Annotated in this window: 51 protein-coding genes (2 of these 51 cut by a window edge); 13 read left to right on the plus strand and 38 right to left on the minus strand. The window is 64.4% G+C overall.

Features of this window, described 5'->3' with window-relative positions:
• Nucleotides 1-139 carry the 5' portion of a DUF2277 domain-containing protein gene (locus tag KTR40_RS18710; RefSeq protein ID WP_079598081.1) on the minus strand. The gene continues 134 nt to the left of window position 1, outside the view, so only the first 139 of its 273 coding nucleotides appear in the window; it begins with the start codon at nt 137-139; its stop codon lies off the left edge, out of view.
• 213 nt (nt 140-352) lie between these two features.
• On the opposite strand from KTR40_RS18710, the gene KTR40_RS18715 reads away from it, so the two are divergent.
• On the plus strand, nt 353-616 hold the full coding sequence (locus KTR40_RS18715) for a WXG100 family type VII secretion target (RefSeq protein ID WP_104999494.1): 264 nt from the start codon (nt 353-355) through the stop codon (nt 614-616).
• A 92-nt stretch (nt 617-708) separates the two neighbouring features.
• Here KTR40_RS18715 and KTR40_RS18720 read toward each other — a convergent pair whose 3' ends face one another.
• Nucleotides 709-1,752 (minus strand): DMT family transporter, encoded by a 1,044-nt coding sequence (locus KTR40_RS18720; RefSeq protein ID WP_139030993.1) that lies wholly within the window; start codon nt 1,750-1,752, stop codon nt 709-711.
• Nucleotides 1,753-1,824: 72 nt separating this feature from the next.
• Between KTR40_RS18720 and KTR40_RS18725 the strand changes: the two genes are divergently transcribed.
• Nucleotides 1,825-2,370: an ABATE domain-containing protein gene (locus KTR40_RS18725; protein WP_139030994.1), complete on the plus strand. Its 546-nt coding sequence runs from the start codon at nt 1,825-1,827 to the stop codon at nt 2,368-2,370.
• Here KTR40_RS18725 and KTR40_RS18730 read toward each other — a convergent pair.
• The 3 genes from KTR40_RS18730 to KTR40_RS18740 all read right to left on the minus strand — a co-directional run bounded on the left by KTR40_RS18730 (nt 2,367) and on the right by KTR40_RS18740 (nt 4,837).
• On the minus strand, nt 2,367-2,732 hold the full coding sequence (locus tag KTR40_RS18730; RefSeq protein WP_139030995.1) for a hypothetical protein: 366 nt from the start codon (nt 2,730-2,732) through the stop codon (nt 2,367-2,369). The two genes, KTR40_RS18725 and KTR40_RS18730, sit on opposite strands and share 4 nt — an antisense overlap.
• A gap of 103 nt (nt 2,733-2,835) precedes the next feature.
• Entirely contained in the window at nt 2,836-3,426 is a 591-nt protein-coding gene (locus KTR40_RS18735) for a hypothetical protein (RefSeq protein WP_228404771.1), read from the minus strand.
• Between the two features lie 58 nt (nt 3,427-3,484).
• Complete coding sequence (locus tag KTR40_RS18740) at nt 3,485-4,837, minus strand: MATE family efflux transporter (protein ID WP_228404773.1); 1,353 nt, start codon at nt 4,835-4,837, stop codon at nt 3,485-3,487.
• Between the two features lie 119 nt (nt 4,838-4,956).
• On the opposite strand from KTR40_RS18740, the gene KTR40_RS18745 reads away from it, so the two are divergent.
• Both KTR40_RS18745 and KTR40_RS18750 read left to right on the plus strand, forming a co-directional pair.
• Nucleotides 4,957-5,391, plus strand: a complete 435-nt coding sequence (locus tag KTR40_RS18745; RefSeq protein WP_139030998.1) for a DoxX family protein — start codon at nt 4,957-4,959, stop codon at nt 5,389-5,391.
• A gap of 242 nt (nt 5,392-5,633) precedes the next feature.
• Nucleotides 5,634-6,605 (plus strand): acyl-CoA thioesterase, encoded by a 972-nt coding sequence (locus tag KTR40_RS18750; protein ID WP_139030999.1) that lies wholly within the window; start codon nt 5,634-5,636, stop codon nt 6,603-6,605.
• A 28-nt stretch (nt 6,606-6,633) separates the two neighbouring features.
• Here the strand turns inward: KTR40_RS18750 and dnaB are convergent, their stop codons facing one another.
• Entirely contained in the window at nt 6,634-8,016 is a 1,383-nt protein-coding gene (gene dnaB / locus KTR40_RS18755; protein ID WP_013602891.1) for a replicative DNA helicase, read from the minus strand.
• Between the two features lie 656 nt (nt 8,017-8,672).
• On the opposite strand from dnaB, the gene KTR40_RS18760 reads away from it, so the two are divergent.
• Both KTR40_RS18760 and KTR40_RS18765 read left to right on the plus strand, forming a co-directional pair.
• Nucleotides 8,673-8,948 carry a hypothetical protein gene (locus KTR40_RS18760; protein WP_228404775.1) on the plus strand — a complete coding sequence of 92 codons (276 nt, stop codon included), beginning with the start codon at nt 8,673-8,675 and terminating at the stop codon, nt 8,946-8,948.
• Nucleotides 8,949-8,950: 2 nt separating this feature from the next.
• Nucleotides 8,951-9,523 carry a hypothetical protein gene (locus KTR40_RS18765; RefSeq protein WP_228404777.1) on the plus strand — a complete coding sequence of 191 codons (573 nt, stop codon included), beginning with the start codon at nt 8,951-8,953 and terminating at the stop codon, nt 9,521-9,523.
• 57 nt (nt 9,524-9,580) lie between these two features.
• Here the strand turns inward: KTR40_RS18765 and KTR40_RS18770 are convergent, their stop codons facing one another.
• Both KTR40_RS18770 and KTR40_RS18775 read right to left on the minus strand, forming a co-directional pair.
• A complete protein-coding gene (locus KTR40_RS18770) occupies nt 9,581-10,207 on the minus strand; it encodes an FMN reductase (protein WP_139031002.1) in 627 nt (208 codons plus the stop codon).
• Between the two features lie 113 nt (nt 10,208-10,320).
• Nucleotides 10,321-11,172, minus strand: coding sequence for a PhzF family phenazine biosynthesis protein (locus tag KTR40_RS18775; protein WP_228404779.1), 852 nt, complete (start codon nt 11,170-11,172; stop codon nt 10,321-10,323).
• A 57-nt stretch (nt 11,173-11,229) separates the two neighbouring features.
• Here KTR40_RS18775 and KTR40_RS18780 point away from each other — a divergent pair, with 57 nt between their 5' ends.
• Entirely contained in the window at nt 11,230-11,652 is a 423-nt protein-coding gene (locus KTR40_RS18780; protein WP_228404780.1) for a DUF1801 domain-containing protein, read from the plus strand.
• A gap of 74 nt (nt 11,653-11,726) precedes the next feature.
• On the opposite strand, the gene rplI is transcribed toward KTR40_RS18780, so the two are convergent.
• From rplI to rpsF, 4 genes are all read right to left on the minus strand, one after another.
• Nucleotides 11,727-12,179: a 50S ribosomal protein L9 gene (gene rplI / locus KTR40_RS18785; protein ID WP_139031005.1), complete on the minus strand. Its 453-nt coding sequence runs from the start codon at nt 12,177-12,179 to the stop codon at nt 11,727-11,729.
• A 17-nt stretch (nt 12,180-12,196) separates the two neighbouring features.
• On the minus strand, nt 12,197-12,436 hold the full coding sequence (gene rpsR / locus KTR40_RS18790; RefSeq protein ID WP_003800144.1) for a 30S ribosomal protein S18: 240 nt from the start codon (nt 12,434-12,436) through the stop codon (nt 12,197-12,199).
• Between the two features lie 130 nt (nt 12,437-12,566).
• Nucleotides 12,567-13,142, minus strand: a complete 576-nt coding sequence (locus KTR40_RS18795) for a single-stranded DNA-binding protein (protein ID WP_157240203.1) — start codon at nt 13,140-13,142, stop codon at nt 12,567-12,569.
• A gap of 73 nt (nt 13,143-13,215) precedes the next feature.
• The gene (gene rpsF / locus KTR40_RS18800) at nt 13,216-13,521 is read right to left on the minus strand and encodes a 30S ribosomal protein S6 (RefSeq protein WP_013602900.1); all 306 of its coding nucleotides are present in this window, start codon (nt 13,519-13,521) and stop codon (nt 13,216-13,218) included.
• Nucleotides 13,522-13,791: 270 nt separating this feature from the next.
• On the opposite strand from rpsF, the gene KTR40_RS18805 reads away from it, so the two are divergent.
• Nucleotides 13,792-14,832: a metallophosphoesterase gene (locus tag KTR40_RS18805; protein WP_228404782.1), complete on the plus strand. Its 1,041-nt coding sequence runs from the start codon at nt 13,792-13,794 to the stop codon at nt 14,830-14,832.
• Here KTR40_RS18805 and KTR40_RS18810 read toward each other — a convergent pair.
• From KTR40_RS18810 to KTR40_RS18915, 22 genes are all read right to left on the minus strand, one after another.
• Entirely contained in the window at nt 14,818-15,882 is a 1,065-nt protein-coding gene (locus KTR40_RS18810; protein WP_228404784.1) for a hypothetical protein, read from the minus strand. The genes KTR40_RS18805 and KTR40_RS18810 overlap by 15 nt on opposite strands.
• The gene (locus KTR40_RS18815) at nt 15,879-16,094 is read right to left on the minus strand and encodes a hypothetical protein (protein ID WP_139031008.1); all 216 of its coding nucleotides are present in this window, start codon (nt 16,092-16,094) and stop codon (nt 15,879-15,881) included. Before KTR40_RS18815 ends, KTR40_RS18810 begins: the two co-directional genes overlap by 4 nt.
• Nucleotides 16,091-16,450 carry a hypothetical protein gene (locus KTR40_RS18820; RefSeq protein ID WP_139031009.1) on the minus strand — a complete coding sequence of 120 codons (360 nt, stop codon included), beginning with the start codon at nt 16,448-16,450 and terminating at the stop codon, nt 16,091-16,093. The genes KTR40_RS18815 and KTR40_RS18820 overlap by 4 nt, the downstream gene beginning before the upstream one ends.
• Complete coding sequence (locus tag KTR40_RS18825) at nt 16,447-18,225, minus strand: glycosyltransferase (RefSeq protein WP_228404786.1); 1,779 nt, start codon at nt 18,223-18,225, stop codon at nt 16,447-16,449. Before KTR40_RS18825 ends, KTR40_RS18820 begins: the two co-directional genes overlap by 4 nt.
• Entirely contained in the window at nt 18,222-19,505 is a 1,284-nt protein-coding gene (locus tag KTR40_RS18830) for a lipopolysaccharide biosynthesis protein (RefSeq protein WP_139031011.1), read from the minus strand. Before KTR40_RS18830 ends, KTR40_RS18825 begins: the two co-directional genes overlap by 4 nt.
• Nucleotides 19,502-20,314, minus strand: coding sequence for a glycosyltransferase (locus KTR40_RS18835; RefSeq protein ID WP_139031012.1), 813 nt, complete (start codon nt 20,312-20,314; stop codon nt 19,502-19,504). The genes KTR40_RS18830 and KTR40_RS18835 overlap by 4 nt, the downstream gene beginning before the upstream one ends.
• A gap of 13 nt (nt 20,315-20,327) precedes the next feature.
• Nucleotides 20,328-21,428, minus strand: coding sequence for a hypothetical protein (locus KTR40_RS18840; protein ID WP_228404787.1), 1,101 nt, complete (start codon nt 21,426-21,428; stop codon nt 20,328-20,330).
• A gap of 76 nt (nt 21,429-21,504) precedes the next feature.
• A complete protein-coding gene (locus tag KTR40_RS18845; RefSeq protein WP_228404789.1) occupies nt 21,505-24,909 on the minus strand; it encodes an Ig-like domain-containing protein in 3,405 nt (1,134 codons plus the stop codon).
• A gap of 129 nt (nt 24,910-25,038) precedes the next feature.
• Complete coding sequence (locus tag KTR40_RS18850) at nt 25,039-26,031, minus strand: glycosyltransferase family 2 protein (protein WP_139027225.1); 993 nt, start codon at nt 26,029-26,031, stop codon at nt 25,039-25,041.
• A 1-nt stretch (nt 26,032) separates the two neighbouring features.
• Complete coding sequence (locus KTR40_RS18855; protein ID WP_240793528.1) at nt 26,033-26,758, minus strand: glycosyltransferase family 2 protein; 726 nt, start codon at nt 26,756-26,758, stop codon at nt 26,033-26,035.
• A gap of 425 nt (nt 26,759-27,183) precedes the next feature.
• Nucleotides 27,184-28,509 (minus strand): M18 family aminopeptidase, encoded by a 1,326-nt coding sequence (locus KTR40_RS18860; RefSeq protein ID WP_228404793.1) that lies wholly within the window; start codon nt 28,507-28,509, stop codon nt 27,184-27,186.
• Between the two features lie 40 nt (nt 28,510-28,549).
• Entirely contained in the window at nt 28,550-29,413 is an 864-nt protein-coding gene (locus KTR40_RS18865) for an ABC transporter permease (RefSeq protein ID WP_228404795.1), read from the minus strand.
• A complete protein-coding gene (locus tag KTR40_RS18870) occupies nt 29,410-30,357 on the minus strand; it encodes an ABC transporter ATP-binding protein (RefSeq protein ID WP_228404797.1) in 948 nt (315 codons plus the stop codon). The genes KTR40_RS18865 and KTR40_RS18870 overlap by 4 nt, the downstream gene beginning before the upstream one ends.
• Nucleotides 30,358-30,512: 155 nt before the next feature.
• Entirely contained in the window at nt 30,513-32,009 is a 1,497-nt protein-coding gene (locus tag KTR40_RS18875) for a bifunctional phosphatase PAP2/diacylglycerol kinase family protein (RefSeq protein ID WP_228404799.1), read from the minus strand.
• A gap of 57 nt (nt 32,010-32,066) precedes the next feature.
• The gene (locus KTR40_RS18880; protein WP_228404801.1) at nt 32,067-33,260 is read right to left on the minus strand and encodes an MFS transporter; all 1,194 of its coding nucleotides are present in this window, start codon (nt 33,258-33,260) and stop codon (nt 32,067-32,069) included.
• A 183-nt stretch (nt 33,261-33,443) separates the two neighbouring features.
• Nucleotides 33,444-35,126 (minus strand): ABC-F family ATP-binding cassette domain-containing protein, encoded by a 1,683-nt coding sequence (locus KTR40_RS18885; protein ID WP_139027232.1) that lies wholly within the window; start codon nt 35,124-35,126, stop codon nt 33,444-33,446.
• A 93-nt stretch (nt 35,127-35,219) separates the two neighbouring features.
• Nucleotides 35,220-37,208, minus strand: coding sequence for a penicillin-binding transpeptidase domain-containing protein (locus KTR40_RS18890; RefSeq protein WP_139027233.1), 1,989 nt, complete (start codon nt 37,206-37,208; stop codon nt 35,220-35,222).
• A gap of 68 nt (nt 37,209-37,276) precedes the next feature.
• Complete coding sequence (locus KTR40_RS18895; RefSeq protein WP_139027234.1) at nt 37,277-38,725, minus strand: NAD(P)/FAD-dependent oxidoreductase; 1,449 nt, start codon at nt 38,723-38,725, stop codon at nt 37,277-37,279.
• Complete coding sequence (locus KTR40_RS18900) at nt 38,718-40,184, minus strand: glycosyltransferase family 87 protein (protein WP_228404803.1); 1,467 nt, start codon at nt 40,182-40,184, stop codon at nt 38,718-38,720. The genes KTR40_RS18895 and KTR40_RS18900 overlap by 8 nt, the downstream gene beginning before the upstream one ends.
• 172 nt (nt 40,185-40,356) lie before the next feature.
• A complete protein-coding gene (locus KTR40_RS18905; RefSeq protein WP_171058864.1) occupies nt 40,357-40,494 on the minus strand; it encodes a hypothetical protein in 138 nt (45 codons plus the stop codon).
• 604 nt (nt 40,495-41,098) lie between these two features.
• Nucleotides 41,099-41,683 (minus strand): histidine phosphatase family protein, encoded by a 585-nt coding sequence (locus KTR40_RS18910; RefSeq protein WP_139027236.1) that lies wholly within the window; start codon nt 41,681-41,683, stop codon nt 41,099-41,101.
• A complete protein-coding gene (locus KTR40_RS18915) occupies nt 41,680-43,209 on the minus strand; it encodes a CCA tRNA nucleotidyltransferase (protein ID WP_228404805.1) in 1,530 nt (509 codons plus the stop codon). Before KTR40_RS18915 ends, KTR40_RS18910 begins: the two co-directional genes overlap by 4 nt.
• 207 nt (nt 43,210-43,416) lie before the next feature.
• On the opposite strand from KTR40_RS18915, the gene KTR40_RS18920 reads away from it, so the two are divergent.
• From KTR40_RS18920 to trxA, 5 genes are all read left to right on the plus strand, one after another.
• The gene (locus tag KTR40_RS18920) at nt 43,417-43,917 is read left to right on the plus strand and encodes an NUDIX hydrolase (RefSeq protein ID WP_139027238.1); all 501 of its coding nucleotides are present in this window, start codon (nt 43,417-43,419) and stop codon (nt 43,915-43,917) included.
• 61 nt (nt 43,918-43,978) lie between these two features.
• A complete protein-coding gene (gene murJ, locus KTR40_RS18925) occupies nt 43,979-46,138 on the plus strand; it encodes a murein biosynthesis integral membrane protein MurJ (protein ID WP_228404807.1) in 2,160 nt (719 codons plus the stop codon).
• 165 nt (nt 46,139-46,303) lie between these two features.
• Nucleotides 46,304-47,908, plus strand: a complete 1,605-nt coding sequence (locus KTR40_RS18930; protein ID WP_139027240.1) for an ABC transporter substrate-binding protein — start codon at nt 46,304-46,306, stop codon at nt 47,906-47,908.
• A gap of 202 nt (nt 47,909-48,110) precedes the next feature.
• On the plus strand, nt 48,111-49,067 hold the full coding sequence (trxB, locus tag KTR40_RS18935; RefSeq protein WP_228404808.1) for a thioredoxin-disulfide reductase: 957 nt from the start codon (nt 48,111-48,113) through the stop codon (nt 49,065-49,067).
• Between the two features lie 36 nt (nt 49,068-49,103).
• Nucleotides 49,104-49,430 (plus strand): thioredoxin, encoded by a 327-nt coding sequence (trxA, locus tag KTR40_RS18940; protein WP_139027242.1) that lies wholly within the window; start codon nt 49,104-49,106, stop codon nt 49,428-49,430.
• Nucleotides 49,431-53,873: 4,443 nt separating this feature from the next.
• On the opposite strand, the gene KTR40_RS18945 is transcribed toward trxA, so the two are convergent.
• From KTR40_RS18945 to KTR40_RS18960, 4 genes are all read right to left on the minus strand, one after another.
• Nucleotides 53,874-55,151, minus strand: coding sequence for a ParB/RepB/Spo0J family partition protein (locus tag KTR40_RS18945; RefSeq protein WP_228404810.1), 1,278 nt, complete (start codon nt 55,149-55,151; stop codon nt 53,874-53,876).
• Between the two features lie 62 nt (nt 55,152-55,213).
• Nucleotides 55,214-56,281 (minus strand): ParA family protein, encoded by a 1,068-nt coding sequence (locus tag KTR40_RS18950; protein WP_304940888.1) that lies wholly within the window; start codon nt 56,279-56,281, stop codon nt 55,214-55,216.
• Nucleotides 56,282-56,370: 89 nt separating this feature from the next.
• Entirely contained in the window at nt 56,371-57,021 is a 651-nt protein-coding gene (gene rsmG, locus KTR40_RS18955; protein WP_139027244.1) for a 16S rRNA (guanine(527)-N(7))-methyltransferase RsmG, read from the minus strand.
• Nucleotides 57,022-57,042: 21 nt separating this feature from the next.
• Nucleotides 57,043-57,476: the 3' portion of a R3H domain-containing nucleic acid-binding protein gene (locus KTR40_RS18960; protein ID WP_139027245.1), read on the minus strand. Its footprint extends 142 nt past the window's final position; the window shows 434 of its 576 coding nt (coding positions 143-576); the start codon falls outside the window, past its right edge — the gene reads right to left on this strand; its stop codon occupies nt 57,043-57,045.

Genomic DNA, 57,476 nt, shown 5'->3' on the forward strand with positions numbered 1-57,476 from the left:
CCTCAAAGGCTTCCTGGTTGGCCTTGGACGGCTTGGTACTGCCGCTGACTTTCCGGACGTACTGCAGCGCGGCGGCATGGACCTCCTCGGACGTGGCGTGCGGCTCGAAGTTGTGGAGGGTTCGGATATTCCGGCACATACAGCCATGCTAGGCTCTGGATCGCCTGCGATCGACCCCCTTCCGCAGCCCGCAAGGGCTGCCTTTCATGGGGAGTCCGGCATGGGCAGGGGTGCCCATCGACACTGTTTTGCGGGCCGGGGTAGGTTTTAGGCAATGGATCTTCCGGATGAGCCGGGGGGCCGCGGGGGATGCCGACCTGGTTCGGATCCACGATCTAACAAGGAGAAACCAATGGCCATGTGGGGTGCAGACGTTCAGCAGCTTCGTCAGCTGGGCAGCAAGCTTCAGGAGGGCGCGTCACAGATCGAGACGCAGAAGTCCAATCTCACCAGCTTGCTGAACAGCACCAACTGGAAGGGACCGGACGCGGACAAGTTCCGCGAGGAGTGGTCCGGGACCCACACCACCCAGCTGACCAAGGTGGCCGAAGCACTGAAGGAAGCCAGCACCCGCGCAAAGCGGAACGCCGACCAGCAGGAACAGGCTTCCAACTAGGCACCGCCTCGAGGCAACCTTCAATGGAAGCCAACGCACGGAGGGCCCGGACACCAGTCCGGGCCCTCCGTTCTTAAGGAACAGGCTCGACCTTAAGGAACAGGCTCGACGTCGTTCGCATGTTCCAGCGGAGACGCCCCCTTGGACGGCTCCTTGCCGCGCCCTTCGGCTGACGCCGGCGCAGGACCGCGGAGTTCGTCGAGCCGGACCAGGATGACGCCGCCGACGATCAGCGCGCCGCCGACGAGCTGGATGGCGCCCGGAAGCTCACCAAGAAGCAGCCAGGCCCAGATGACGGCGAAGAGGACTTCGGTCAGCGAGACAAAGGACGCCACCTTCGAACCGAGCGCCCGCGCGGCCATGATTCCGGACACGTAGGCCAGCACGGTTGCCAGGAGCACAAGGCCCGCCAGTGACACCCACCAGGGTGTGACCCACGGGCCCAGCCTGGTGTCGGCAGTGCTGAAGGCCATGGGCAGCAGGCCGGTGGCGGCGGAAAGCCACATCACGGCCGCGCCTACCAGCAGGCCCCCGGAGGCCAGGACGATGGGCGGCAGGGAGTCATTCTCCTTGGCCGTGATGAAGAAATACATGGCCAGGCAGACGGCGGCCGCAATACCCCAGAGGACACCAATGACGTCGACCTTCACGGCACCGGTGAGGTCCAGGACGAGGACCAGGCCGGCCAGGGAGAGCAGCGTGCCGCCAAACGTCAGGACACGCGGCTGCTTCCGGCTGGCACCCCACAGCCACAGCACAATGATGACCGGAGCCAAGTATTCAAGCAGGAGTGCCACCCCCACGGAGAGCCTGGCCACAGCATTGAAGTAGAAAAGCTGGCAGGCCGCGACGCCGATTAGCCCGAAAAGCAGGATGGTCACCCAGTTGTCCCGCAGCTGGTGCCATCGTCCCCTCAGGGCGGGAAAAGCGGGCACGGCGAGGATCAGCGCTGCACCCGTGAGCCTGGCAGTGACGGCAGCTCCCGGGGACCATCCTGTTTCCAGGAGCGCCTTGGCGAAGGACCCGGAGAGTCCGAAGACGGCGGAGGAGAACAAGGCTACGCCCAGGCCGGAGGCGAGGAAGTTCAGCCTGCCTGCGGACACGGGGCGGGGCGCGCGGTTGCTCGCAGCAGACATTGGGCCGCTCCTGTCAGGAGTAAAGTGGGGTTATGGTCATGACAGTACGGGACGGCGTTGTAAGGAGTCAAGATGGTTTTTGCCCCTGACACTGAGGTGGCGCTGCGGACGGTGGTGAACCTGGTCAATTCGGCGGCAAACGGGACCGAAGCACTCGCCACCCAGGCGGACCTGGACCGCTTCCTGGCGGCTGAGGGTTTCACCGGATCCCGCACCAGGGATGAAGAGGAGCTGGAAAGCGTCCGGCAGTTGCGCCAACAGCTCGCGGAACTGTGGACGGCGGATGAAGACGCAGCCGTCGGCACGGTGAACCGGCTCCTGCGCGAGGCGCGCGCGCTGCCCCAACTGGTCAAGCACGACGACTGGGACTGGCACCTGCACGCCACCACACCGGAAGCCCCGCTGGTGGACAGAATGAGCACGGAGGCCGCGATGGCGCTGGCGGACGTCATCCGCGGCAAGGAAATGGACCGGATGCGGACCTGCGAATCAGAGGACTGCGACGCTGCCGTGCTGGATCTCAGCCGGAACCGGTCAAAGCGGTATTGCGACACCGGCAATTGCGCCAACCGCGCGCATGTGGCGGCCTACCGGGCCCGGCAGGCGGCCTCCGGCTAGCGGCCCGGGGTGTCCGGGTGTTCAGGACCGTCGGCGGAAGCGGGCGGCTCCTGCGCGCCCGGGGCACCGAAGCCGTGGGAGGGCTTCCGGGCCGAACTGAGGTTCACGCCGGAACCCTTGCCCAGGTGCTCAGCATTTTCCTTGTAGCTCATGGAGAGCATCGCGGCAACCACCAGGGTGACAATGAAGGCGATGCCGGCAGCAGTGAAGGCGAGGTCGAAACGGGGTGTCCGCGCACTGCCTCCGGAGGCAAAGATGACGACGGCAAAGAACGCTATTACGGCCCAGAACGCGGAGAACATCAGGGGCCCCTTCACCGAGGTCCGCAGCCTGCGCGGTTTTCCTGGATGCTGGTCTGCCACGGTGGTTCCTCCCTGCAGGCGGCGCGCCGGCCGGCCTGTTTTAAGTATTGCGGTGGTTTGCCCGGCGAATTTTCTACAAGGAGTAGAACCGCGCTTACCTAGTTTACGGCTTCCCGGAGGTGCGGCCGGCATCGTGCCGAAGCGTCAGGCCTGAAAGTACCCACAACATGCCGGAAATAATCGCTCCGCCACCAACAACCCCCAGCAGGGCGTGGGCACCCAGTCCGATAAAGAACGGCAGTACGGCTGCGGTGCCAAGGCCGATGGCTCCGGAGGTGATCCAGTCCCGGGACAGGACATGCCGGCCGCGCAGCTTCAGCCCGCAGAGCAGCTCAAGCGCTCCGGCCACACCAAGCCCCACGGCACCCACTACGCCAAACAACAGGTCCCCGTGCAGCATCACCAGGGAAAGCCCGGCACCGGCCAGCACTGCGCCCGCCGCCGAGAGCAGCTTGCCCGGAGCGGAATCACGCTGGAAGCCTGCGGCCTGGATGCCCCGGAGGAGGAGAAGGCCGGTGGCTAAAAGATACAGTCCCCCGGCCCAGCCCATGACCCCCACGGAGGGGGCGGCCCAGAAGATGGTGACTGCGCCGAAAACCAGCGCTGCCGCCGAACGGAGCAGGACCGGCTGCCAGAGGTCTGGCCGGGGGGCGGTTCCGGGGGCGGTGCCTGCGGGTGTCCTTGGTTGCGTCACCGGTCCAGTTTAGTGGCGCCGGTGCGGTGGCAGAACTCCGGGCCCGATCACGCTGCTGCTACCCGGAACCGAGCACCATCCACCGGTCTGACCGGGCACGCAGGCCGAGGGTAAGGGCGCGCGCCGCCATGTAGCCGAGGGCGAAGGCGGCCCATAGCCAGCCCAGGCCTGCGGCGCCCGATACGCCCAGCACGGCCACGGCCGTCAACAGCGGCACATAGACGGCGAGGTTCAGCACCCCGGCCAGGGCAAGGTACTTTGCGTCCCCGGCGCCGATCAGCACCCCGTCCAGCACAAAGACGTAGCCGGCAATGGGCTGGCCCGCGGCGAGCACCCAGAGGGCAATGGCCAGAACCGACTGCACCTCGGGATCGGACGTGAAAAGGGCACCGGCCCAGGGGGCCGCGATGGCCAGGAGCATGCCCGTCACCACGCCAAAGCCCAGTCCCCAGCGGATCATGGTGCCGGTCAGGAGGCGCGCCCTGGCGGCATTTGACGCGCCGAGCTCCTTGCCGATCAGGGCCTGGGCGGCGATGGCCAGCGCATCCAGGGCGAAGGCCAGGAAGGAAAAAATGGTCATTGCCAGCTGGTGGGCTGCGAGGTTGACCGCCCCTTGTGCAGTGACCACCAGCACCGTGGCCAGGATCGCGATCCGGAGGCTCAGGGTGCGCAGCATCAGCCAGGACCCCACCCGCGTCATGCTGCGGATGCCCCGCCAGCTTGGGAGCAGGCCCACCCCGTTGCCCACTGCGTTCCGCCTGACGATGTACAGGTAGACGCCCGCCATGGCCCATTGGGCCACGCTGGTTCCCACCGCGGATCCGGTCACGGACCAGCCCAGCCCGTAGACCAGCCACAGGTTCAGGACGATGTTGAGGCCAAAGCCTGCCGTGGCCACCACCAGCGGGGTCCGGGTGTCCTGAAGGCCCCGGAGGAGGCCCGTGCCGGCAAAAATAAGAAGCATGGCAACCAGGCCGGGCATGGACCAGCGGAGGTAGTCGACGGCGAAGGTCCGCACCTCACCTTCGGCCCCGAGCAGGCCGATCAGCGGGTCCGCGGCAAGGAACCCGGCCACCGCCAGGACTGTGCCCAGCATCAGTGCCAGCCAAACGCCGTCGCGCCCGGCCGCGAGGGCCTTGCCCAGCTGGCCGTCACCGATGGCACGGGCAACGGCCGGGGTGGTGGAGTAGGCCAGGAAGACCATTAGGCCGACGGCGGTGTGCAGCACCGCCGAGGCGAGTCCGACGCCAGCCAGCTGGGCCACGCCCAGGTGGCCCACAATTGCCGAGTCGGCGAGCAGGAACAGCGGTTCGGCCACCAGCGCACCGAAGGCGGGAACGGCCAGCCGGAGGATCTCCCGGTTCTTCCCCCGGGATTGCGTGGCGGTGGCGGGGGACGGTAAGGACGGCACGAAACCAGCCTAATCTGCCACCCGCGGTCAGGCGTATGGGACGGCTCCCGCCCATGACAAGGAACACATTGTGACGCAGTTAGTTGACACTTCAACTATCCGCCGCGAGACTGGAACTCATGAACCAGTCACGACTTACCACCACCGCCATCACCGCCCTCCGCATCATCCTGGGTTTCCTCTTTGCCGCCCACGGCTGGCAGAAGTTCAGTGAATGGACCATCGCCGGCACCCAGGCCTCGTTCGCCAAGATGGGCGTTCCGGCAGCGGAAATTGCAGCGCCCACGGTTGCCGTCCTTGAGTTCGCTGGCGGAATCGCCCTAATCCTGGGCGTCCTGACCCGCGTGGTTGCAGCCCTCCTGGCCCTGGACATGCTGGGCGCCCTGTTCCTGGTACACGCCTCCGCCGGAGTTTTTGCCGCCAACGGCGGGTATGAGCTGGTGCTGCTCCTCGCCGCAGCAGCCTTCGCCCTGGCCCTCACGGGCGCCGGACGCCTGTCTGTGGACCGGGCCCTGTTTGGCCGCAGCAACTCCAAACTGGCCGTCCTGGCCTAAGCGGCACCCCGGCCACAGCCGGGAAGCGGTCGACGGCGGGTGCGCACTCCGGTGCGCACCCGCCGTCGGCCGTTAAGGCCTTAGTGTGGTCGCTGCAACAGCCCTTCCGCCCGCCCGAACAGTGCCGTGTCGCCGGAAAACTGCGGGGCCGCCGTTCCGGAACGCCGCGCCGGGAACTCTCCGGCGTTTCCGGCGCCGGACCCGACTGCTGGGTAACCCAGTGGCGTCAGTATGATCGCAGCATGACTGACTCCGGCGCCGCCAACTCCGTTACCCTCCGCTTCCTGGCCGCCCCCATGGACGTGGGACACAGCGGCTCCGTGGACGCCGGCACCGTGCTCGAGTGGGTGGACAAGGCCGCGTACGCTGCCGCGGTGGGCTGGGCGAAGTCCTACTGCGTGACCGCCTACGTGGGAAACATCCATTTCGCCGACCCCGTCAACAGCGGCGACATGGTGGAAGTGGAGGCCACCATCGTCTACACCGGTCGGTCCTCGATGCATATCCGCACGGTGGTGTCCTCCGGGGATCCGAAGGGCGGCCCGGCCACCATGCGAAGCCAGTGCATGGTGATCTTCGTGGCCGTGGGTGAGGACGGAAAACCCATCCCGGTGCAGCAGTACCAGCCCGTCACGGCGGAGGAAATCGAGCAACGGGACCACGCCTTGGCCCGGATCAAGGTACGGGAACAGATAGTCGAAGCCATGAACCGCCAGGAATATACCGATGCGGGCACGGCCGAACGGGTGACCCTCCGCTTCATGGCTGCGCCCACGGACGTGAACTGGGGCGGAAAAGTGCACGGCGGGATCGTCATGAAGTGGATCGATGAGGCCGCGTACGTCTGCGCCTCACGGTACTGCGGCATGGACACGGTGGCCGTCTTCTCCGGCGGCGTCCGGTTCTACCGGCCGCTGCTGATCGGCCACGTGGTGGAGGTGGAAGCCCGCCTGGTGTACACGGGAACGAAGGGCATGCACATCGCAGTCCACGTCCGCTCCGGCGATCCCAAGAGCCGCGACATGAACCTCACCACCTACTGCCTGACGGTAATGGTGGCGCGCGACGCCGAAGGCAACTCCGTGCCTGTCCCTGCCTGGGTGCCAGTCAGCGAGGAGGACAAGCGGCTGCACGCCCACGCGCGCGAGTTGCTTGAGATCAGGGGCACCGCCCCGGGCAACCGCCTGCCGAACCACCTGCTGGCACAGGGCTAAGCCTCTCCGCGCCAGGGGCGCCGGGCCCCTAGAAGCCCCCGCCGCCGGCGTCCGCTGCCATGTTGGCGAACCGGGAGTAATGGCCTTGGAAGGCAACGACGATGTCCTTGGTGGGGCCGTTACGGTGCTTCGCAACCAGGATGTCGGCTTCGCCGGCGCGCGGCGACTCCTTGTCATAGACATCCTCGCGGTGGAGCAGGATGACCATGTCCGCGTCCTGCTCGATGGACCCGGATTCACGGAGGTCCGAAACCATGGGCCGCTTGTCCTGGCGCTGTTCAGAGCCACGGTTCAGCTGGGACAGTGCGATGACGGGCACCTGCAGTTCCTTGGCCAGCAGCTTCAGTGCACGTGAGAACTCGGAGACTTCCTGCTGGCGGGACTCCACCTTCTTGCCGGAGCTCATGAGCTGGAGGTAATCGAGGATCACCAGCTTGAGATCGTGCTGCTGCTTCAGGCGCCGGCATTTTGCCCGGATCTCCATCAGGGACATGTTGGGGCTGTCGTCAATGAACAGCGGGGCGTCATTCATCCGGCCCATGGTGGTGGCGATTTTGGACCATTGCTCGTCCTTGATGGTTCCCTTGCGGAGATCCTGCAATCCGATGGTTGCCTCCGCGGAAAGGAGGCGCATGGCGATTTCGTTCCGCCCCATTTCGAGGGAGAACATCACGGTGGCGAGGTTGTTCTTGATGGCGGCGGAGCGGGCAAAGTCCAGGGCGAAGGTGGATTTACCCACAGCAGGCCGGGCCGCGATGACGATCATCTGGCCCGGGTGCAGTCCGTGGGTGAGCTCATCCAGCTCGTAGAACCCCGTGGGGACACCCGTCATCCCTTCGCCGCGGTGCCCTGACGCCTCGATCTCGTCCACGGTGGACTCCATGACGTCCTTGAGGACCACGTAATCCTCGGCAGTGCGCCGCTCGGCAACGGCGTAGACCTCGGCCTGGGCCTGGTTCACCAGGTCCTCCACCTCGCCGTCCGAGCCGTAGCCCAACTGGACGATTTTGGTCCCGGCGTTGACCAGGCGCCGGAGGACGGCGCGTTCCGCAACGATCTCGGCGTAGTAGCCGGCGTTGGCTGCGGTGGGGACTGTTTGGATCAGTTCGTGCAGGTAGGCGGGGCCGCCGATTCGATTGATCTCGGCACGCTTGGTCAGTTCGTCCGAGACCGTAACGGCGTCCGCGGGTTCACCGCGGCCGTAGAGGTCGATGATGGCCTCGTAGATGGTCTCATGGGCGGGGCGGTAGAAGTCCTGTCCCCGAAGGATTTCCACGACGTCGGCAATAGCATCCTTGGACAGCATCATGCCGCCCAGGACGGATTGCTCGGCGGGGATATCCTGCGGCGGCTTTCGGCTCGCGTCTGATCCGCGGGTTGTTTCGACCGGGTCAAGATGCGCGATTGACAAAGTTGCCGTCCTCCATGTGAGCCGGACCTTGGGGCCCGGCGGTTATCCATCCTGGTGTGGCGTTGCCCGAAGACCGCGCACCGCTACCTGTTCAGGTCTACCAGCGGGGTGTGACAACGCAGGGCCAGCCCTCCGGAGACGGCATGGGCACGGGTTATCCCCACTATCCACAGGTTTTCCACAGCGGGCTATTTCTTCCGGATCCGGCGGTTCCGCAGGTTGCCTTTCAGCAGTGATTCGGAACCAGCAAGCCCCGGAAGAACAGGTACCCCGCTACGCTAGCCCCCTCCGCCCCCGCTGCAAAGCCAGCAGTCTCCGGGCCCTGTGGACAAGCTGTGCACTAAGCGGCATAGCTTGTGCACAGCCTGTGGGCAAGGCTGTGGACAACAAAAAAGTTTTCCTGCCAATATGCGGCTGACCTGGGCAAACGCTATCGCAAGCATGTGGAGTAAATATTTCTTCCGGGGAATTTCATCCACAGCCCATATCGTCGCCGGGACACCTTATGCCCTGGATGCGGGCAGTGACGCAGTTCATTTGCGGCCCCGCGTGCTTCGCCATATGCCGTTGCGGGCGTCCGCTGCCCGGCAGGGGAACCCATATGCACAGCAGTGAATATTGCTGTGGATAAAGAGGAACTGGCATAAGCTCTATGTATGGGCGAACTACTGCTGGTTCTGCTGCCGGCGATCGTCTTGGCGGCGCTTATTTGGGGGCTTGCCACGGCCCTTAGCCCGCGCAATTCAGGCGTTTCCGACGCCGAGAAGTACCAGCGTGACCTGGCCGAACGTTCAGCCCGGCACTACGCCGCCCAAGTTCAGGCAGCCACCGCTGCCCGGGCCCGCCTCGAGGCCATTACGCGGCCAAGCCAGAACGCCCAGGCGATGCACTCAGATCTGGCTGCCACCAGGAAGTACACAGAACGGCTTTGAAAATGGAATCGCTCGTGATCCCTGTCCTTATCCTCCTGGCCGTGGCGGCCGGAGTCTTGCTCGCCGCCCGCGCCCTCAGCAGGCGAAGGGCTTCGGCCGGCGCGGCATCCGCGGCGCCTGCGGTCAGCTCCGCGGACCTCGCCCGCCAGGCGGCTGGAAAACTTTCCGAGGACGAACACCGGCGGCTCTATGCCCTTATCGCCCAGGGACAGGCCATGGCGGCCATCAAGCTGTACTACGAGGCCACGGGCGACGGGCTGCGCGCGTCGCGTGATGCGGTTGGCGCCCTGGCCGCCCACCCCCAGCCTTACCGCGGCCCGGAGGCCGTGCCAGCGGCCGCTGAGGACGACGACGACGATGAGCCGCAGCGGTTCCCCTACCGCTACCGGGCGATTGCGAGCAAAGGGGACGTGACCCGCGAGGTCAGCAGCAACATGCTCAACGACGAGATCTACGGCCGGATCCGCACCTTGGCCCGCAACGGGGACACGGAGGCGGCCGCCACCGCCCTGACCCGGCACTCTGATATCTCCATGAAGCAGGCCAGGGAGTTCATCGAACTGCTGGACGACTAAGCCCGGCGGGAGTCGCGAAGATGCGTGGTGGAAGTTGGCTCGCCTCAGCGAGGAACTTCAGGCGTTCCCGGAGATGCCGGCCAACAGCTGCTCGAACGGCAGTGACTCCATGGGGGCAGGCTTCCGGCCCGGCTGGGCCCCCTCCAGCAGGCGGGCAAACTCCCCGGCAGCGCGGTCGATGCGGGCGGCAAGGGAGGACCCGCCGTCGTCCGCGGTTCCCCAGTCCTGCGGGCCGGCGAAGACACCCGTGGCCGCGATCCTGGTGCGCAGGTAGCTGAACAGCGGGCGGAGGGCGTAGTCCAAGACCATCTGGTGGCGATCGGTGCCGCCCGTGGCGCCAAGCAGTACGGCCTTGCCGTCCAGGGACTTGGGGTCGAGGACATCGATGAAGGACTTGAACAGGCCGCTGTAGGACGCGCTGAACACAGGCGTTACGGCAATGATGCCATCAGAGGCCTCCACTCCGGCGATCACCTCGGCCAGCCGGGGTGCAGCATAGCCTGTGACAAAGTTGTTGGCGATGTCCACGGCAAGGTCCCGGAGCTCGACGACGTCCACGGTCACGTCATAGCCGGCCGCGCCCAACTGCCGCTCGGCCGAGGCGGCGAGCTGGTCGGCAAGCAGGCGGCTCGACGACGGGACGCCGAGGCCGGCGGAAAGGACTGTGATACGGCGGGCTTCCATGGCGTTCTCCTGTTACTCGTTCATCCCCATGCTACATGCATATGCATGTACTGAGTGAACGGCGGCGAGGGCCTGGGTATTCCCGCGGACGTCGGGGGTTTCCTGGCCCTGCGCTACAGCAGCACAGAGCCACGGATGCAGGTGGTGGAATCGCCGCCCACCCAGATCTCTCCGCCGTCAGCCGAGACGTGGACCCGCCCCGCCCTCCCGAGCATGGTTCCCTGGGCCGCGACGTATTGGTCCGGAGCCCGGCCACTGCCAATCAGCCAGTGTGCCGCCCCGGCATTGAAGCTTCCCGTGACGGGGTCTTCCATCATGGCGTCGCCCGGGATGAAGGTGCGCACCTCGAAATCGATCCCCGGGTCATCCCGCTCCGGCCCGATTACGCCGATCTTCAGGCTTCCCATGGCGGCGAGATCGGGTTGCAGGGCACGTACCTGCGCCGCCGAAGACAGCAGCACACCAATCCATTCGGGACCGTTCACCAGCCATGAGGCGTCGAGCACCTCGGCCTCGGGGCGGCGGAGCGCGGCCGCCACCTGGCGCCGGGTTGTCCCGTCCACCGGACCGAAGCGGGTCAGCGGCGGGCCTGCGAAAGCCAGCCGGCCGCCGTCGTTCTTGACACGGACCAGGCCGGCGCCGCACTCCTGCACCACAAAACCATCCGCCTTCGGCACTCCCCCCGATTCAAGCCACGTGTGGGCCGAGCCCAGCGTCGGGTGGCCGGCAAACGGGAACTCTTCACTGCCGGTAAAAATCCGGAGCCGGTAATCAGCGCGCGGATCGGTAGGGGGCAGCAGGAACGTGGTTTCGGACAGGTTGGTCCAGTTGGCGAACTGCTGCATCTGCCGTCCACTCAGCCCCTCTGCGTCCACGACGACGGCCAGCGGGTTCCCGCGGTACGGCTCGCTGGAGAAGACGTCCACTTGGTGGAAGGGGCGGCTGCGGGGGGCTTTGAAAGTCACCGCTGCAGGCTATCACCGGTGCTGGCAGGCGGACGGCCGGTCTGCGACACTACGTCCATGGCAGAGAACAAGACCCAGCCCACCGGCGTGCCCGTCGAGGAGTTCCTCGCGGCGGTGGAGCATCCCGGGAGGCGTGCCGACAGCTTCGAACTGCTTGGGCTCATGCGGTCCATCACTGGCCAGGAGGCGGTGATGTGGGGGCCAAGCATCGTGGGCTTCGGCGGCTACCACTACCGCTACGGAAGCGGTCGGGAGGGGGACGCCGCCGCGGTCGGATTTTCACCGCGCACAACGAACCTTGCCCTCTACGGACTAACCTACGGACCGGATGCTGACAGGCTGCTTCCCGGACTGGGGAAGCACAAGACAGGGGTGTCCTGCCTCTACATCAACAGGCTGCAGGACGTGGACCTAGGGGTGCTCAGCGAGATGATCCGGGCGGGCTACCAGCACGTCATGGCGGAACTGCACAGCCCCTGACAAACAGGAGACCCCCGCCGCCGGGATCCGGCAACGGGGGTCTCTGTACAGTCAGGACTGTTGAGCCGTAAAGGCTACTTGCCTGCCACTACATCGAGTTCGATGACAGCAGCAACGTCCTCGTGCAGACGGACGTTGGCCTGGTACGAACCAACCGACTTGATGTGGACCGGCAGTTCAACCTTGCGCTTGTCGATGCTGCCAAGGCCAGCGGCCTCAACGGCGTCAGCGACGTCGCCCTGCTTGACGGTGCCGAACAGGCGTCCGGTTTCGCCAGCCTTGACGACGAGCTTGACCGGCTTGGACTGCAGTGCAGCAGCCTGCTTCTGAGCATCTTCCAGGGAAGCGTGCTCGCGGGCAGCGCGGGCAGCCTTGATGGACTCAACCTGCTTTTCGCCGCCCTTCGACCAGGTCAGGGCGAAGTTGCGGGGCAGCAGGTAGTTACGGGCGTAACCGTCCTTGACCTCGACAACGTCGCCAGCAGCACCGAGACCGGTTACTTCGTGGGTCAGAATGAGCTTTGCCATGTTAGTTAATCCCTTCCTTAGCCGCGGCCAGCGCCGGAGTAAGGCAGCAGAGCAACTTCGCGGGCGTTCTTGATTGCCTGGGCGATCTTGCGCTGTTCCTGCACCGTAACGCCAGTGACGCGACGGGCGCGGATCTTTCCGCGGTCGGAGATGAACTTGCGCAGCAATGCTACGTCCTTGTAGTCGATGACAGTGATGTCAGCGGCCTTCAAGGGGTTGGACTTTGGTTTGGGCTTACGGAGTTCAGCCTTAGCCATCGTGGAGCTCCTATTCTAGGGAGCCCGTGGATGTTGATCCACGGGATGGTGGTAGTCCAACGGCGGCAGCCGCCTTGGTGCGCGCAGGCACTGTGGCGGGTCCCGGCGTCGGGCCTTAATGGGGTGTGTTTTAGAAGGGAGGTTCGGAATCGGGGCCGTTGCCCCAGCCACCTGCACTGGACACGCCGGGCGTAGCCCAGGGATCGTCCTGCGCAGCCTGCTGGTTGCCGCCGCCCCAGCCTCCACCGGAATTGCCGCCCTGGTTTCCACCAGAGTTGCCGCCTCCGAAGCCACCGCCGCTGTTGCCGCCGCCGAAGCCGCCCTGGCCACCCGCGCCGGAGCGCTGGGTGCGGTTGACCTTTGCATTGGCGTAGCGCAGGCTGGGGCCGATTTCGTCGACCTCAAGCTCGATAACGGTGCGCTTTTCGCCTTCCTTGGTTTCGTAGGAACGGCTCTTCAGGCGGCCGGTAACGATCACGCGCATGCCCTTGGTGAGGGACTCGGCGACGTTCTCGGCTGCTTCACGCCAAACAGCGGCGCGGAGGAACAGGGTTTCCCCGTCCTTCCACTCGTTGGACTGGCGGTCAAAGGTACGCGGGGTGGAAGCGATGGTGAAGTTCGCTACTGCCGAACCGGATGGTGTGAACCGCAATTCCGGGTCATTGGTGAGATTACCGATGACCGTAATGGTGGTCTCGCCTGCCATCTACTGCCTCCTTGTTCGATCCTGGGTGAAGAGTGCGTTCCTGCGGGGTAAAGAATGAAGATCGGTGCTGAAACTACTCAGCAACAACCTTCTGCTCTTCGGGGCGGGTGATCTTGGTGCGCATGATGGTCTCGTTAAGAGACAGCTGGCGGTCAAGTTCCTTGGCGGTTTCCGGCTTGGCGGTGAAGTTCACCACAGCGTAGATACCTTCGGACTTCTTCTTGATTTCGTAAGCCAGGCGGCGACGGCCCCAGATGTCAACCTTCTCGATGGTTCCACCATCGTTGGTGATGACGTTCAGGAACTTCTGAAGCGACGGCTCAACGGTACGCTCTTCGACCTCGGGGTCGATGATTACCATCAATTCGTAAGGACGCATATGTGAACCCACCTCCTTTGGGCTAAGCGGTTACGGCATTTCCGTAACAGGAGGTTCATTTGCGATTCCGTGCAATGACCCGCCGCCGGAACGGAGGCAGGACGCAGCACAGACTTCAATATCTTAGTGCATTTGGACCGGATAGGCGATTCACGCTTGACTCAAGGCTATGCGGCCGGCAACAGTGTGGAAAGCGTCCGTGTGGCGGATGTGGAAAACTTCTGCCACCCTCGGGCGTGGCTGGTCTGGAACGCCCTTATCATCTGACGTATGGATAAACGTTTGGCCGCCCTTGGCGTGGCGGCAATCTTCCTAGGCGGCTGCTCGGCCCCTTCACCTTCACCTTCACCTTCACCAATCGTGACGGCGCCGGCGGAGCCCGCAGCAACCATCCCAGCCACAATCGACGGCGGAGGACCCACCCCGCAAGCGTCCGCTGACTCTTTCGAATTGGCGGCAGCCGGGGACATGAACCCGGACGGGAACACGTCCACGGAATCGCCCAGTGGCAAAAACGCCGCGTCCATCATCGCCAGCCTGAACGACGGCTCCTTGGACAATTTCATCGCAACGGGTGACTTCCAGTACGACAAGTCGGTGTGCTCCGCGCTCGGAGCCTATGACCAGCTGTGGGGACCGGCCAAGTCCAAAACGTACTGGGCTGCAGGACCGAACCACGACGTTCAGCCCGGCAGGAACGACGAACTGGACAAGTATATGAACGGTGAGTGCGTGTCCACTACGAAAAGCGCAACCAACACCCACCTTGGCCGGTTCGTGGACGCCCTCGAATGGTACTCATTCGATAAGGGCAACTGGCACTTCCTTGTAGCCCCGACCGCCACCTGGCGGTACGACGCTCAGCGCGCGCGGGCGATGACGTCGGAAATGGACGCCGATTTAAAGGCAGCCAAAGCGGCCGGCAGGCATCTCGCCGTCGTCTACCATGACCCATACTTCACCTCTGACACGTCCAGCCACGGCCGCTTCACCGAAGCCAAGCCGTGGATTGACGTTTTCTGGGCAAACCGGGTCCGGATACTGCTTTCAGGCAGCCAGCACAATTATGAGCGGACCTGCCCGGTGAACAACGCGGACCAGTGCGTTGCGGACGGCATGCAACAATTCCAGGTGTCCACTGGTGGAATCGGCCTCCGGCGGTTCAAGAGCAACCCCTCTTATGTGCAGCAGAAGTTCAGCGACACCTGGGGTCACCTAAGAATGAGCCTCAAGGCTGACGGCTCTTACACGTGGGAATTCCATGCCGTTTCCGGCGGCATGCAGACTGACAGCGGGTCACGCAGCCGCTGAACCGCCGTCCGCTCGCCAGTACCGCAAGCCGCCGCTCGCGGCGCCATTGCTGTCCACGTCGACCAAGGCGTATGGGAACGACCGGTGATCCAACTGGTCAGGTCCTCGACCCCTGACGTCCGAACACCATGTGCCTGTGTTGATGTAACGGGTTGTGCACCCCTCCAGTGCCGATTCCAGGGCACGGTGGGTGTGGCCCGAGACGTACCAAGCCACCCCGGAACCATGCTCTTCGAGCGTACGTGCGAACCGACGCGCTGCCGCGGGGCCTACCTCTCCGGCGATCCTGTGCCCGGCGGCCGCCAGCACCATGCGAGTGGCGGCGCGCGGAAGCGCCGACACTGTCCGGAACCGGGACAGGCGCGCCAGGTCCCTCAGGGCCGCCTCATCGAGCGCAAGGCGAAGTGACTCGGACTGCAACATCTCGTCGTACTCGGGCTCCCGGATGCGGCGTTCCGCCAGCTCGGAGGCCAGGCAGGACCGGGCAACGGCCCCGGCACGGCTCAGGCGCGAGCTCGACGGGTCGGCGTTCCAGGCCGCGAGCGGTGGCAGGTTCAGCTGGTCGGTACCGTTGATCGCCGAGCGGAGCACCTCAGGAATCCGGTGCAGCGCGTGGTGCTGGTGCCCGTGCTCGGCCACCAGCACGTGGGGCACGTGCAAGAACCACGGATGCACCTGAACCCGTGTGGGCTCGAGGGGTGACAGCAGCGCTGACAGGTGGGCGGCAACCGACGGCCGGGCTAACTCCACGTCGTGGTTGCCGCACACGAAGTGCAGCTGCACGCCGCGAGCGGCACACGCGTCCAGGGCCCGGAACGTGTCAAGGTGCTGGATGAGGATCGACTCCAGCCGCGCAAGGCTCTCGTCTTCGGCCAGACCGACCAGCTCGAACGTGTCACCCACGAAGACGACGTGCCGCTGCGTACCGGCTCCTGCCAGGACCTCGCGGCGCAGGAATCCGGGTAGCGCTGCGCCTGGGCGGCGGGGGTCGTCGTCCGATACTCCCAAGTGGAGGTCGCTGAGCAGCCACCACCGCGCAGCGCCGTTCATGTGAGCAGTCCCACGACGCGCGGAACGAAGAGGAGGAGGTACATCACCCACATGACTCCGACTACCCTGCGGTCTATGGTCAGGCCCAGGAGCCTCGTTGGCCGTTCGGCGCCTGGTCCCGCGCGTCGGATCTCGAGCGCGATAAGGGTGACGAGCAGCGCGGCGGTGATGAGTAGGGCGGCAATCGCGAGCAGTCCCGCCAGATCGATCATGACACGACCTCCTGTCGTGCGGACACGAACTCCTGTCGTGCGCGTGCCATGCACGCGCCAAGGGTGATGACGCCCATTGTGATGACGCACGCCTGCCACGACCACACAGCGAGGTAGAACATCGCGGTGGACACCGCCGTTAGCGAGGCGAGGCCGAGAGCCAGGACGAGCAGCCCGCGGAGGGCAGGGTCGGTAACTGACGTGAGTCGGACCAGTGCCTGCCCTGGCAGCAGGATAACGACGACTGTCGCGGCGACCACCTGCAGTGGTGTCGGCAGCCCGACGAGCGTCACCAGTGACAAGGCGACGGCCGAGAGGCCGAGGACCAAGGTTTGCCGGCTGATGGGGCGGTTCATGGCGTCACCTGGTAGGCGCGTGCGTCGGCATTGCTGAACACGAGCTCCACGCCCGGTTGCGTGCGCAGCCACTCCTCCAGCTCGGCGAAGCCGCTGGCGCTGGTGGCGCCCCTGAGCACAAGACTCGCTTCCGACGAGCGGGTGAACAACGCGACGGCGCCGGCAGGGTTTTTCCGGGCGTTCTCGTAAACCACTGGGCCGCACGCCGCCGTAGACAAGTCGGACCGGCACATGTAGTCGATGGTCCGATACGGGTGATCGAGGTAGGACTCGCTGCGCCATGGCGTCGGGGGAGCAGCCGACATGATCGTCGAGCCGGGCGGCGCAAGGCGCTGCACGGCAGCAACGGCAGCGATCTCGTTATCGGTGAAGACGTCAAACTGGGCGTTCCCGAACCTGCCTGTCACTGTCAGCAGGCCCAACAAGCAGAACGTCAGCGCGAGGCCCCCCGCCGCACGGAGGGAGGGCTGGGTGCTGCCTTCTGTGGGAAGCAGGATCGAGCAGGCCTGCAGGGCTATGAAGGGCAGGGCGAAAAGCGAGACACGGATGAGCATTTCCCCGCCGTACAACTGCACGGGGAAAAGCAGCAGTGGGGTGACAGCAAGGAGGACTACCCGGATGTCGAGACGCCCCCTGCGCCGGTCGCGCACCGCGCCCGCCACCGCGAGCGCCCACAGCAGGAGGGTGAGAACCACCCGGGCCTCCACCACGAGCACATGCCCGGGGGTTCCGCTCACGCGGTCGACGACGTTGGCATTGACCGCGGCCAGCACTCCTCCTTCCGCCAGGGGCGGGTTCCCCGTGAGGTAGGTACTGGCGGGGTAGGCGAGCCAGAGGGCCAGTACGACGGCGGTGATGAGAGGCAGCCGGCCGGGCCAGACACGTCCGCTCAGGGTGAGGGCGGTGAGGGCGATCAGCAACATGAAGGGTGTCAGTTGATGGCTCGCGCAGATGACCGCGACCAGCACGAGAGCCACCACGAGGGCGCTCACCCGGTACCCCGGCTGGGGCTCAGCCGGGGACCGACCTTGCCACCACGCAGCCAGGTCGGTATCTCGGAAGCCGTGGAACTTGGGGGGCCGCGCGGCCAGCGGCCCGACGACAAGTGCGATCACGACGAGGTACAGGAAGAAGCCGAAGGCTTGGGGAGACAAGTAGTCCTGGTCCTGCCAGTTGCCGAGGCAGAAGAGCCAGAGCACGAGCCACCGCCGTCGCGGATCCTGCGTAAGGTAGCGCATCAGCACGCCCACAGCAGCGAGCCACATGCCCACGTTGAGCACAGGCGCCCACAGGGCAAGGGTTACCGGGTCGAGGCCGGTTGCCTTGAGCACTGTCGCGAGAAGGGCGAAGAAACCCGGCCAGTTAAAGTAGGCGTCAATGTCGGGGTCGATCCCCTGGCTGCGCGAGAGGGCATCGGCGATGCCGAGATGACGGAACGCGACCTCACCACGGGGTACGTCCGTGACGAAGGCTGCCGTGCCGAAGAGCACGAGCACCAACACCAGCAGCAGCCACATCATGACCGCGCGGCCGGCCGGACCTGAGGCATCCCCTCGTAGCGCCACAACGAAGGCGACGTTCAAAATCAGGACACCTGCCCAGAATGGGTAGGGGAGCACGGCAACGAGCCCCAAGTCGCTGTTTACTGGAACGGCGACCGTTGAAGCGGCCCAAGCGGTAAGCGCCAGCGACACGGCCCCCGCCAGTGCGCACCACGCGTCACGGGCCTTCCAGCGTTTCTGGATGCGGCTGGGCGCATCAATTGTTGTGGTCATCGTGACTCCTTTGTGACGCGCCGGAGAACGGCGACTAAACGGAGGCCGACCACGACGGCCCCAATGGAGAGCACCACCAGCCACGCAAGGGCCATGGCGCCGGGGCCCGTTTCGGCGACTAGCAGCGCTGAGGTGCAGAGGGCGACTCCGAGCGTCACGCCGACCACGATCGGTTCGACGTAGCGGCCGAGAGCCCGGCACACGGCGTTGTAGGCCTGTAGCACCGCGTACGGAACCAGTCCGGCCGCCAACCACCGCAGAGCGTCAGCGGATGCGTCGGCGTACCGCTCCCCCAGCAGAATGAGCAGCGGATGAGCGAGGAGGACGAGGACGACTGCCGCCAGACCTCCCACGGCGACCGACCACCGGAGACTCGCCCAGGTTGTAGACACCAGGCGGCGCGGGTCGCGGACACCTTCGGAGAACTGGACGATGCCCATCAGCATCGGAGCGGAGTAGGCTGCCCAGGCCATCATCCAAGCCGGATACCAGTAGGCAGCGGTCTCCGGCGCCACTGTGTGGGCGAGCAGGAGAGGCAGCACCAGCCCCGGGGCGCGCTCCGTGAGGGTGAGGAGCTGGTACGGAATGCCCACCGCCAGCAGTGGACGGCCGCGCGTTGATCGCAAGGATGGCCTCGGCCGGTAACCAATCAGTTTTCGCAGTTGGACCACACCGACGACGCACGCCACCGTGTTCCCGAGGGTCCAGGCAGCCATCATCACGTCGGCCGAGGCGCCGTGCGCCTGCCAGGAAACGAGCGCTGCAGCGCCGAGCGAAACCCCGCCGCCCAACGCGTACCTCAAGGTGGCGCTGGCACCGCGTCCCAACGCCACAAGCGCCTGGTCCAGCACAATCACCAGGGTACCGGTGACGGCAGCCGCAAGGAACGTAAGCCAGAAGAGAACCGATGCCGAGGCCGTTTCCGGCGCCACGGCCGCCTGCAGCACGAGGTAACCGAGGGCCAGCACAGTGCCGGCTACCCCCACGATGGCGAACGCCGCATCCAGCACCCGCGCGGGCGGCTCTCCTCGTCCTACCGCCACGATGACGGCCGACCCTGCACCAAGAACCGCGAGCTGCGTGCAGATCATCACTGCCGCGACCGCAGCCATGGTGAGCCCGACCTCACGGTCTGACGTCGCACGCGCAGCCACGACCCAGAAGGCAAAACCCCAGCCAATCTGGGCGACCTTGCCCACTATGAGGCCGAGCGAACTACGCAAGGGGGAATGCCGGATGGTTGAGGGGTCCGTGACGGCGGTCCCAAGCTCAGCGGTCATGACGCCAGACCTTTCGCCAGGCCCGCATAGTTGTACCAGCAGAAGGCGAGGTAGTAGCGCAGCCACCGAGGCTGCCCCGAGGCGAGGCTCAAGACGCTGCCCCGAACTGCCGCTGCCGCGGGCAACAGCGCCAACCTGGCTCCGCGCCAGCCGTGCTTGCGGATCATCCGTCCCAGTCCCGTTCCGTCCATCAGGAACTGGTCGAGCGCGAAGTTGAAGTCATCGGCGGCGAAACGGTGTTCGACGACGACGCGCTCTGACACTGCCGTTCGCAGCCCCGACTGCCGCATCCGCCAACGCAGCTCGATATCCTCCCCCGACTTGAACTTGTCGTCGAAACCCACGCCCAGCATTAGCTCCCGGTCAACGATCGTCGCCACGAGCCCGAACCAGTTGCGACTGCGGCCGGTGCGGTGGTGATGTGCCAACGCCTGCCCCCAGTAGCCCGGTCCAGCGACACTCTCGAGACCGGCCTGGAGGGCGTCGTAGCCGCCTTCGACCAGCTCCCTGAGTAAATCTGCGACGCCCGTTGGGCCGAACACGACGTCGGAATCGACGAGCAGGACCCAACGGGTACTGCTGCTCTGCACACCGAGCGTTCGCGCCCACGGCAGGCCACGGCCCTCGTCGCTCAGGACGCGCGCGCCGGCCGCGAGGGATAGTTCGACGGTGCGGTCAGTAGAGCATCCGTCCACCACTATGATCTCGGCGACACCTGACTGCCGTAGGGCCTCCAGGCAGCGCGGGAGCATCTGCTCAGCGTTGCGGGCCGGAACGACCGCGGTGACCTCGGAGGGGCTGTGACCCACTGTGCCCACCCCCTCAGATCTGCTCGTCGAGGACCGACGGCAGCAGCTCCTCGAGATACCGGACGATGTCGTCGGACGCTTCGTCCGCAGTGTAGGCGGAGGGCACCTGCAGCAGGTGGCAGGGCCGTCCGTCGAGCGCTTTGCTCAGCACTACCCCTTTTGCGGCGAAGTGCTCGCGCCAGGGGACGACGGATGTGGCAGCCAGGCCTGTTACGACATGCTGCGAGAAGCTTGCCATCTCGATGTGGAAGTTGCCGAGCATGCGGTCGACCATCCACTCCGTTGTCCGCTCAACAATCCGGGATCGGGAGCCTTCGTAGCGCTCGATATAAATGGCCGCCGCGAGCGGGGCCGTCGTCGTCACCTCCCGGCCGGGAAAAGCGGTCCCTGCATCAACCATGCGGTGCTCGGGCGACCAACGCCGGGAGAAGTCCGCGAGGCGCGGGTAACGGATGACGTACGGATGCACCACCGTGGTGAGGCGGCCGACGCTCTTCGAGAGCTGTGGCGGGACGAGGGGCTTCCTTACACCCTGAAACAGGTGGGGGTAAATGTTCCGGTGGTGCGGCTTAATAAACATCGGCTTCGCGTAGCCGAGTAGGGTGGCGTCCTCGGCGAGGAAAGCCCAGTCATCGCCCATGAACGACCACCCCTCGCGCCTCATCAGCTTGGCGGCGGTGCTCGTCTTACCGGTCCCGCCGGCGGCGGGAAGCGCGATCGCGTGCCCCCGGTACGCCATTGTTGCCGCGTGGATCATCCCCGCTCCTCGAGCCACCATGGCGGCATCCAGAACAGGAACCACGGAGGTCAACAGCTCGCCCGGACCATGGATGCGCCACTGGTTTCCGTCCCGCACTACCTGGAGCCGCTCGGCTTGGAAGCGCACGCTGTTTTCCGTGTACGCGAGTTCGTGCTCGAGCAGACCCGCATCCGGCATTGGCTCCAGCCGGTCATCCACCGTGATGTCGGCCGGCCGTTCGGTGTCAGTGGCGAAACACGCCAACATGCTCTTGAGCTGTGGCGCTGCTGGCGCCTCTGCGTCAACGCGGATCGTAATGCGGCCGTGGATGTCGAAGTGCAGTGCCTTGGTGTTGGACTTGGTCTGCCTGTACATGGTGTCCCCTGTCTTGTGGTGCCAATCGATGATGTTGCTGATGTGGACGGCGCCGGCCGCCTCGGCCGGCGTTCGCCTACTTCGCCAGCGTGAGGATGAGCTTGGGTGCGTTCGTGCTGCCGGCCTCCTTTGAGTTCAGGTCCAGGCCGTCGCTGCTGTTGGCATCCATCCCAAGTGAGAGCATTTGACCAAGCTCACCCTTCACGGAATCGGCGTTCAGCAAAATCTTGTAGATGGTGTTGGTCGTTGTCGGGCCGAGCGTGCCAATGGTGGTGCCAAGGGCCGGACGGAGTGGAGTGCCGCTGTACGTGATCCCAGCCTCGGTCCAGCTGTCATCACCGACCAGCTTGACGTTCTGCGTACCCGTTGACCCGCTCCCGGCGCTGCGCAGCTCCAGCGTCGCACTCTCCAGGGTCCTGCCCGCATACGCTGACAAGTCGAACTTCAAGTACGTGATCTCCACCGGGCTGTTGTCCACACCCAGGATGGTGCTCGTGCCATAGTTCGTCCCCGGCGCCCCACTCGAGACATAACTGTCAGCGGTAGCCGTGAGCGTGACCGTTTCCGACGTGCCGCCACCCGAGGCAGGAGCCGTGGTGAAGGACCAGGTCTTGTCCGACGCCAACGCGTTACCGGCAACATCCTTCACTCCGTTAGCGCCGCCCTTGATGACCGCCGTGTACGTCGTACCCGCCTTCAGGTCCACGTTCGGGTTCAACGTCGCCACATTGCCCGAGTACGACACAACCGCGGACACCGGCGTAGTCCCTTCCGTCACCGTGAACGAACTCGACGAAACCGTCGCAGCATCCATCGGCTCCGAAAACGTCCCCGTCACATCCGCCGACACCGCCACACCAGCAGCACCAGCAGCCGGCGACGTAGCCGTCACCGTCGGAGCAGTCGTATCACCACCACCGCCGCTTCCACCGCCGCCGCTCATGGTGAGCACCAGCTTGGGTGCGTTCGTGCTGCCGGCCTCCTTTGAGTTCAGGTCCAGGCCGTCGCTGCTGTTGGCATCCATCCCAAGTGAGAGCATTTGACCAAGCTCACCCTTCACGGAATCGGCGTTCAGCAAAATCTTGTAGATGGTGTTGGTCGTTGTCGGGCCGAGCGTGCCAATGGTGGTGCCAAGGGCCGGACGGAGTGGAGTGCCGCTGTACGTGATCCCAGCCTCGGTCCAGCTGTCATCACCGACCAGCTTGACGTTCTGCGTACCCGTTGACCCGCTCCCGGCGCTGCGCAGCTCCAGCGTCGCACTCTCCAGGGTCCTGCCCGCATACGCTGACAAGTCGAACTTCAAGTACGTGATCTCCACCGGGCTGTTGTCCACACCCAGGATGGTGCTCGTGCCATAGTTCGTCCCCGGCGCCCCACTCGAGACATAACTGTCAGCGGTAGCCGTGAGCGTGACCGTTTCCGACGTGCCGCCACCCGAGGCAGGAGCCGTGGTGAAGGACCAGGTCTTGTCCGACGCCAACGCGTTACCGGCAACATCCTTCACTCCGTTGGCGCCGCCCTTGATGACCGCCGTGTACGTCGTACCCGCCTTCAGGTCCACGTTCGGGTTCAACGTCGCCACATTGCCCGAGTACGACACAACCGCGGACACCGGCGTAGTCCCTTCCGTCACCGTGAACGAACTCGACGAAACCGTCGCAGCATCCATCGGCTCCGAAAACGTCCCCGTCACATCCGCCGACACCGCCACACCAGCAGCACCAGCAGCCGGCGACGTAGCCGTCACCGTCGGAGCAGTCGTATCACCACCACCGGCGGCGGCCGTGGTAAAGGTCCAGGTCTTGTCCGACGCCAACGCGTTACCGGCAACATCCTTCACTCCGTTGGCGCCGCCCTTGATGACCGCCGTGTACGTCGTACCCGCCTTCAGGTCCACGTTCGGGTTCAACGTCGCCACATTGCCCGAGTACGACACAACCGCGGACACCGGCGTAGTCCCTTCCGTCACCGTGAACGTACTCGACGTAACCGTCGCAGCATCCATCGGCTCCGAGAACGTCCCCGTCACATTCGCCGACACCGCAACAGCCGTGGCACCAGCGGCCGGCGACGTAGCCGTCACCGTCGGAGCAGTGGTATCACCACCACCACTACTGGGTTCGTAAAAGTGCCAGTACCGGCTGGTGGCGTTCACATCTGCGAGCACCAGGAGACCGCTGTTGCCCGTGCCCCTCGCCGCATTGTTGAGGTTCTGCTTAGTCGACGTCACGTTGTGGACGTACTGGTCGGCATCCACGATGCGAGGCGTCTTCGCAGCGGTAGCGAGCTTTCCAGGGTCGCTTACGGGCGCAGACTTCTCGTAGATCGCACCTCCCGAGCTGGTGCACACACCAGCGTTCTTCGTGCCACTCGGCTTGGGATAGGTAGCGAAGGTCCGCAGCGTCTTCGGCGACGTGCTCTCATCAATCAGGACGATCACCCGGTTTGGGCATTCAGCCACATTCGCGATGGTGTGCGCCGACCACGCCGACGTTGTGGCATTCAACGCCAAGAGCTGGATCAGCGGCTCAGAGTTGGAAGTGAACGACGTTTTGATAGCGGCAAAAACCTGCCCATCCGCGGAGTCCAGCCACTTCAAGTTCATGTGGTCATCGCCGCTGCGCTGTCCCTTCACTGCCGCGACGGGAGCGGTCCAGGCGGTTTTGGACGTGTCTGAGTCGTTGTGGTAGCTCCAGTACATGCCGTCGGTTGCGTCACCGACCTGCCGGCTCCACATCAAGCCCATCTTCCCGTCGAACGCGATCACGGCCGAAGTGTCGTCCACGGAGACGTTGCTCAACGTCGCAGGATGCTGGAACGGGGTCCCCCAAGTCTTGCCATCGGTGCCAGTGACGTTCAGATAGATCTTGTTCCCCTGCTGCCACGTGGCCCAGACCCGGCCAGTGGAGTCCTTGTCGATGCTCAGGGTCTCAACTTTGTAGTTGTTGATCTGTGTCGAACTCAGCAGCGAGTACGTGTTCTTAATCGAGTCGTAGCTGTAACGCCGCATCATCGTCGGGAAGTTCGGCTCGGCAGGCAGACCGTCGTTGACGAACTGGTGGCTCGCCACATACAACGTCGTCCCGTCCCACAACACGTCATGATGTGTGTTTGCCCGCGTCTCTGTCGCCACACCCGTATCGGTCCACGATCTCGTCGAGCCATTGAAGCGGAAGATGTGGAAATCCGAGCTGGCAGTGTCCCACAGGTTCCCCCACCAGACCCCGTCGTTGAACCACAGCACACTCTCCGCCCGCTTCGTACCCGTCGGCGTCCCCGTCCCGGAATGCGACGGACCCTCATCGCCAACGTCGCCCGCAGCAGCCGACGCCGCGACCGGGGACACCAGGGCACCCACGACAACCAGTAGGGCTGTCAGCAGTGCATAGAGCCGCAGATTCCGCGACGCTCGTAGACGAAGACCAGCTGCATCGACGGAATCGTGCACAGCCGCTCCTTCGCGCGCAAAAGGGTTGTTCATTACTTCATCCTTCCGACACATTCGCGCTGTGTAATTTTGGTGGTATCGATCCACCACACCCCTGGCACTCCGGCAAGCGATGCAGCTCACGGGCCGCGCGGGAGACCATCGGGAGCAACTCGCCCTTACTCACTGGACGTCCCTCCAGGCCGGTTCTATGCCTGCCAAGGTTCCCGCACGTGGCGAAACGTGAGACAGGTGCCGGCCGCGCAGGTAACCGGCCGCTGTGAAGGCCAGAACCGAAACCACGGCACCGGCCCGGCCGAGTCCTCCCGGATCTCCGCTTCTGCTCCACTCATAGAGTCCGGAAACAACGGCCCGCGGCAGGACCCTGCGCACATAGCGCCTTTCGGGTCCGAGCGCCCTCTTGTGGCCTACCACCTGGCTCACCTGAGCCTTTGACAGGCCTTCAGACCACGACCGGGACAGCATGTAACGGAACGTGCCCCTGCTGGCCGGGACGTGATGGCGCACCACTGCTGCCGGTTCATACACAATTCGGGAACCAGGCGAGCCCATCTTCGAGCGAATGCAGATCTCGGTCTCTTCGCATCCCAGGGGTACGGCACCCTGGCGGCCTAGGGCGTGGTTGAATCCCCCTACCTGACGGAGCACGTCAAGCCGGAAAGACATGTTTGCGCCGATGACGTTCCTGACCTCGCAAGCCACCCGTGGCATCCCCAGGTGGCTGCATCCAACGATCCAGTCCAGCTCCTCGCCGAAATAACCGGGGCGGCCGGCTTCCCAAATGGGCTCCACCCGGCCCCCGACGGCAAGGACGTCAGGATCGTCGTACAGGGCCAGCAAAAGCTCAAGCCAGTCCGGCGCCGCTTCGGCATCATCATCCAGGAAGGCGACAATATCCGTATCAGCCAAACCGACGCCAGTGTTGCGGGCCCCGGAGAGACCCTGCGGCCCCGAGTTCTGGACGACCGTGATGTCATCAACCACCACAAGAAGCCGTTCATAAAGATCAACGTTGTGGTCAATTACCAGGAGAATCTCCTGCGGGCTGACGGTCTGTGCCCTGACTGATTCGATGACATCAAGCAGGTTCGCCCAGCGGTCCTCGGTATAAGTGCAGATGACGACAGTAACGGTGGGCCTGGGAAAAGTCGTCATCTCAGGCTGCTTCCCGCAAGGAAAGGAGGCTCTGGGGGTCGGCGGGCGTCCGGGGGAAACTAACGTTCGCGTACGCATATTTGACGCGTCGCAGAGCCTCAGGACGGGCGCCGGCCGTGGGCGCCTCCCACAAGACGCACTCGCGGGCCATTGTCCCCAACACGCGCCAGCCGTCCCGGAAGGTCTGCAGGTTCGAAGCCCCCGAGATGCGCTCCAGTTCTATACTCGGTACCTCTGCGATCCGGAGGCCCGCTTTGGCCGCCCTGACGATCAACTCCGTCTCGATCTCAAACCCGTCGGATTCAAGCTGAAGGACTTCCAGGCATTCACGCCTGAAGGCAATGTAGCCGTAGCAGAGATCCGAATAATTGCTGTGCAGCACCGCATTCGCCAAGGCCGTCAGTGCCCGGTTACCCGTGCGCCGCAGCCACGTAAGGTCTTCGGACCCGCCGCCGGTAACGTGCCGGGAACCTTTGACAAAGTCGTAGTCGTGCTGGAGGGGGGAAACAAACCAGCCGATTTCCTGGGGGTCCATGCTGCCGTCGGCATCGAGCATGACGATGATGTCGCCGGAGGCTGCAGCGAAACCTGATCGGAGGGCTACACCCTTTCCCTTGCGTTTTTCCTCCACGATCACGACATCCTTGCGGAGGGCCCGCGCAACTCCCACTGTGTTGTCCTGGGAGCGGCCATCTACGATCACTACCTCATCCACGTATGAGGGCATTCGGCGAAGTACCCAAGGCAGGTTCTTCGCCTCATTCAGTGTCGGGATTACTACGCTTACTGACGCTCTCACTATCGACAACGTTGGCTCGGAGAACGTATTCGGAAGCTGGGTGGAAATGGACAAATGCCTCACCACTTCATGACATCGACGGAAATGGACAATGCCGCACTCAGCTTGATGCAAGTGCGCCACTAGTGCTCTATCCGGTCAAGGTCTTGTCTCTGGCCCCAGCCACTCATCGGCCAATGACTCTGCCCGTGACGAAGAGCCTACTTTTGGTCCACCCCGGTATCACCAGTAGTGAGTACTCGCTTTTTATTGAGCCATTTCCATCCGGTCAGTAAGTAACGGGGTTACGGAATGGTGAATTCGTTAGGTATAGGGGTTAGCCATCCCGTGAATATCAATAGGTAGGGGGTTGGTTACACAACCGTCCTGAAGAACAGCTCCGTCACCGCGGCAAGGCGCCAGGGATCCTCCACGCCGCACATCTCGCGGGCGGAGTGCATGGAGAGCAGCGGCACGCCAACGTCGACGGTCCGGATACCCAGCCGGGTGGCCGTCAACGGACCGATGGTGGAGCCGCAGGGGATCGCGTTGTTGGACACGAACTCCTGGTACGGAACCCCGGACTCAGCGCAGAGCCGCGCCCACAAAGCCGCCCCGGTCGCGTCCGTGGCGTAGCGCTGGTTGGCATTGATCTTCAAAAGCGGGCCGCCGTTGAGCACCGGGTGGTTGGCGGGATCGTGCCGCTCCGCGTAGTTGGGGTGCACGGCGTGCCCGGCATCGGCAGACACACAGAACGACGACGCCAGCGCCTGCCGCCGCTGGCTCACCGTGGCGCCGAGGCCGTCGGAGATGCGCACCAGCACATCCTCGAGGATGGGTCCGCAGGCACCCGAGCGCGAGTTAGAGCCGATCTCCTCGTGGTCGAATGCCGCCAGGACGGCGATGGGCATGCCGGCGCCGCCGGCGCCACCAACACCGCGGCCGGGAGCGGAGGCATGTGCGATCAGCGCCGCCAGCCCCGCGTGCGTGGATGAAAGGTTGTCCAGGCGCCCGGAGGCGAAGAACTCACTGTTCCCCCCGAAAACCGAAGGCGCCTGCGTGTCCGCAATAACGACGTCGTACCCGCCAATCTTGGCGGGATCCACGGAGGTGCCGGAAACGTGCGACGCCAGCACCGCCAACAGATCGAAGTCCGCAGCATTCCCCAGTCCCCACACGGGATTCATGTGGCGCTGCTTGTCCAGGGTGAGCCCGTCGTTGACGGCCCGGTCCAGGTGGATGGCCAGCTGGGGGAACCGGAGCATGGGTCCGGTGGCGGCCAGGTGCTCGGTGCCGTCCAGCATCACCAGGCGGCCGGCGAGCTGCAGTTCACGGTCAAGCCACGAGTTCAGCAGCGGTCCGCCGTACACCTCAACGCCGGCCTGCAGCCACCCGTGGGCGCCGGTAGTGGCCTTGGGCTTGAGCTTGAAGGTGGGCGAATCTGTGTGCGCGCCCAGGATATTGAACCCGGTGGCGGGGCCTGCACCTTCCGGCACAACCCAGGCGATCAGCGCGCCGTCCCGGATCACAAAGTACGAACCGCCACCGCCCTCCCAGGGCTGCAGTTCGTCCACGCGGACGAAGCCGGCTTCCTCCAGCCGGCGGCCTGCCTCGTGCACGGCGTGAAAGCTCGACGGCGACGCGCTGACAAAGGCGCCAAGGTCCTGGATGTGGTCTGCGGCGGAGGAAAGAGAAGGCATGCCCCCGAGTCTAAATGGTGACGTTGAGGCCTGCCGTCCCCTAGACGTCGCGTCTCTTCAGCACGATCATCGCTGCCAAGAGGGGGACCACCACCCACACGCCAAGCCAGGTGGCGGCCTGCCACACCTCCAGGGCACCATCGGCGGGTGCCGCCGCCACGATCCTCTCGAAGAGGTTCTCCGGCAGGTACTTCCGCGCCTCTTCGAAGAACTCGCCCGGGATGAGCTGGAAGGCGATGGGGACCACGAAAAAGAGCCCCAACAGGGACATGATCCCCCCTGCGGAGTTGCGCAACAGCGTTCCCAAGGACATACCGATCGCCGCCACTGCCGCCACATACAGCCCGGTGACCCACAGGAGCCGCCGGGAGTGCTCGGACCCGAGGTCGATGTCAAAGCCGTAGCTGTCCAGGATAGGGGTGGCCGCGATGTAGGCCAGGAAGGATGACACCACAGTCACAACGAAGGCACAGACCGTCACCACCAGCAGCTTGGCGATGAAGGCCGGGATGCGTTTGGGGACCGCCGTGAAGGTGGACCGTGCCATACCCGTGGTGAACTCGGAACTCATCAGCAGCACGGCCAGGGAGCCGATGATGAGCTGGGCGAAGGCGATGCCGGAGGTGGGGACCCCCGCCGTCAGGTCGGCACCCTGGGCGGCAAAGGCGGCGGCCGCCTGCGGGTCGGTCTTCGCTGCCTCGGAGAACTGCCCGATGCCCCACGCGTTCAGGGCTGCAAACCCCACCATCACCAGCACGGTGGATCCCACCAGGATCAGGGTGGAGAGCAGGGTCCTGAACTTGATGAACTCCGAGTTGAGGACGCGGAGGAAGCTGGGTCCGGGACCTACGTTGTTGTGCCGGCGGTTGTGCTGCCGGCCTGATTCAAGTGCTGCCGTGCTCATTGCTTTCCTCCGGTCCGGGCGGGCGCCGCAACGCCGGTGGTGATGAGGGAGTGGTACTCCACTTCGTCCTTGGTCAGTTCCATGTACGCTTCCTCGAGGCTCGCCTGCAGGGGCGTGAGCTCGTAGACCATGATCTGGTTGTCCAGGGCCGTCCTGGCAATCTGCCTGGGCGGCAGGCCCTTGACCTCGAGGAGTTCGTGGTCCTGGAGTTCCACGGAGACGCCGTCGTCAGTGAGCAGGCGCATGAGCTGCTGCGGCTGGTCGGTGCGGACGCGGGCGCGTGACTGGCCCTTGCCCGTGATGATCTCGCCAATGGGGGCATCGGCAATGATCCTCCCGCGGCCGATGACAATCAGGTGGTCGGCCGTCACCGCCATTTCACTCATCAGGTGGCTGGACAGGAAAACCGTCCGCCCTTCGGACGCCAGGTACTTCACGAGGTTGCGGACCCAGACCACGCCCTCCGGGTCAAGGCCGTTCACCGGTTCGTCCAGGATGATGGTCTGTGGGTCCCCCAGCAGGGCCGCGGCGATGCCCAGCCGCTGCCCCATTCCGAGGGAGAACCCCTTCACCTTCTTTTTTGCTACCTCGCCCAGGCCGGTCATCTCGATGACCTCCCGGACGCGCTTCCGCGGGATGCTGTGGGTGGCCGCCATGGCCAGGAGATGGTTGTAGGCGGTGCGGCCGGTGTGGACGGCCTTGGCGTCAAGGAGTGAGCCCACCTCGCGCAGCGGGGCGGCGTGCTGCGCGAACGGCACCCCGTTCACGGTCACGGAACCGGCCGTGGGCCGGTCCAGCCCCATGATCATCCTCATGGTGGTGGATTTGCCCGCGCCGTTTGGGCCCAGGAAACCGGTCACGCGGCCGGCCTGGACGGTGAAGCTGACCTTGTCCACGGCGGTCTTATCGCCGTAGACCTTTGTCAGCCCTGTTGCCTCGATCATGAATGTTCCTTAGGACGGCAGCTGTGGACTGCGGGATGCGTTTCAGAAGACTGGTACGCACCACGCTACCGATGGCAGGGACGGTTTTCGCCGGTCTCAGGGATGATTCAGGGGCGGATCAGGGTAGTCCCGTTGATTGGCCGGTCCAGGGGCAGCTAGGGGTGGGGAGAGTAGTAGGCCAAAGCCCGGGGACGGACGGTGTACTCCGCGCTGAGGACCCCGGCCAGCGCCTCGCCGTCCACTGCCAGGGCCATGGGTGACCCGCCGGCGTCGATGCGCACGCGTGCGCCCTCCGACAGGTGGGTGATCCGCGAGGTTGCCACGGTTCCGGTCAGCACTGCCCAGAGCAGCCGCAGCCGGGCAAAGGACTCGTCCGCCGTGATCATGCGGACGTCCAGCACGCCGTCGTCCATCACTGGCCGGAGCAGGGGTGCGTGGTCCCGCGGGTAGTACCGGCCCCGCCCAACGTAGGCGATCCACACTTTGTGCCGCCTTCCGTCGACGGCCAGGGTGGTGGGGGTGCCGGCGGCAAACGTGCGGAACATCGCCACCACGCCGGCCAGCGGCTTGCCAAGGGCGGGCTGCAGCTGCTCCCGGCGGCGGACAAAGTTCGGGTACAGGCCCACGCTGGACGTGTTCAGCATCGTCAGCTGCGCCGTTTCCGGGTTGCCGGCCAGGCCGCGCTCAACCGTGACCATCCCGATGTCGGCCATGGCGGCCTCCCCCTTTGATGCGGCGGCGACCGCCTCCTTGAGGCTCCCGGTCCCGGCGTCCCGGGCGAAGTGGTTCAGCGTCCCGCCCGGGAGGACCAGCAGCGGAAGGGATCTTTCCATGGCGGCGGCTGCCGCAGCTCCCACGGTCCCGTCCCCGCCCCACACACCGAGTGCGCGGGTCCCAGGGTAGTCCGCCGTCTTCCGGATTTCCTCGACCAGGTTCTCTTCCGGCTGGACCGTATTTATGTGCGCTTCGGGGAATACTTCCTGCAGGGCCGCGGCGGTCTCCTCGGTGAAGGATCCGCCAAGCGTGTTCACCACGATGCTCAATCCCTGGCCGCCCGGCAGTTCGGGCGCGTCGGCCCAGGTCCGTGCCACTTGCGGAAAGGCCGGGCGCACTGGCCACCAATGGCGCGTCACAAGGGCAGCGCCGGCACCCAGGGCCGAACCGAAAAGGACATCGGAGGGCCAGTGGGCTCCAGTGTGGATGCGTGAGTACGCCACACCCGCCGCCACGGGAGCAAGTGCGGCGCCAAGGGCGGGCCGGACCAGCCCTACTCCGACGGCGAACGCGACAGCCGACGCCGAATGGCCGGACGGCATGGACGAACTGGTGGGCTGGGGATGCACGAACCGGAACACCGGCAGGTGTTCCGGCAGGGGCCGGGTGCGGGGGAGCAGGGTTTTGAAGATCCCGTTCGTGACGGCGGATGCAACCGCCTGGGCTATGAGGCCATGCAGCGCCGCGCGGCGGGTCCGGCCAGGGAAGGCCGCCATCACCGCCGCGGCACCCATCCAGAGCTTGCCGTGGTTGGCGGAGGCGGACAGGCGGCGGAAGAAGTCGTCATGGTTTCCGCCGGGGAGGTCCGATACATGCCTTAGAAGGTATTTATCAATGCGGCTGATCCAACGATGGCTCCGGCGCCATTTGCTCTGCATGCCCTCACCCTACCGCGCCCCTGCCTGCCGGTCGCCCCGGCGTACAGTGGCGCTTTGCTACTCCGCCTTGATTGGTTTGGCTGCCCCCGCCAGAAGCAGGGCAAGGACGATCGGCGCAAGAATGGCCAGGAGCGCCAGGTGGATTCCCGTGAGGTCGCCAAGGTATCCCAGCAGGGGAGGTCCTGCCAGGAACGAGATATACCCGAGGGTTGATACAACGGACACCCTGGCTGCTGCATGCTTTGGATCATCCGCGGCGGCGGACATCCCCATGGGGAAGGCCAGCGCGGCTCCAACGCCCCACAGTGCCGCACCCACGGCCGCAAGCCATACGTTTCCAGCAAGCACAAAGAGGCAGAGCCCCAGTGCTGCCGCGCCCATGCTGGCCCGCAGCACGGCGGTCCTCCCATATTTGTCGATGACCCGGCCGCCCGTGAACCGCATGGCGGTCATCGCGAGGACAAAGAGGGCAAACATCAAGGCACCCGTGGACTCGGACGTGCCCAGCCCATCCACGGAGGCTTTCGCAATCCAGTCATTGCCCGCGCCCTCCGTCAGCGTCGCCCCCAGGACCACTACGCCGATGAGCAGGGTCCGGCTGTCGCGCCAGGCTGACGGGCCCTTTGCCGGTTTCGGTTCGCCCTCCGGGATTGAGGTTGAAATGTGCGGAAGGAAGTAGCGCGGCGCCGTGAGCGTCACCAGTACCACGATGCCGGCGATGACCAGCAGATGCAGGGGCAGGCCGACGCCGAGGTTGGAAAGGCCGGCCCCGATCAGGGCACCCACAAAGGCACCACCGCTGAACGCCGCGTGGAACTGGGGCATGATGGTTCGCCGCATCTTGTGCTCGACGTCGGCGCCTTCAATGTTCTGGGACACGTCCCACAGGCCGATGGCTATGCCGAAGAAGAACAGGGCGATTGCCGTGCCGGGTACTGATGCCACAGAGAGCGAGGAGGCGATTCCCACGCCCGCAAGGGCAGCGAGGAGCCCGCCGAAGCGCACGGTGTTGGCGGTCCCGATTCTGCCCACCACCAGTCCGGCGGTGGGCAGTGCCAGCAGTGAACCTACGGCGGTGCACAGCAGCAGCGTGCCCATTTGCCCGGAGGTGATCGCCAGGATCTCCGTGACGGCAGGGATTCGGGCGGCCCAGCTGGCGAAAACCAGGCCGTTGATGCCAAAGACCACAAACGTGGCAGCCGCGGCCGCCCTAAGTCCGGCGTCCTGCGAGGTACGCGTATTGCTGCTCATACAATCACTACTTCCAGGGAGAATTTGTCCAGTTGCGTGCGCTCTTCTGCCATCAGACGCTCTCTCACTTGATGCGCCTTTAGACCAAACGCTCCTGCAGTGGGTGAGAGACGGTTTGTCGAAAACCCACATCAACTGATAGAGCGTTTTGGGAAAGGCAACATCAAAAGAGAGAGCGTCCGGTCAGCGGGCGCGCTCCACGCGTTTCTCGTCCCACACCGGTTCGGCCGATTCGTACACCTTGCCGTCGGATCCAAACACCAGGAAGCGGTCAAACGTCCGGGCGAACCAGCGGTCGTGCGTCACGGCGAGGACGGTGCCTTCGAAGTGGTCGATGGCCCGCTCCAGCGCCTCCGCGGAATGCAGGTCCAGGTTGTCGGTGGGCTCGTCGAGGAGCAGCAGCGTTGCGCCGCTCAGCTGCAGGAGCAGGATCTGGAACCGCGCCTGCTGGCCTCCGGAGAGGGACTCGTACTTCTGCTCGGACTGCCCGGCAAGCCCGTAGCCGTCCAGCGCCCCGGCCGCTGCCTCGCGGCCCAGGCCGGAGCGGTGTTCGTCGCCCCGGTGCAGGATTTCCAGCAACGTTTTGCCCAGGAGGTCCGGCCGGACATGGGTCTGGGCGAAGAAGCCCGGGCGGATTCGGGCGCCAAGTTTAACGGTGCCTTCGTGCGGCACTTCGGCAATTTCGACGTCGGAAACGGGCAGGTGCTCCCGCTCCGGATCAGTGCCCCCGGTTGCGAGGAGCCGGAGGAAGTGCGATTTGCCCGAGCCGTTTGAACCCAGGACGCCTACGCGGTCGCCGAACCAGACCTCCGTGGAAAACGGCTTCATCAGCCCGGTCAGTTCCAGCTGCTCCGCTACGATGGCCCGCTTGGCAGTCCGCCCGCCCTTGAGCCGCATCTGCACGTTCTGCTCGATGGGCAGCGCCTCTGGCGGCCCGATTTCCAGGAACTTGGCCAGCCGGGTCTGGGCTGCGTGGTACCGGTTGGCCATGTCGGAGCGGAAGGCTGCCTTGTTCTTGTACATGTTGACGAGTTCCTTGAGCTTGATGTGCTCCTCGTCCCAGCGCTTGCGCAATTCCTCGAACCTGGCGTTCCGGTCCGCCCGCGCTTCCACGTACGAGCCGAAGCCGCCGCCGTGGATCCAGGCGCCAGCACCGTTGATTCCTGGTTCCAGCGTGACGATGCGTCCCGCGGCGTTGTTCAGCAGCTCACGGTCGTGGCTGATGAAGAACACAGTCTTTTTGGACTCGTTCAGCTTGTCCTCAAGCCAGCGCTTGCCCGGAACGTCCAGGTAGTTGTCCGGTTCGTCCAGCAGCAGCAGTTCGTCGGGGCCGGCAAAGAGGGCCTCAAGCACCAGGCGCTTCTGCTCGCCGCCGGAAAGGCTCGACGCCGGGCGGTGCTGCGCGCGGTCAAAGGGGAGTCCCAGCGCGGCCATGCAGACCTCGTCCCAGACTGTCTCGACGTCGTACCCTCCCGCGTCGCCCCAGTCAACGATGGCCTGGGCGTAGCGCATCTGGCTGGGCTCGTCGTCGTTCTCCACCATGGCGAGCTCCGCGTCGTCCACCTCCCGGGCCGCCGCTGCCAGGGCAGGCGGGGCGGCGGACACCAGGAGGTCGCGGACTGTGGAGCCGTCCCGGACCTGGCCCACGAACTGGCGCATGATGCCCATGGACCCGGACCGGCCGATGACGCCTTCGTCCGGTACCAAGTCCCCGGCAATGATCCGGAACAGGGTGGTCTTGCCGGTTCCGTTGGGGCCGATCAGGGCAGTCTTGGTGCCGTCCGGAACCTTGAAGGTGACGCCGTTGAGCAGCTGGGTGCCGTCGGAGAGGAAGTAATCGATACCGGAAACGTCAATATGGGCCACGTGTTCCATCCTCCCACGGCCAAGCCGGCGAATTTTTGTCCAGGGTACGCAGGGATAATCAGCCCGGAAGTCGGCGTACGTGGACAAAAACTCCTACCCGGCGGCGGTGAGGAACTCCTTCAGCAGCGGCCCGGACGTCGTTGCGCCCAGTCCGCCGTCCTCCACGAAGACGGCCACGGCCAGGTCTGCGTGGACAGCAACGATCCAGGCATGCGTCTTCGGGGGATTCTCCTTGCCGAACTCCGCCGTGCCGGTCTTGGCTCCTACCGGAGCACCGGGAACGCTCGCAAGGAAGCCGGCATGCCCGGATGTGACCACGGCACGCATCATGTCCGCCAGGGCTGCGGCCTCCGCCGCCGTGATGGGCTCGCCTGACGCCGTCGCCGGTGCCTCGCCGGTTGCCGTGGCAGACGGCTGGGCGGCGGGTGCGGTGGAACCGCTCGTCGTCCCGGCGGCTGGAGTGCCGCCGTCGGGATTTACCACCAGCTGGGGCGACACGGGAGCGCCCTTGGCCACGGAACCAGCCATCACGGCCGCCGCCAGCGGCGAGAGCAGCACCTTGCCCTGGCCGATCATGGAGGCCGCATGCTCCGTTCCGGCCGCCTCACCCGGAACGGACCCCAGGAACGCTTCGGCCCCCAGTGAAGGGGCTTCGACGGCGATTCCCATGGCCAGGGCGGCGGCCTCAAGCTGTGCCTGGGACACGCTGTCCCGGGCGGCGATGAACGCCGTATTGCACGAATGCGCAAAGGCATCGCGGAGGGTGACGGAGCCGAGGGAGCCCTCCGGGTAGCCTTCAGCGTTCTTGAAAGTGCGTCCGTCCACAGTCAGCGTGGGTGTGCATTCAACCTTCGAGTCAGGGGTCAGGCCGTTGCGGAACATCGCCAGCGAGTCCACCATCTTGAAGATGGAACCGGGCGCGTACTGGCCCAGCATGGCTGTGTTGTAGCCGTTGCTTCCGGGACCGGACGCCACGGCCAGGACGGCACCGCTGGACGGGCGCAGCGCCACGATGGCGGAGGCCGGAGCCACGTCCTCCAGGGTGCTTTCGGCCAGCGACTGCAGCTTCGCGTCGATGGTTGTCTTCAGCGGCGTTCCCGGTGTGGGTGCCACTTCGAAGAGGACCCGCCGGGGGTCCGTTGCGGCGGACTGGATCTGCTCGCGGGTCAGGTCCGCGCGCTGGGCACGGATCACGACGGCGTCCGTCCCCCTCAGCTGTTCGTCGTACTGTTGCTGCAGCCCACCGATGCCTGTCACGTCCCCGGCAGTCAGGGCACCCTCGGAGGCCTCGATCTGCTCCGCCGTGGCCTCGCCGACAGTGCCGAGGACGGCGCGGGCGAAGGTCCGGCTGGGTGCCAACGGCACCGAGGCAGGAATGGCACGGGCACCGGGAATGGCTGCAATTTGTTCGTTGGTGATGGTCCTGCCCTCTTCCCGCAGCGTGATCGCGGAAACGAAGGCTTCTGCTCCGGAGGCCTGCACCTGCTGGACGTAGCCGGCCGGGTCAACCCCGACGAGGGCGGCGAGCTTGGCGGCAGAGTCTGCGGGATCGGCGCCCACCAGCTGGGGCTTGTCAATGCCGACGTTCACCACCGGCCGGTAGGTGACCAAGGGTGCGTCACCGGCTCCGAGGATGTCCGCGCGCTGCGGGGACTGGGAGCCTTTGGACAGGACCTCGCTGTCGGCCAGGCCGGGCACCAGGGTGGCGGGGTCCCAGACCGCGAGCCACTTGTCCCCGGACTTCCGGAACTTGGCCGGGACCGTGTACTTCCACTCCGCCTCGCCGAATTTCCACGTGTAGTTCAGGGGCGCTGAGGCGTTGTCCCCGTCGAGGGTTACGTCTCCCGCTTCAACCGCCGGCTTCTGTGGTTCCAGTGCGGCGAAGACGCTTCGCAGCTGGTCATTGGCGGCCGCGGCGTCCTTGCCGTCGAAGGCCACCGGCCCCACATCCAGCGACGAAACGGCGGTGGCGAACTGCTGGACTGCCGCCTCAGCCCCGCTCCTGCCGTCGTCGCAGGCCACCAGCGAGGTTCCCAGGATCAGCACAGCGACGGACACAGAAAGTTTTGTTGAATTCCCCATCCGGCCATTATCACCCGTTGGGCCCGGTCCCTTTGGCCATTCAGCAGCTGCCGCGACGCTCCGGTTCCCTAGGTCGCGTTCAGGCCCAGCGCCGGAACGGGCAGCTGGAATATGTCCTTAAGGGCATATGTTGCCGCATGGAAACCGGGCATGCCGGTAACCCCGGGCCCTGGCGGAGTGGACGAGGAGCAAAGGTAGACGCCCGGGAGCGGGGTGCGCCACGGGTGCCGCGACACCACGGGCCGCTGGACCAGGCCGCGGAGGTCCATGGTGCCGGCGCTGAAATCCCCGCCGATGTAGTTCCGGTTGTACTCTGCCAACTGCGCCGCGGTAACCACGTTGGTGTCCACCACCAGGTCCCGGAAACCGGGGGCAAACCGTTCCAGCTGGGCAGTGATTGCCCCGGCCATATCCTTGGTTGACCCGGCAGGTACGTGGCAGTAGGTCCACAGGGTGTGCCGCCCGGCGGGAGCCCGGCCAGGATCGAAGCGCGAGGGCTGGGCCACCAGCACATATGGCCGCTCGGGGTGCCGGCCCGCGCTGACGTCGTTTTCGGCATGCGCAAGTTCGGCCCTGGTTCCGCCAACATGGACTGTCCCGGCGTCGGCCAGTTCCGCCGCTGTCCAGGGCACGGGACCGGAAAGTATGAAGTCCACCTTGCAGGAGCCATTCCCGTAGCGGAAGGACTCAAGGGCCTTGCGGTAGCGGGAGGGAAGGGAGTCCCCGGCAATGTCCACCAGGCCCCGCGGCGCTACATCCAGCAGGGTGGCCCGCACGGCCGGGAGGTCCTGCAGCCGGTTTATCGGGGCGTTCGTGTGGAGCACCCCTCCGTGCGCCTTGATGTCCGCCGCCAGGGCGGCGGCAATGGCAGCGGATCCACCCAGCGGAATTGGCCACCCTTCAGCGTGGCCCAGCGCCCCCAGCATCAGTCCCGCTCCGGACGCGGCCAGCGATGGCAGGTGGGACACGGCGTGGGCGGCAACGCCGCTGAGCAGGGCAGGGGCCAGTTCTTCGCGGAACCGGGCGTTCCACAGTCCCGAGCCCTGTTCCAGGGTGCGGAGGCCGAAGATGCCCGCAGCGACAGGATTCCGGGGGAGGCGGAAGAGCTGGTTCTGCGTGAAGTCCATAACGTCGTCGACGGCCCGGACCAACGGTCCCATGAGGCGCCGGTAAGCAGCCCCGTCCCGCCCGAGCCCCGCTGCCGTCCGGTCAAGTGAACGGTAGGCAAGCGCGGCCCGGCCGCCGTCCAGGGGAGAGCCGAAGGACAGCTGGGGCGTGACAAGTTCCACCCGCCGGGACAGCTCGAAGGCACGGAAGAAAGGCGAGGCCAGGGCCATGGGATGGACAGCGGAGCAGACGTCGTGGAAGTGCCCCGGCTGCATCAGTTCCGCCGTACGCGTCCCGCCGCCGATGGTAGCGGCAGCTTCGAAAACCTCCACCGACAGCCCTGCCCGCGCCATCACTGCCGCCGCTGCAAGTCCGTTGGGTCCTGCGCCCACCACCGCAACGTCAGGCATCGGCTGCCGCCTTCCGTTGGACGGCGGAGTCCGCCGTGCGGCGCAGGTTCAGCCTGAACCGGTCCGGGGCGCCGTTGAAAGGTCCACCATGGGGATCGTCCAGGTGGTGCCGCCGGATGGGATCGTAGTTGGGGTCGTAGATGTCCCACGCCACCCGTGCCATCAAGTAGGCAACGGCCCCCATATGCGCCGCCACGGCCAGGACGTAATACGGCATATCCAGGTTGTGCTGGGAGGAGCCTGCGCTGGTCACCTGTCCAAGGTACATCCACACAGCGGCCCAATGCAGGCCTTCGATGCCCTGCCAGACCAGGAAGTCCCGCCACCGCGGCCTGGCCAGTGCGAGCAGCGGGATCAGCCAGACCACATATTGCGGTGAGTAGACCTTGTTCGTGAGGATGAATGCCGCCACAACCAGGAAGGCCAGCTGGGCCAGGCGCGGGCGGCGCGTCGCCGTGAAGGCAATCAGGGCGATCAGGGCGCAGGCCGCCGCAAAAAGGCCGACGGACAGGAGGTTCACCGCGTCGGCGCCCAGTTCCTGCCCCCTCAACCTGTTCAGCACCAGGTTGTAGGCGAACCACGGTGATCCGTACCCGGCGCCACGGTCGGCTGAGAACTGGTAGAAGTACGCCCACCCGGAGGGGTTTGCGACGGCGAAGGGCAGGTTCACTGCCAACCAGGCGGCCCCTGCGGCCCCCGCTGTCTTTACCAGGGGCTGGATGCGGCCGGTCCGCAGGGCGAGCAGGAGCACTGCGCCCAGGATGAGCAGCGGATACAGCTTCGCCGCCGTCGCCAGGCCGATGAAGACTCCGGCCAGCACCAGCCGTTCCCGGGAGAAGAAATACAATCCCACGGCAAGCAGCGCCACCGCCCAAAGATCCCAATTTATGGTCCCGGCCAGGATGATGCCCGGTGCCAGCGCCACCATGGCTGCGTCCCAAGGGCGGCGGCTGCTCATCCGGGCCGTAGCCAGGACCGTCACCACAGCGACCGCCGCCAGCAGAGCAGCATTGATATCGAAGTAGGCGAGCATCCGGGCGTCCGACACTCCGGTCCCCGGAACCAGCCATGCCGTCGCCCCCGCGATCAGGGCGGTGAGGACCGGGTACTCAAACTGGCTTCCGCGGCCCACAATGGGAAACTGTCCCTCCGCGAGCCCGCGGTTCCTGAACAATTCCGGGAAGTCGGAGTAGCAGGTGGCGTAAAACTGGGCGGGGGATTCCCATCCGTTGGCGCGGCAGTAGCCCTTGAGCAGGACGCCCGCGAGGGCCGCCAGCACGGTCAACAGGATCAGGACCCGTTCCACGGTGAAGACGCCGGGGGAGACGACTCCCGGAGCGGCCCGGATTCCAAGGGGACCGCCCACCAATTCCGTGAAGTTCCTCAGCAGGACATCGCTGCGGCTGGGAACCACCAGGCGCGGCCTTCCTTGGTGCTCCGGCGGCTGGGACTCCTGCATGGCTTGAGCTTACCGCCGCAGCATGGAGGTACGGGGGCCACCGGTGAGGTGGAGCCCACGCGTCGCCGCGTGGGCTCCGGACGGAAAGTGGCTGATGTCCACAACGCCTCCTCAGCTGAGGTCGGCACGCGTGCCGCGGCAGGGCCGCAGTCCAGTTGCCGGCCGCTTTTCCTTATCGCGTGCCGCCGATCTGCTGGTGCATCAGGACGAAAACGTCTTCGCGCTGCTTCTCCAGCAGGGGTTCGTTGATCATCCTCTTGCTGCTGCGTCGTCCTTGCGGCTGCAACAGGAGTTTCCGGAACTTTCTCATGGGTATCACCTCCTTTCGAACTGGCTGGCCCGCAAACCGGGCGCGGCAATTAATCCCTTTTGCCAATGCAATTGGGACGGGAATTAGGGCGCGTGAAAGCGCATTCAGGAATAACCTGGATTGATAAGAATTGCCAGAACAAAAACAGCACTCACACTGTGGTTCGGCAAATAGGAGGCAAAGTCCAAGCGAAACGCGCGGCTGCGGCGTAACGCCAAGGCTTCCGGCGTGTGCTCACTCCGGCAGGCTGGAAGCCCTTGGCTTTACGGGTTAATGCACGTGCCCTGGCTGTGGCGTTGCAGTTGGGAGGATGTGTTCCACCAGCCCAAGGAGAGCAAGGCTAGGAGCCGGCATTTCCCCAAAATGGGCGCGCAAAAGCATCGGAGGCCGGGGTGGCGGTGACCTTCATCTTCCGTCCGCTAGTCAAAGTAATCATTTTTCCCAACCTCCTTTTTCTGCTCTGCAGTTGCACCGGCCAAGGGCCGCACAACATGCGCCGATCCCCCGGCAAGACGCTCTGGGGTCAGGAATAAAACTACACTACGGCAAAGGATATCCGCCAGTAAGAAAGCACAATAAACCAAACAAATTTCGGAAAGCCCTATTAAAGGCCCCAGCGGACAATAGCCGGGGTCCTTTTGTCCCAACCCAGCGTGCAGACCTTGGCTGTGCCCAGAATGAAATGGCGGCCTTCCATGGGCGGCAGTTCCAGCCAGCGTGCCGTGAGGATCCTCGAGAAGTGGCCGTGGGCCACAATCAGCACGTTGTCCATGCCGGATTCCAGTACCCGGCCAATAATTTTGTCCGCCCGGGCCGCAACCTCGTCCAGCGTTTCGCCATTGGGAACCCCGTGCGTCCAGATCAGGTAGTCGGGGTTGTCCTTCCGGATCAGGTCGGAGCTGATGCCTTCGTAGTCGCCGTAGTTCCATTCCACGGCCAGGGGTTCATGCTGGGCATCCGGAAAGCCGGCCAGCTCTGCCGTCCGCCGTGCCCGCCGCAGGGGAGACGTGAGCACCAGGTCGAAGTCGACCGGATCCAGCACCCTGCGGGCCTCCACGGCCTGCTGTTCCCCCTCGACGGTCAGGGGGAGATCAGTGAGTCCGGTGTACTGGCCGCTTTTGGACCATTCGGTCTCACCGTGGCGGAGGATCCAGAGCTGGGGGCGGGGGGCAAGGGCAGGAATGGTCACTTGGACTCCTCGGAAGGGGAAGGCTCGACGGCGGCGGGAGACGTTCCGGCCTCCGGCCCTGCAGGTGCGGGTACAGCTTCATCCGGGCTGGCTTCCGGCTGTTCTGCCCACCAGCGGAGCAGCCGTGCTTCCGCTTCCTCCGTGGACAGGGGACCGTTCTCCATCCGCTCGTTAAGCAGGAACTTGTAGGCGCGGCCCACCACGGGCCCCGGTTTGAGCCCCAGCAGGGCCATGATCCGGGCCCCGTCCAGGTCCGGGCGAACGGCGTCCAGCGACTCCTGTTCGCGCAGCGCGGCGATGCGGGCTTCGAGGTCGTCGTAGGCGAACGCGAGCCGCTCGGCCTTCCGCTGGTTGCGGGTGGTGACGTCCGAGCGGGTGAGCCGGTGCAGCCGCTCCAGCAGCGGCCCGGCGTCGGTCACGTAGCGGCGGACTGCGGAATCGCTCCAGCCGGCCTCCCCGTAGCCGTAGAAGCGCATGTGGAGTTCCACCAGGCGGGCCACAGCCTTGGTGGTGTCGTTGTCGAACCGCAGCGCCTTCATCCGCTTGGAGGTGAGCTTGGCCCCCACCATGTCATGGTGGCGGAAGCTCACCGCACCGCCCGGTTCGAAGCGGCGCGTAGCCGGCTTCCCGACGTCGTGCATTAATGCAGCGAAGCGCAGCACAAAGTCCGGACCCGGCACCGGGCCTTCACCGTCCGTCTCCAGTTCCGCTGCCTGCTCCAAAACCTGCAGCGAGTGCTGGTAGACGTCCTTGTGCCGGTGGTGCTCGTCCGACTCCAAACGGAGCGCGGAAACCTCCGGCAGCACGAACTCGGCGAGGCCCGTGTCCACCAGCAGGTCCACGCCCACGCGCGGACTGGCACCGCAGATGAGCTTGACCAGTTCGTCCCGCACGCGTTCGGCGGAAATGATGGTGATCCGCTCCGCCATCTGCGTCATGGCCCGCCGGACGTCCTCATGCACGGACACACCCAGCTGGGCAGCGAACCGCGCCGCACGCATCATCCTCAGCGGATCGTCGGAGAAAGAGAGCTCGGGTGCCCCCGGAGTGGCCAGGACGGATGCATGAAGGTCACGGACCCCGCCGAAGGGATCCACCAGTTCCAGGGAAGGCAGCTTCAGGGCCATGGCGTTGATGGTGAAGTCACGCCGCAGCAGGTCATCGGTCAGTGAGGATCCGAACGCCACCACCGGCTTGCGGGAATCGGGATCGTAGGCTTCTGCCCGGTAGGTGGTGATTTCGATCTGGAAACCGGCCTTGCGCATGCCGATCGTGCCAAACGCCCGGCCGATCTCCCAGTAGTTATCCGCCCACTTCTTGATGAGGGCCACCGTCTGGTCCGGGGTGGCATCGGTGGTGAAGTCCAGGTCGGGGGAGGTCCTGCCCAGGAAAAGGTCGCGCACCGGCCCGCCCACCAGCGACAGTTCATGGCCGGCGTCCACGAAGCGCCGGCCGAGCTCCAGGACCACCGGGTCCACCTGGAAATCGACGGTCTGGGAATCAGTCTTGTGATGTGCGTGCGCCATAGTTACTTAAGCTTGGCAGAAACCAGCGTGTCGGCAGGCCAAATTAGGGTCAAGATCCCGCGGAATAGCTCCGTGCGGGGGAAAGTGCGTCATATGCCGTCCATGTTGGTGTCATGTTCCGGTCATCACGAACGGGCAACAGTCGTTAGAGTGGACTCCATGGCCCATCCAGTACCGAGCGCTCCAGGCAGGAGGACAAACCCACCATTGCCGTCGGCAATCGGTGCGCACGTTGCCCCTGCCCAGCATTCGGCACCGGCAACGCTGCCCACGGTTGAGGAGGTCTCCGCCGGCGGCGTCGTGGTGGACACGTCCGACGCCGAATTGAGGGTTGCGATCATCGCCCGCCTTAATCGCGGCGGACGTCTGGAGTGGTGCCTTCCGAAGGGCCACCCGGAGGGCAAAGAAAACAACGAACAGGCCGCGGTCCGCGAAATTGCCGAGGAAACCGGCATCGAAGGCGACATCCTCGCACCGCTGGGAAGCATCGACTACTGGTTCACCGTCAGCGGCCACAGGGTCCACAAAACGGTCCATCACTACCTCCTCCGTGCCACTGGCGGCGAGCTCACCATCGAGAACGATCCGGACCAGGAAGCCGTGGATGTCGCCTGGGTTCCCATCCAGGAACTGGCACGGAAGCTGTCCTTCCCCAACGAGCGCCGGATCGCCGATCTGGCCCGCGAAGTCCTCCCCGGGCATCTTTAGGGCTGTGTGCCCCGGCCCCCGGTTGCGGCGTTTACCGCCCGCGGGTGAGACGATGAACTCGATGTCAGCTACCAACTTTCCTTCCGATAAAGCCGGACGTCCCGGCGATGCCGTGCCGGACGGCGTTCCCCCCGAGCCGGCCGGTGCGGACGGCACCCCGGGCACAGTTGCTGCCAGCGAGACCCGCTCCAGCGCCATCATGGCTGCCGGAACACTCGTTTCGCGGTTCCTGGGTTTCGGAAAGACGTGGATGCTGGGCACGGCCCTGGGCCTGGGCTCCACCGTCAATGACACCTTCATCAACGCGAACAACCTGCCCAACCTGATCTTCCTGCTGGTGGCCGGCGGCGTGTTCAACGCGGTCCTGGTGCCCCAGATCATCAAGGCAAGCAAGGCGCCGGACAGGGGGGCGGACTACATCAGCCGGCTGCTGACGCTGGCTGTGCTCCTCCTGCTGGGACTGACAGCCCTGGTTACCCTGGCGGCGCCCGGCGTCATAGAACTCACCACCCAGGGATACACGCCCCAGCAAAAGGCCCTGGCCGTCACCTTTGCCTTCTGGTGCCTGCCGCAGATCTTCTTCTACGGCCTCTACGCCCTCCTCACCCAGGTACTGAACGCAAACGGGGCGTTCGGCCCCGCCATGTGGGCTCCCATCCTTAATAACGTGGTGGCCATCGCCGGCCTGGGCATGTTCATCTGGATCTTCGGGGCGAATGAACTGAATCCGCACACGCTGGACAACTGGGGCAGCACGCAAACCCTGCTGGTGGCCGGGTTCTCCACCATCGGCGTGGTGTCCCAGACTGCCATCCTGATGATTCCCGTTATCCGCCTGCGGCTGGGCCTCCGTCCCCGGTTCGGCTGGCGGGGAGTGGGACTGGGCCAGGCCGCCAAGCTGAGCGTCTGGACCCTGCTGACTGCCGCCGTCGGGCAGCTTGCCTTCCTGTACGTCATGCGCATCGCCACCATCCCCGGCGCGGAACGCATCCGTCTGCAGCAGGCGGGAGACCCGTCAGCGAACATGCTGCCCGGCAACGCCGTGCTGGAGGTGGCCAGCCAGCTCTACCTGCTGCCGCACTCCATCATCGCGCTGTCCCTAGCCACCGTCCTGTTTAACAGGATGACGCGGGCCTCGCAGGACGGGAACCGCGCCGAACTGCGCGAAGCCCTCTCCCATGGCCTGCGGACCATGGCGGTGGCCACCGTCTTCGGCGCGCTGGCCCTCTTTGCCCTTGCGGGCCCGCTGGGCATGTTCTTCTCCGGAGGCCTGCGCCAGGACGGCGTCATGCTGGCCCAGACGCTCACCATCCTGGCGCTCAGCACGCCGTTCATGAGCGCCAACTTCATGATGTCCCGCGTCTTCTACGCGAATGAGGACGCCCGCACCCCCTTCTACATCCAGCTGCAGCTGGCGGTTGTCTACGTGGCTGGGGCCTTCGCCATCCAGTTCCTGCCGGTCACCCAGATCATCTACGCCATCGCCGTGCTTTATATGGTGGGCAATATCCTCTCGGTGGTCATCAGCGCGTACTTCCTGCGACGCCTCCTGGGGCACCTGGACGGGGCACGGATCGCCAACTCCTACATCCGCATGGGGTGGGCGGCGCTGGGTTCGGCCGTTGCAGGTGCGGGTGCGCTGTGGCTGATGGGCAGCTACAGCCCTGACGGTTTCGCCTGGCGCGACCGGCTGTCAGCCCTCGTGACTGTCGTCGTGGTGGGTCCGGTCATGCTGGTGGCCTACTTCTTCCTGCTCAAGCTGTTCCGGGTAGCCGAACTGCGGGACCTGCTCCGCCCCCTCCTGGGGCGGCTCGGCCGGGGCGCACCGCCGGCACCTTCGGCGGAAGCCGGGAACCCGCCGTCGGACTCTGCCCCTGGTGAGCCTTCGGCTGAACGACGACGGCCCGCACCGGAGCGTGCCACAACCTCCGTGGACACCGGGCTTATTCCCCGCATTTCCGGCGAGTTCGACGCCGTTTCCTTCCGGGCGGGGCCGGCTCCGGAACAGGAGGGCACGGAACATCAGGCAATGCGGAGGCAGGCGCGCGACGGCGATGGGCCGGCTTCGTCCGACCAGGACTACCTTCCGGCGGAAGACCAGCCCAGTACGGCCCGTGGGGGTTTGCTCAAGGAACAGATTCCGCTGCCAGGGCGCCGTACCTTCCAGGGAAAGCCCGGCGAGAACCCCTATTTCAAGCAGCGGCGCCCCCGGAAAAAGTGACGCTCGAGCAGTTCTCCGCCGCTGCGATCCAGGGCGCAGGGGACGCAATCGGCTAGGATCGAGAAGGTACAGGGGTAGTTGCATTCAGGGGCCAGCCGCCCGGCGGCTCCTGGGTGGCGGTTGCATCATTCAAGCCGGCACTCCCGGACAGTCTAGGAGGAACACGTGTCCAACCCGATCGATGTCGGATCAGTACTGGGCGGCCGTTATAAGGTCACCGCCACTGTATTGGCCTCGCACGACCACGATCTGGTACTGGACGGTGTGGACCAGGTCCTGAACCGTCCAGTCAGCATCCTGGTGGCCGGCCCCGGCAACACTGAACAGGTTGCCCAGAGCGCCCGTGAAGTGGCTACCGGCGAGCGGCCCGGAACCGTCCAGGTCCTGGACCTTGGCATGACCGAGGCCGCCACCTACCTCATCACCAACCACACGTCCGCTGCGGACCTGCTGGACCTCGTGGTGGCCTCGAATCCCCCCTATGTGGAACCATTCTTCACGGACACCCTGGGCAGCGAGATCTTCGGGCAGCCAAGGTCTCACGAGCCCGAGCCTTACGACGATGAAGACCACGTCGAAGCGGGCTACATCAACTACTCGGACACGCACCCCAGCCAGGTGGATCCCTACCGGCACGCACCAGCTGTGCCGCCCAAGCCGCCTGTCCGGCCGGCTGCGGCACCTTCCTCCGCGCGCAAGTCCAGCGGTGCTTCTGCAGTGGGCGGGGCAGCAGCTGCCGGTGGAGCCCTCGGGGCAGCGGGCGCTGCGGCTGCCGCCGGTTCTGCAGCCCGCAACGGCAGCGAAACCGCAACACGTTCCACTCCAACCCAGGCTGATCCAACCCGGGCAGATCAGACCCCGGCCGATCAGGCAGGGCAGCCGCAGGTCACGGGGCCTGTCCACGGGGAGGGAGCTCCGGGCGGAAAACCGAAGGTCTCGCTATGGTCTGACGACGATTACGCCTACTCAGAGGACCAGCCTTCCGGGAACGCCCCGGTAAAGGATGAACCCCAGCCGGACAAGAAATCGTCCTTGTTTGCCCGCTCTGCCGCGCCCGCCGCTGCAGGTGCTTCCTATGATGAAGAACCCGGCTATGACGACGACCGTGACGAGGACAGCCGGGAGCCCAGGTCCATGCGGTGGCTCGTCGGCGGGTTGCTCGCTGTGGTCCTCATTGCCGGACTCGTTTTCGCCGTAACAAACCTGGGCAGCCTGTTGTCACCGCAGCCGCAGGCTGTTCCCACCGCCCCCGCCACCAACAGCGGAGCCCCGGCGACCACGGAACCCGGAACGCAGGCGCCGCCATCCGCTCCGCCCGCGGTCCCCCCGGCCATTGAAAACATCAGCAGGCAGGGGAACTTCGATTTCGCCGCCGCCTTCGATGGTGACCTGGTGAAGGCCTATGACGGTAACGCTGCCAGCTATTGGTCGGACATGGAGTTCGCCACTGAAAACTGGGGCGGCCTGGCGGCCCAGGGCGTCCCGCTGGTGGTAAAGCTCAAGAGCCCGGCAAAGGTTTCTTCCATCACACTCTCGCAGTTGGGGGGATCCGGTGGAAACATCACGGTGTACACCAACGACCGGCCTGCCCTCGACGGAGCCAAAGCCGTAGGGACCAACAGCTTCACCTCAACGGACCTGACCATGCCGCTGGCCGAGCCTGTCCAGGCCCAGTACGTGATTGTTTCCATCAATTCGCTGCCTCGACTCGCTGCTCCCAAGACCCGCTACGGTTACGGCATCCGGCTCGCCGAGATCAAGGTCCAGTAAGTCCTCCTGGGGCAACAGGCAGGCGAGGCGCCTGCTGAGTTGGACTGTAACCTTGGAAGAGTGCCTTCGGTGATGGCCGTCTGCTGTCCACCGGGGTTTCACCACGTCCAGGCGCTGGAATATTCAGCATCACGTAGCAGTTGTGCCATGTGGCCGGCCTCCACAGGGAGGCGCGTCGAATAAGGAAGAGGTTCACCGTTCAGTGACCATCGCAGAAAACACCGCGTCCAAAGTACGTGATGTCATCATCGTGGGCTCTGGCCCGGCTGGTTACACGGCAGCTGTATACACCGCCCGTGCCAACCTCAAGCCGCTTTTGCTTGCAGGCTCCGTTACGGCCGGCGGTGAGCTGATGAACACCACGGACGTTGAGAACTACCCCGGCTTCCCGGAGGGGATCATGGGTCCGGACCTGATGGAGAACTTCGAGAAGCAGGCCGCCCGCTTTGGCACCGAGATCCAGTTTGAGGACGTCACTTCGCTTGAGCTCGAGGACACTGTGAAAACGGTGACCATTGCCACGGGGGAGACCTTCCGGGCGAAGGCAATCATTCTTTCTACGGGTTCCGCTTACCGGGAGCTTGGACTGCCTAACGAAAAGCGCCTCTCCGGCCACGGCGTTAGCTGGTGTGCAACCTGTGACGGTTTCTTTTTCAAGGATCAGGACATTGCCGTTATCGGCGGCGGCGATTCCGCTATGGAGGAAGCTCTGTTCCTCACCAAGTTCGCGAAATCGGTGACAGTCGTCCACCGCCGTGACACCTTGAAGGCATCCAAGATCATGGCCGACCGCGCCTTGGCCCACGAAAAGATCAACTTCATCTGGAACAGCACGGTGGAGGATGTCGTGGGCGGGGACAAAGTCACCGGCCTGAAGTTGAAGAACCTCATCGACGGGACCACCTCCGACCTCCCGGTGACGGGCGTCTTCGTGGCCATCGGCAATGACCCCAGGACCGACCTGGTCAAGGGCGTGCTTGAGCTGACACCCGAGGGAACCATCGCCGTAGAAGGCCGCAGTTCGAAGACAAGCATCCCCGGGGTGTTTGCTGCCGGCGATGTTGTGGACCCCACCTATCGCCAAGCCATTACGGCTTCCGGCTCGGGCTGTGTAGCAGCAATCGATGTTGAGCACTACCTCGCAGACCTGCCCGCATAATTACTGCAACGACATCCGAAGAGAGAGACAAGGGTTATGAGTAACGCCAAAGACGTAACAGACGCAAGCTTCAGCACGGACGTTCTGTCCTCCGACAAGCCGGTTATTGTTGATTTCTGGGCAGAGTGGTGCGGGCCCTGCCGCAAGCTCGGGCCCATCCTGGACGAAATTTCCGTGGAATACAGCGAAAAGGTCGACGTCGTCAAGGTCAACGTGGACGACAACCCGTCCATTGCTGCCGAGTACGGGATCACCTCCATCCCGGCTGTTTACCTGTTCCAGGGTGGGGAAGTGAAGAGCACCGTTATCGGGGCAAAGCCTAAGCAGTTCTTCGAGAAGGAATTCGCGGACGTTCTGTCCTAGGTTCTGATATTTTCTTAGTTTTCCGAGTGGCCACCGCCCGAAGGCGGTGGCCACTCTTCTTTATCCGTGGAATTGCTTGGTTACCCTGTGAGCCTTTCGCGCGAGCAAGTTGGCCGGCAGTTGCACCTAGGTAGGCTGCCTACTTCAAATGACGTCTCTGTTTCACGTGAAACAGGGCGGCTTGTTGCCCGTGCAGTAATATCGGCGCTCAGGAGAAATTGGCCGGAGTTGTGACCCCGTGCGCCCTGCACGTGGGTGCTGCGGTTGCATAACGTCTTCAAGGCCAGGGAAATGGGGGGCTTGCCCACTCCCGGGGCTCGAAGAAGCTTCCTTCCACAGTGCCCGTCGATGCAGAATCGGGAGGCGATGCGGTGCATGTGGTGCCTGCCTGTTTGATTAATCTGCTCATGCCCACCAAGCGGGCGATACAGCGACTGCACCTGTGCTTGCCATTCGGACACTAGCCTAATCAGCCATTGGCAATTCTGCTGGCAATTCTGAGCAGACATCTGCATCCGCGCGACCAAACATAAGAACGATGACGCCAAAAGCGACTACCCGCAGACGAGAGCCGCGCAATGTGACCGTCGAAAGATTCTTCTTTGCTTGCCCATGGAGGAAGCCTTGTTTCACGTGAAACAAGCCCGTGCACTCACCGCCGCGCTGCGCAGCAAGGAACCCGGTCGTCTCCGAGGAGGACAGGCAGATTCACAACCGTTGGGGGCTGCGTGCCTGTGCCGCCGGGCCGTAGGCGGACTCCCACTGCGGAAATGGTGCATCTGCTCTGAAGGTCCACCGCCCCGGGTACATCGAGTGGCGCACTCCGACCCAGGACCAGTCGGGGAAGACCGCCGCCCAGTCCGCCGTGCCTATGGATCGTCCAGTGAATGGTCAACTCACTAGGTCCACCAACGAGTTCCAGACTGGTACTAAATGGTAAGCCAAACCTACAGCGTGTGCTGCCCGCTGGTCAGGCAACCGCGCTAAACAACTGCCGCGACCTATAGACTGCCCAGGCTTCCTGGTCCTCGCAGCTGGGACGAGCCAGCCATCCCCCCGGTGCCGGCGAGGATTCTCGTTCATGAAGCCCCACTCCGTCCACGGAGGGCGCGCAGCGAGGTGTTGAGTGACCAACCATCCCGCCCAAGCCAGCCGGATATCCAACACCTATGTTCCCCATGTCCGCCAGCAGCATCCGACAATACTTCCCTCAATCCGGCTCAAGGCCCGATCATGCTCTTTGTAGCCTTGAGTCAGATGCTGGTGACAGTCCGCGCAGCGGCGCCACAGGGGATCGTGCTGTGGGACCGTCCGCGGTACCACGCCGGCAGCGCAAACTGGCTTCGGACTTTGTCGAGGCGTCCCGCGATCCAGCATCAGCGCCTCGCACGGCGCGCCTCACCGGTTCGAACCATTAACGCGCGTAAGGGTGATGGTGGAATCTAATAGCGCCTTAGCCTTGGCCGCAGGGCGAACGTTCATGCTGCTACCAGTGAACAGGGCATCCGCGAAACCCCGGTGCGAGGAGCGGACTACTCGCAGCTTGATTTCAGCCTCCGCGTTTCACGTGAAACACAGGATCCGGACTCCGCCCGCTTCCAGAGCGCACGTCACGCGGAACCGCATCGAAGAACCGGGGAGGGCGCAACGAGAAGTTACAATTTCTTGCTCCCTGCATCGATTTCACATCCCACGGATCCGTCGCCTTTTCGCCTCACCGGTGTCATCGGCCGGGCTACCACCAGCGCATATGCACATGATGGTGTCGACCAACGGCACCATGTACAGCAGCAGTCCCGGTGGTTGCGTGGATAAGACCAGGCGCTGTGCCGGCATAGCGGGGGTAACAACTGGGCCCAGCGATATCTTTCCCTTACCAGAAAGACCAAGTCGATCAACGCCGCCCTGGTGGTCCTGGTCTGGGCCGGGAGGCCTGACCGCGTGGACCTCGTGGTTAGGGCAGTGCGTGAACGGAGCCGAACAGGCGACATTCACCCGAAAGAAGCTCGTTCGAATGCCACTGCCTCGAACCTCCTCCTCCATGTTTGTGCACCCGCCACCCGGTCTTCCTTCGTCCCAGAACGTCCCTCGCTTAGCACAAGATCGGACTGAGGGCGCACGCTATCCACAAGTTATCCACATCGGCTCGTCCGTCTTATGCACAAGCTTATCCACAGCTCACCCGACACGCAGATTGAGGCATGCTGGTCCGGGGGACCGGACGACCAGCAGGAAATGTTCCGGTAGCAAAACCAGACGGACAAAGATCTACCCAAGTCCCGCCCAGTTCGCGGAAAAGGCCGCAAAACACGAACAAAGCCAACCAAACGAAGTAGATCGCGGTGCGCTAACGCTCCTGCACACGGCGCTGAGGACTGTTTCACGTGAAACAGCACCCGTCTCCGTGGAAGACGAGCGCATCAGGCTCTCTTGAGGTTGCCGCCGGTCGCCAGACTACGGTGAGCTCAGGTGGCGGGCGACCCAGCTATCCACACTGTTATCCACACTGATATCCACAGTGATATCCACTACATTCCACGAGCGGTGTGGATGAGAAGACACGAGTTCACCTCGCTGATCGGCCGCACCTCTACACCCAGTAAATGCACCAACTGGGCGCGGGAGTCAGGCGCCGTGGCGAGCCCGTTGTAGTCGGCCGCCACGGTGCGGGACTGTGCCCCATCGGTGTTGCATTGGACGGCAGGGTGCGCAGTTGTTCCTGCATGGTGCCCAACCGCGCGGCTTCGTGAACGGCACCAGGGTATCCAGTTCCGGCTTCAGTCACCGCCCGCTGTCTCGCAATAGTATGGTTCGACGGCGCGTTCAGCAGCGTTGCTGTAGCCGAGGCTCCGAGACCCGGTGCGACAGCTGACGGGGCTTCGTGGTGAATCAGTTGTCTCCGGACACAAGGTCGGCAACTTACAGGTCGGGTCTAATTGCTGCGGTACATGGGACAGACAGTCACGCCGGAGCCGACGAGCGGGCGGCGTGCTGCCGGCTGCGTATCGGTTGGGGGAGGAGCGTCCTCGCGCGGCTGGCGAAGGACGCCAGCCCCACGGGAGGAATACATGGCCTGCGCGGCGCTCTTCCGTCAGGCTACAGTCAGCATCGCCCTTAGGGGCAGGAACCTCCAGGCTGGGACAGTCCGCCACCCAGGGCATCCTCTGACGCTGGAGCGGCATCCTTCCTACTGGGACTGGCGCTGGATGTCCGGTTCTTCTTGCCAGCTTTTACGTTGGGCCGGCTGTTTCACGTGAAACGGGAGCGAGCACGGCGCCACGGACGTATTCGGAATTGGCTGCCAGTGCCGTCGCGGATGAGTTGCCAGGGAACCTGGGTGAGTAGGGCGTAGCGCGATCGGAAGCAACGAGCGCGGTGCCCCGAACACTTGAGCGTCCCACACAGCACGCCGCATTCCTGTCTGTGCAACTAATGGATGCGGGTTAGCCCTCGGCCTGCGTCCAAGCGGCACAGCTCACCGCGCAGATGGAGAGGCGGCAAGAGGTGCACCCCGACGGGGTCCGGCATAGACCCCAAGGCGCCTACGAGGCGGGATGGTGTCGTCTTCGACGCCAAGGCGCCCGGGCGGCGATGCCAAGGGGTTGGATGTTCCACGTGAAACACAGCAGACATTCCGCTGTTAGGACCTCGAATAGATTTCGTTTACTGCTGACAGGCAACCGACTAACTCGTCGGCTGCATCCTCACTGGCCAACACAACTGAACTGCGCCCCTGTACCAAAAGTTGTGGTCAAACCGCAGGGCCTCATACGATCACAATCCACATCCTTGCTGTCCAGTCGGGTTACGCATGCCGTACGTAGGAACAGTTCACGCTCACAGACATCGAGCGTATGAATAGGAACAGTTAACGCAGTGTGAAGAGAGTACCGGACAAGGGGCTGCGTTGCTCTGCCACCAGCATCTCAGTGTCAGCGCTAGGCCGCTGCGTATGTGGACGCGGCGCGGAAGTGCAGGGCCAGTCACGACAGATCCAGGGCGTTGCGGTTTCACGTGAAACAAACAGAAGAGTGTCCGTCCCGGCCCGTCTACTTGGAATACTCACAGCTTGTGAGCGGAAACTCTATCGAAACGCACCCCGGGAGAAGCCAATCGATGCGCGTGTCGTGCCCCGCCAGCAGCCAAAGCATATGAACACGGCTGCCGTAGCTGGCAAGGACCATCATTCTTTAAGCGCGGCGAGCACGACTTCACGCAGAACGACAGTTGAGGGTAACCCTCCCAGAACAGACATATCTCGCGCTGTCAGCCCTTCAGTTCAGCACTTTCCAACCAACGAGGAGGCAATAACCCGGGGCAGGGAGGACTTTGTTCTTCCCTTACTAAAAGACGGGGAGGCATCACCCAAGAAATGAAGGCTTCTGGAAAGACGAAGGCCCGATTCATAGTGAATCGGGCCTTCAGGCTGCTAAAGGTGGCTCTCTAGTTGTTCGAACCGGGTGCAAGTACATCCATGATCCGGTTTAGATCCTCCACGCTTGCGAACTCGATACTCACCTTGCCCTTGCGGACACCCAGGGAGATCTTAACGTTGGTGTCCAGCCGGTCAGAAAGCGAGGATGCAAGGTAATCCAGCCGCTCGTGGCGGGCACCTGGGCGCGGGATATTGTTCTTCGCAGGTTTGGCGGGATCCTGGTACATTGTTACGGCCTCTTCGGTGGCCCGAACTGACATACCCTCCGCCACAATCTTCTGGGCCAGTCGCTCCATTGCGGCGGCGTCAGGAAGGGCTAGAAGCGCGCGGGCATGCCCAGCGGATATTACGCCAGCAGCGACCCGCCTCTGTACCAGCGGGGGTAGCTTGAGCAACCGCAGGGTGTTTGATACCTGGGGACGTGAACGTCCAATGCGGTCTGCCAATTGTTCGTGGGTAGTTCCAAAGTCCTCGAGGAGCTGCTGGTAGGCCGCTGCTTCTTCGAGGGGATTCAGCTGACTCCGGTGGAGGTTCTCCAGCAGGGCATCCCGCAACAGATCGTCATCGGTGGTATCCCTGACGATTGCGGGAATGGTTTCGAGGCCAGCAGCCTGGACAGCCCTCCAGCGGCGCTCACCCATAACGAGCTCAAAGGGTTCCCCACCGGATTCGGTTGACTTCCGGACCACAATTGGCTGCAGGACGCCTATTTCGCGAACGGAGTGAACGAGCTCCGCCATATCGTCTTCGTCAAAGACTGATCGCGGCTGTTTACGGTTCGGGTGGATATCCGAGACTGGAATTTCAGCGAAGCGAACGCCGGGAACCTCTACCAGCTCCACACCAGAGTCATTCCACGTGGGTTCATCCATGCCCTCGGTAGAATCAGCTGATGCCGGCGCTGAAACAGATGCTGCTGCCGGGTCCTCCCGCAGATCAGGAGTGGTTTCGGTCGAGGCAGCGGATTCGCCGGGATCACGTTTCGCAGCTGAGCTGCCGGACGAGCGCGGCTTGGAGGTAGCGCTCTTTCCAGCCGGGCTCTTGCCTGCAGGAGATGCGGAGGAAGACGGCCTAGTGGAGGGACTGGCAGGACTCTCGCCGGCCGGCGTCCCGGACGACTGGTTGTCCGCGGCGTCTTCAGCCTGTTCCGTCTTCCTTCGTCCCTCGGGGAAGAAGAGGTCGACCGGACGGGAGGCGGCCGAACCGTTGCCCGATCCGTTGGCGGCGGCGGAACTTGGAATCAGCGCGCCAAGACCGCGGCCCAGGCCACGTCGCTTCTCGCTCATTGGTAATCCCTCCAGTGGTAGAGCCTGGCCATGCCGTGCTCCGGTCGTTGCAGTTTGAAGATTTAGCGCTCTGCTATTTCAGCGGCGGCTTCCAGATAAGACAGGGCTCCACTGGAGGAAGGGTCGTACGTCATGACGGTCTGCTGGTAGCTCGGCGCTTCTGAAATCCGAACTGAACGCGGAACAACAGCAGAGAGAACCTGATCCGGGAAATGCTGGCGGACCTCGGCTGCAACCTGGGCGGCAAGATTGGTCCGTCCGTCGTACATCGTCAAAAGAATGGTGGAAACTACCAAGTCAGCGTTGAGGTGTTTCTGGATCATCTCGATGTTCTTCAGGAGCTGGCTCAATCCTTCAAGTGCGTAGTACTCGCACTGGATAGGAATCAGCACCTCATTGGCAGCACAGAAGGCATTAACCGTCAGCAGTCCAAGGCTGGGCGGGCAATCGATGAAGATGTAGTCGAGCCGCTGCTCACCGTTCTTCTCGCGCGCCTTCGCGTAAACGTCGATTGCCCGGCGCAGCCGCTGCTCACGGGCTACCAACGAGACGAGTTCGATTTCTGCGCCCGCAAGGTGGATAGTGGCCGGTGCGCAGATCAGATTGTTAATGTCCGGACAGGGGGCCACTACATCGGCAAGGGGGACATCGTTTATCAAGACATCATAGATGCTGTCCACATCGGCATGGTGCTCGATTCCCAGGGCGGTGGACGCGTTGCCCTGAGGGTCGATGTCAATGACCAGGACGTTCAGGCCAGCCGCGGCAAGGGCTGCGGCGATGTTCACGGTGGTGGTGGTCTTTCCCACTCCACCCTTCTGGTTCGATACGGTAAAGACCCGGGTGTTCTCCGGGCGGGGAAGCTGCCTGCCGACCAACCGCTCGCGGCGTTTGGTTTCATGCGCCAGTTCCCGGGCAATGGGGCTGGAATCATCGATGGCGTCGATGATGTTGGTTCTACCGGCAACGGTTGTTTCACGTGAAACGGCCATGGCGTTGGTGCCGCTCGAAACCCTTTCGGGGTGAATTCCGCCCCTAGCCGGGGCACCCATTGGACCAGCGACGGAACGTGCTGACCCCAAAGTCACGAACGGCGGTATCCGTTGCGTGGAGGCTTCGCTACTGGTCACTGGGGCACACTCACTCTCGTTCGGCCAAATTTGCTGCCGTTGTCTAGCCTAACCGCTGGACCCGGCAGAGTCTGGTCACCGGGCCTGAACTAGGCTTTCTTTTGGGACTTGTTTACAACGATGCGCACCACGGTAGTGGGTTCTTCCAGCAGGCTCTCTCCCACCGTCAGAACCGACGTTTCAACGCCACCCAGTTTACGGATGGTCTTGGCGGCCTTTTCGATTTCCTCGCCCGCGCTGCGCCCCTTGATGGCCACCACTTCGCCTTTACCGGCGAGAAGCGGAATCGTGAGGCCGGCAAGGTTGCTGAGGGCAGATACTGCCCTCGCCGTCACCACATCAGCCTCCACGTGTCCCACTGCCAATTCGGCCCGGGTCCGCATTACCGTGACATTGTCCAGGCCAAGGTCGTCAACCACTTCCTGGAGCCAGATGACCCTGCGCTCCAGCGGCTCGATCAAGGTCAGTTCCAGGTCCGGACGCGCAATGGCGAGGCACAGGCCCGGCAGGCCCGCACCACTTCCGACGTCGGCCACGTGGCTGCCCTCGGGGATTTCGCTTTCAATGACAGCGCAGTTAAGGACATGCCGGCTCCACAGCCGCGGAATCTCACGCGGCCCAATAAGGCCGCGCTCCGTTCCGGAGGTAGCCAGGTGTTCCACATAGCGCTTGGCCAGGTCCAGCCGGTCGCCGAAAATCTTCTCAGCGGCCACGAGTTCAGCTGCCGTGATGTCAACCATGATTAGCGGATCAGCAATTCTCTAGTCTGCGGACACAACAATGTGGCGTCCGGCGCCTTCGCCCTCGGACTCGCTGACCAGTCCCAGGTCAGCGACGGCGTCGTGGACAATCTTGCGCTCATAGGCGCTCATCGGTTCCAGGGCCACAGGCTTGCCGGTCTCCTTCACTGAAGCTGCCGCGTCTTCCGCAATCTTCTGCAGGTGGCCGGTCCGCTCCTGGCGGTAGCCATTGATGTCCAGGACCAGCCTCGACCGGTTCTCCGTCGCGGAGAGAACCGAGAGCCTGGTGAGCTCCTGAAGGGCCTCGAGGACTTCACCGTCCTCACCCACCAGGCTGTCCAGGGCATCGGACTCTTCCTCGGTCACGATAGAGATGTAGGTCCGTCCGTTGCGTACCTCAATGTCGATATCGCCATCGATGTCGGCAATGTCCAGCAGCTCCTCCAAGTAGTCTG

Origin of the sequence: Pseudarthrobacter sp. L1SW (assembly GCF_020809045.1) — a bacterium.
Taxonomy (GTDB): domain Bacteria; phylum Actinomycetota; class Actinomycetes; order Actinomycetales; family Micrococcaceae; genus Arthrobacter.

Coding starts and splice junctions, on each gene's coding strand:
- KTR40_RS18715 (WP_104999494.1), top strand. CDS start 353: ATGGCCATGTGGGGTGCAGACGTTCAGCAGCTTCGTCAGCTGGGCAGC.
- KTR40_RS18720 (WP_139030993.1), bottom strand. CDS start 1,752: ATGTCTGCTGCGAGCAACCGCGCGCCCCGCCCCGTGTCCGCAGGCAGG.
- KTR40_RS18725 (WP_139030994.1), top strand. CDS start 1,825: ATGGTTTTTGCCCCTGACACTGAGGTGGCGCTGCGGACGGTGGTGAAC.
- KTR40_RS18745 (WP_139030998.1), top strand. CDS start 4,957: ATGAACCAGTCACGACTTACCACCACCGCCATCACCGCCCTCCGCATC.
- KTR40_RS18750 (WP_139030999.1), top strand. CDS start 5,634: ATGACTGACTCCGGCGCCGCCAACTCCGTTACCCTCCGCTTCCTGGCC.
- KTR40_RS18760 (WP_228404775.1), top strand. CDS start 8,673: ATGGGCGAACTACTGCTGGTTCTGCTGCCGGCGATCGTCTTGGCGGCG.
- KTR40_RS18765 (WP_228404777.1), top strand. CDS start 8,951: ATGGAATCGCTCGTGATCCCTGTCCTTATCCTCCTGGCCGTGGCGGCC.
- KTR40_RS18770 (WP_139031002.1), bottom strand. CDS start 10,207: ATGGAAGCCCGCCGTATCACAGTCCTTTCCGCCGGCCTCGGCGTCCCG.
- KTR40_RS18780 (WP_228404780.1), top strand. CDS start 11,230: ATGGCAGAGAACAAGACCCAGCCCACCGGCGTGCCCGTCGAGGAGTTC.
- rplI (WP_139031005.1), bottom strand. CDS start 12,179: ATGGCAAAGCTCATTCTGACCCACGAAGTAACCGGTCTCGGTGCTGCT.
- rpsR (WP_003800144.1), bottom strand. CDS start 12,436: ATGGCTAAGGCTGAACTCCGTAAGCCCAAACCAAAGTCCAACCCCTTG.
- KTR40_RS18795 (WP_157240203.1), bottom strand. CDS start 13,142: ATGGCAGGCGAGACCACCATTACGGTCATCGGTAATCTCACCAATGAC.
- rpsF (WP_013602900.1), bottom strand. CDS start 13,521: ATGCGTCCTTACGAATTGATGGTAATCATCGACCCCGAGGTCGAAGAG.
- KTR40_RS18805 (WP_228404782.1), top strand. CDS start 13,792: ATGGATAAACGTTTGGCCGCCCTTGGCGTGGCGGCAATCTTCCTAGGC.
- KTR40_RS18810 (WP_228404784.1), bottom strand. CDS start 15,882: ATGAACGGCGCTGCGCGGTGGTGGCTGCTCAGCGACCTCCACTTGGGA.
- KTR40_RS18815 (WP_139031008.1), bottom strand. CDS start 16,094: ATGATCGATCTGGCGGGACTGCTCGCGATTGCCGCCCTACTCATCACC.
- KTR40_RS18820 (WP_139031009.1), bottom strand. CDS start 16,450: ATGAACCGCCCCATCAGCCGGCAAACCTTGGTCCTCGGCCTCTCGGCC.
- KTR40_RS18825 (WP_228404786.1), bottom strand. CDS start 18,225: ATGACCACAACAATTGATGCGCCCAGCCGCATCCAGAAACGCTGGAAG.
- KTR40_RS18830 (WP_139031011.1), bottom strand. CDS start 19,505: ATGACCGCTGAGCTTGGGACCGCCGTCACGGACCCCTCAACCATCCGG.
- KTR40_RS18840 (WP_228404787.1), bottom strand. CDS start 21,428: ATGTACAGGCAGACCAAGTCCAACACCAAGGCACTGCACTTCGACATC.
- KTR40_RS18845 (WP_228404789.1), bottom strand. CDS start 24,909: ATGAACAACCCTTTTGCGCGCGAAGGAGCGGCTGTGCACGATTCCGTC.
- KTR40_RS18850 (WP_139027225.1), bottom strand. CDS start 26,031: ATGACGACTTTTCCCAGGCCCACCGTTACTGTCGTCATCTGCACTTAT.
- KTR40_RS18855 (WP_240793528.1), bottom strand. CDS start 26,758: ATGCCCTCATACGTGGATGAGGTAGTGATCGTAGATGGCCGCTCCCAG.
- KTR40_RS18860 (WP_228404793.1), bottom strand. CDS start 28,509: ATGCCTTCTCTTTCCTCCGCCGCAGACCACATCCAGGACCTTGGCGCC.
- KTR40_RS18865 (WP_228404795.1), bottom strand. CDS start 29,413: ATGAGCACGGCAGCACTTGAATCAGGCCGGCAGCACAACCGCCGGCAC.
- KTR40_RS18870 (WP_228404797.1), bottom strand. CDS start 30,357: ATGATCGAGGCAACAGGGCTGACAAAGGTCTACGGCGATAAGACCGCC.
- KTR40_RS18875 (WP_228404799.1), bottom strand. CDS start 32,009: ATGCAGAGCAAATGGCGCCGGAGCCATCGTTGGATCAGCCGCATTGAT.
- KTR40_RS18880 (WP_228404801.1), bottom strand. CDS start 33,260: ATGAGCAGCAATACGCGTACCTCGCAGGACGCCGGACTTAGGGCGGCC.
- KTR40_RS18890 (WP_139027233.1), bottom strand. CDS start 37,208: ATGGGGAATTCAACAAAACTTTCTGTGTCCGTCGCTGTGCTGATCCTG.
- KTR40_RS18895 (WP_139027234.1), bottom strand. CDS start 38,725: ATGCCTGACGTTGCGGTGGTGGGCGCAGGACCCAACGGACTTGCAGCG.
- KTR40_RS18900 (WP_228404803.1), bottom strand. CDS start 40,184: ATGCAGGAGTCCCAGCCGCCGGAGCACCAAGGAAGGCCGCGCCTGGTG.
- KTR40_RS18905 (WP_171058864.1), bottom strand. CDS start 40,494: ATGAGAAAGTTCCGGAAACTCCTGTTGCAGCCGCAAGGACGACGCAGC.
- KTR40_RS18915 (WP_228404805.1), bottom strand. CDS start 43,209: ATGGCGCACGCACATCACAAGACTGATTCCCAGACCGTCGATTTCCAG.
- murJ (WP_228404807.1), top strand. CDS start 43,979: ATGTCAGCTACCAACTTTCCTTCCGATAAAGCCGGACGTCCCGGCGAT.
- trxA (WP_139027242.1), top strand. CDS start 49,104: ATGAGTAACGCCAAAGACGTAACAGACGCAAGCTTCAGCACGGACGTT.
- KTR40_RS18945 (WP_228404810.1), bottom strand. CDS start 55,151: ATGAGCGAGAAGCGACGTGGCCTGGGCCGCGGTCTTGGCGCGCTGATT.
- rsmG (WP_139027244.1), bottom strand. CDS start 57,021: ATGGTTGACATCACGGCAGCTGAACTCGTGGCCGCTGAGAAGATTTTC.